At 68.8% G+C, this 54,612-nt stretch carries 56 protein-coding genes, 2 pseudogenes and 1 riboswitch (2 of these 59 only partly in view); of the genes and pseudogenes, 29 read left to right on the forward strand and 29 right to left on the reverse strand.

Annotation, left to right across the window (positions count from 1 at the left end):
• Nucleotides 1–910 carry the 3' portion of a recombinase family protein gene (locus ACGFZS_RS42360; RefSeq protein WP_393666870.1) on the forward strand. 614 nt of this gene lie to the left of the window's left edge, so only the last 910 of its 1,524 coding nucleotides appear in the window; its start codon lies beyond the left edge, outside the window; the stop codon is at nt 908–910.
• Between the two features lie 1,135 nt (nt 911–2,045).
• Here ACGFZS_RS42360 and ACGFZS_RS42365 read toward each other — a convergent pair.
• The 6 genes from ACGFZS_RS42365 to ACGFZS_RS42390 all read right to left on the reverse strand — a co-directional run bounded on the left by ACGFZS_RS42365 (nt 2,046) and on the right by ACGFZS_RS42390 (nt 6,377).
• Nucleotides 2,046–3,488, reverse strand: a complete 1,443-nt coding sequence (locus ACGFZS_RS42365) for a replication initiator (protein WP_393666872.1) — start codon at nt 3,486–3,488, stop codon at nt 2,046–2,048.
• A gap of 83 nt (nt 3,489–3,571) precedes the next feature.
• On the reverse strand, nt 3,572–3,928 hold the full coding sequence (locus ACGFZS_RS42370; protein ID WP_393666874.1) for a hypothetical protein: 357 nt from the start codon (nt 3,926–3,928) through the stop codon (nt 3,572–3,574).
• Nucleotides 3,929–3,992: 64 nt separating this feature from the next.
• Nucleotides 3,993–4,184: a hypothetical protein gene (locus ACGFZS_RS42375; protein ID WP_365694898.1), complete on the reverse strand. Its 192-nt coding sequence runs from the start codon at nt 4,182–4,184 to the stop codon at nt 3,993–3,995.
• Nucleotides 4,181–5,308: an FtsK/SpoIIIE domain-containing protein gene (locus ACGFZS_RS42380; protein WP_393666897.1), complete on the reverse strand. Its 1,128-nt coding sequence runs from the start codon at nt 5,306–5,308 to the stop codon at nt 4,181–4,183. Before ACGFZS_RS42380 ends, ACGFZS_RS42375 begins: the two co-directional genes overlap by 4 nt.
• Nucleotides 5,309–5,517: 209 nt before the next feature.
• Nucleotides 5,518–5,982, reverse strand: coding sequence for a hypothetical protein (locus tag ACGFZS_RS42385; protein ID WP_393666877.1), 465 nt, complete (start codon nt 5,980–5,982; stop codon nt 5,518–5,520).
• Nucleotides 5,983–5,996: 14 nt separating this feature from the next.
• Nucleotides 5,997–6,377: a hypothetical protein gene (locus ACGFZS_RS42390; protein WP_393666879.1), complete on the reverse strand. Its 381-nt coding sequence runs from the start codon at nt 6,375–6,377 to the stop codon at nt 5,997–5,999.
• A 249-nt stretch (nt 6,378–6,626) separates the two neighbouring features.
• On the opposite strand from ACGFZS_RS42390, the gene ACGFZS_RS42395 reads away from it, so the two are divergent.
• Nucleotides 6,627–7,430: a GntR family transcriptional regulator gene (locus tag ACGFZS_RS42395; RefSeq protein ID WP_393666880.1), complete on the forward strand. Its 804-nt coding sequence runs from the start codon at nt 6,627–6,629 to the stop codon at nt 7,428–7,430.
• A 1,217-nt stretch (nt 7,431–8,647) separates the two neighbouring features.
• On the opposite strand, the gene ACGFZS_RS42400 is transcribed toward ACGFZS_RS42395, so the two are convergent.
• From ACGFZS_RS42400 to ACGFZS_RS42410, 3 genes are all read right to left on the reverse strand, one after another.
• Complete coding sequence (locus ACGFZS_RS42400; RefSeq protein ID WP_393666882.1) at nt 8,648–9,013, reverse strand: SH3 domain-containing protein; 366 nt, start codon at nt 9,011–9,013, stop codon at nt 8,648–8,650.
• A 199-nt stretch (nt 9,014–9,212) separates the two neighbouring features.
• On the reverse strand, nt 9,213–9,422 hold the full coding sequence (locus ACGFZS_RS42405) for a DUF397 domain-containing protein (protein WP_393666884.1): 210 nt from the start codon (nt 9,420–9,422) through the stop codon (nt 9,213–9,215).
• The gene (locus tag ACGFZS_RS42410; protein WP_393666886.1) at nt 9,419–10,246 is read right to left on the reverse strand and encodes a Scr1 family TA system antitoxin-like transcriptional regulator; all 828 of its coding nucleotides are present in this window, start codon (nt 10,244–10,246) and stop codon (nt 9,419–9,421) included. Before ACGFZS_RS42410 ends, ACGFZS_RS42405 begins: the two co-directional genes overlap by 4 nt.
• Nucleotides 10,247–11,497: 1,251 nt before the next feature.
• Here ACGFZS_RS42410 and ACGFZS_RS42415 point away from each other — a divergent pair.
• The 3 genes from ACGFZS_RS42415 to ACGFZS_RS42425 all read left to right on the forward strand — a co-directional run bounded on the left by ACGFZS_RS42415 (nt 11,498) and on the right by ACGFZS_RS42425 (nt 14,119).
• Nucleotides 11,498–11,992: an NUDIX domain-containing protein gene (locus tag ACGFZS_RS42415; RefSeq protein WP_393666899.1), complete on the forward strand. Its 495-nt coding sequence runs from the start codon at nt 11,498–11,500 to the stop codon at nt 11,990–11,992.
• A gap of 99 nt (nt 11,993–12,091) precedes the next feature.
• Nucleotides 12,092–12,955 carry a radical SAM/SPASM domain-containing protein gene (locus ACGFZS_RS42420; protein WP_393799634.1) on the forward strand — a complete coding sequence of 288 codons (864 nt, stop codon included), beginning with the start codon at nt 12,092–12,094 and terminating at the stop codon, nt 12,953–12,955.
• Between the two features lie 18 nt (nt 12,956–12,973).
• Nucleotides 12,974–14,119: a methyltransferase domain-containing protein gene (locus tag ACGFZS_RS42425; RefSeq protein ID WP_393799635.1), complete on the forward strand. Its 1,146-nt coding sequence runs from the start codon at nt 12,974–12,976 to the stop codon at nt 14,117–14,119.
• Nucleotides 14,120–14,230: 111 nt separating this feature from the next.
• Here ACGFZS_RS42425 and ACGFZS_RS42430 read toward each other — a convergent pair whose 3' ends face one another.
• Together ACGFZS_RS42430 and ACGFZS_RS42435 are read right to left on the reverse strand one after the other, a co-directional pair.
• Nucleotides 14,231–14,497 (reverse strand): winged helix-turn-helix domain-containing protein, encoded by a 267-nt coding sequence (locus ACGFZS_RS42430; RefSeq protein WP_365694909.1) that lies wholly within the window; start codon nt 14,495–14,497, stop codon nt 14,231–14,233.
• An 862-nt stretch (nt 14,498–15,359) separates the two neighbouring features.
• Nucleotides 15,360–15,740: pseudogene (locus ACGFZS_RS42435) on the reverse strand (class I SAM-dependent methyltransferase); the annotation flags it as partial.
• A 99-nt stretch (nt 15,741–15,839) separates the two neighbouring features.
• Between ACGFZS_RS42435 and ACGFZS_RS42440 the strand changes: the two are divergent.
• Nucleotides 15,840–16,469, forward strand: coding sequence for a CGNR zinc finger domain-containing protein (locus tag ACGFZS_RS42440; protein ID WP_355718543.1), 630 nt, complete (start codon nt 15,840–15,842; stop codon nt 16,467–16,469).
• Here ACGFZS_RS42440 and sodX read toward each other — a convergent pair.
• The gene (sodX, locus tag ACGFZS_RS42445) at nt 16,373–16,807 is read right to left on the reverse strand and encodes a nickel-type superoxide dismutase maturation protease (protein WP_355718591.1); all 435 of its coding nucleotides are present in this window, start codon (nt 16,805–16,807) and stop codon (nt 16,373–16,375) included. The genes ACGFZS_RS42440 and sodX overlap by 97 nt on opposite strands.
• Nucleotides 16,808–16,952: 145 nt before the next feature.
• Between sodX and sodN the strand changes: the two genes are divergently transcribed.
• Complete coding sequence (gene sodN, locus ACGFZS_RS42450) at nt 16,953–17,348, forward strand: superoxide dismutase, Ni (protein ID WP_355718546.1); 396 nt, start codon at nt 16,953–16,955, stop codon at nt 17,346–17,348.
• 7 nt (nt 17,349–17,355) lie between these two features.
• Here sodN and ACGFZS_RS42455 read toward each other — a convergent pair whose 3' ends face one another.
• A complete protein-coding gene (locus tag ACGFZS_RS42455) occupies nt 17,356–17,856 on the reverse strand; it encodes a hypothetical protein (RefSeq protein WP_393799636.1) in 501 nt (166 codons plus the stop codon).
• Nucleotides 17,857–18,007: 151 nt separating this feature from the next.
• On the opposite strand from ACGFZS_RS42455, the pseudogene ACGFZS_RS42460 reads away from it, so the two are divergent.
• Nucleotides 18,008–18,281: pseudogene (locus tag ACGFZS_RS42460) on the forward strand (mobilization protein); the annotation flags it as partial.
• Here the strand turns inward: ACGFZS_RS42460 and ACGFZS_RS42465 are convergent.
• Nucleotides 18,259–18,627 (reverse strand): hypothetical protein, encoded by a 369-nt coding sequence (locus ACGFZS_RS42465; protein ID WP_393799637.1) that lies wholly within the window; start codon nt 18,625–18,627, stop codon nt 18,259–18,261. The pseudogene ACGFZS_RS42460 and the gene ACGFZS_RS42465 sit on opposite strands and share 23 nt — an antisense overlap.
• A gap of 937 nt (nt 18,628–19,564) precedes the next feature.
• Here ACGFZS_RS42465 and ACGFZS_RS42470 point away from each other — a divergent pair.
• The 3 genes from ACGFZS_RS42470 to ACGFZS_RS42480 all read left to right on the forward strand — a co-directional run bounded on the left by ACGFZS_RS42470 (nt 19,565) and on the right by ACGFZS_RS42480 (nt 22,909).
• Complete coding sequence (locus ACGFZS_RS42470; RefSeq protein WP_393799638.1) at nt 19,565–19,852, forward strand: hypothetical protein; 288 nt, start codon at nt 19,565–19,567, stop codon at nt 19,850–19,852.
• A gap of 82 nt (nt 19,853–19,934) precedes the next feature.
• Complete coding sequence (locus ACGFZS_RS42475; protein ID WP_393799639.1) at nt 19,935–20,639, forward strand: ABC transporter ATP-binding protein; 705 nt, start codon at nt 19,935–19,937, stop codon at nt 20,637–20,639.
• A gap of 212 nt (nt 20,640–20,851) precedes the next feature.
• A complete protein-coding gene (locus ACGFZS_RS42480) occupies nt 20,852–22,909 on the forward strand; it encodes a hypothetical protein (protein ID WP_393799640.1) in 2,058 nt (685 codons plus the stop codon).
• A gap of 66 nt (nt 22,910–22,975) precedes the next feature.
• On the opposite strand, the gene ACGFZS_RS42485 is transcribed toward ACGFZS_RS42480, so the two are convergent.
• From ACGFZS_RS42485 to ACGFZS_RS42500, 4 genes are all read right to left on the reverse strand, one after another.
• On the reverse strand, nt 22,976–23,503 hold the full coding sequence (locus ACGFZS_RS42485) for a GNAT family N-acetyltransferase (RefSeq protein ID WP_393799641.1): 528 nt from the start codon (nt 23,501–23,503) through the stop codon (nt 22,976–22,978).
• A 95-nt stretch (nt 23,504–23,598) separates the two neighbouring features.
• Nucleotides 23,599–24,504 (reverse strand): polyphosphate kinase 2, encoded by a 906-nt coding sequence (ppk2, locus tag ACGFZS_RS42490; RefSeq protein ID WP_393799642.1) that lies wholly within the window; start codon nt 24,502–24,504, stop codon nt 23,599–23,601.
• Between the two features lie 27 nt (nt 24,505–24,531).
• A complete protein-coding gene (locus tag ACGFZS_RS42495) occupies nt 24,532–24,762 on the reverse strand; it encodes a hypothetical protein (protein ID WP_393666443.1) in 231 nt (76 codons plus the stop codon).
• Between the two features lie 14 nt (nt 24,763–24,776).
• Nucleotides 24,777–25,931 carry an anion permease gene (locus ACGFZS_RS42500; protein ID WP_393666445.1) on the reverse strand — a complete coding sequence of 385 codons (1,155 nt, stop codon included), beginning with the start codon at nt 25,929–25,931 and terminating at the stop codon, nt 24,777–24,779.
• Nucleotides 25,932–26,037: 106 nt separating this feature from the next.
• On the opposite strand from ACGFZS_RS42500, the gene ACGFZS_RS42505 reads away from it, so the two are divergent.
• From ACGFZS_RS42505 to ACGFZS_RS42530, 6 genes are all read left to right on the forward strand, one after another.
• Nucleotides 26,038–26,436, forward strand: a complete 399-nt coding sequence (locus ACGFZS_RS42505; RefSeq protein ID WP_355718558.1) for a helix-turn-helix transcriptional regulator — start codon at nt 26,038–26,040, stop codon at nt 26,434–26,436.
• 126 nt (nt 26,437–26,562) lie between these two features.
• Nucleotides 26,563–26,928 (forward strand): hypothetical protein, encoded by a 366-nt coding sequence (locus ACGFZS_RS42510; protein WP_393799643.1) that lies wholly within the window; start codon nt 26,563–26,565, stop codon nt 26,926–26,928.
• A gap of 1 nt (nt 26,929) precedes the next feature.
• The gene (locus ACGFZS_RS42515; RefSeq protein WP_393799644.1) at nt 26,930–28,252 is read left to right on the forward strand and encodes a tetratricopeptide repeat protein; all 1,323 of its coding nucleotides are present in this window, start codon (nt 26,930–26,932) and stop codon (nt 28,250–28,252) included.
• Nucleotides 28,233–28,769 (forward strand): Clp protease N-terminal domain-containing protein, encoded by a 537-nt coding sequence (locus ACGFZS_RS42520; RefSeq protein ID WP_393799645.1) that lies wholly within the window; start codon nt 28,233–28,235, stop codon nt 28,767–28,769. Before ACGFZS_RS42515 ends, ACGFZS_RS42520 begins: the two co-directional genes overlap by 20 nt.
• A gap of 37 nt (nt 28,770–28,806) precedes the next feature.
• Complete coding sequence (locus tag ACGFZS_RS42525) at nt 28,807–29,217, forward strand: VOC family protein (protein WP_355718569.1); 411 nt, start codon at nt 28,807–28,809, stop codon at nt 29,215–29,217.
• A gap of 55 nt (nt 29,218–29,272) precedes the next feature.
• On the forward strand, nt 29,273–30,040 hold the full coding sequence (locus tag ACGFZS_RS42530; protein ID WP_393799646.1) for a VOC family protein: 768 nt from the start codon (nt 29,273–29,275) through the stop codon (nt 30,038–30,040).
• Here ACGFZS_RS42530 and ACGFZS_RS42535 read toward each other — a convergent pair.
• The 4 genes from ACGFZS_RS42535 to ACGFZS_RS42550 all read right to left on the reverse strand — a co-directional run bounded on the left by ACGFZS_RS42535 (nt 30,006) and on the right by ACGFZS_RS42550 (nt 33,467).
• A complete protein-coding gene (locus ACGFZS_RS42535; protein ID WP_393799647.1) occupies nt 30,006–30,338 on the reverse strand; it encodes a DUF952 domain-containing protein in 333 nt (110 codons plus the stop codon). The genes ACGFZS_RS42530 and ACGFZS_RS42535 overlap by 35 nt on opposite strands.
• 75 nt (nt 30,339–30,413) lie before the next feature.
• Entirely contained in the window at nt 30,414–30,644 is a 231-nt protein-coding gene (locus tag ACGFZS_RS42540) for a hypothetical protein (protein WP_393799648.1), read from the reverse strand.
• 175 nt (nt 30,645–30,819) lie between these two features.
• A complete protein-coding gene (locus ACGFZS_RS42545) occupies nt 30,820–31,947 on the reverse strand; it encodes a family 2 encapsulin nanocompartment cargo protein polyprenyl transferase (RefSeq protein ID WP_393799649.1) in 1,128 nt (375 codons plus the stop codon).
• Between the two features lie 113 nt (nt 31,948–32,060).
• Entirely contained in the window at nt 32,061–33,467 is a 1,407-nt protein-coding gene (locus ACGFZS_RS42550; RefSeq protein ID WP_393799650.1) for a family 2B encapsulin nanocompartment shell protein, read from the reverse strand.
• A 277-nt stretch (nt 33,468–33,744) separates the two neighbouring features.
• Here ACGFZS_RS42550 and ACGFZS_RS42555 point away from each other — a divergent pair, with 277 nt between their 5' ends.
• A complete protein-coding gene (locus ACGFZS_RS42555; protein ID WP_393799651.1) occupies nt 33,745–34,335 on the forward strand; it encodes an N-acetylmuramoyl-L-alanine amidase in 591 nt (196 codons plus the stop codon).
• A 23-nt stretch (nt 34,336–34,358) separates the two neighbouring features.
• Entirely contained in the window at nt 34,359–35,267 is a 909-nt protein-coding gene (locus tag ACGFZS_RS42560; RefSeq protein ID WP_393799652.1) for a 1-aminocyclopropane-1-carboxylate deaminase/D-cysteine desulfhydrase, read from the forward strand.
• A gap of 159 nt (nt 35,268–35,426) precedes the next feature.
• Here the strand turns inward: ACGFZS_RS42560 and ACGFZS_RS42565 are convergent, their stop codons facing one another.
• Nucleotides 35,427–37,022, reverse strand: a complete 1,596-nt coding sequence (locus tag ACGFZS_RS42565) for a Na+/H+ antiporter (protein ID WP_393799653.1) — start codon at nt 37,020–37,022, stop codon at nt 35,427–35,429.
• 61 nt (nt 37,023–37,083) lie between these two features.
• On the opposite strand from ACGFZS_RS42565, the gene ACGFZS_RS42570 reads away from it, so the two are divergent.
• The 3 genes from ACGFZS_RS42570 (at nt 37,084) to ACGFZS_RS42580 (ending at nt 39,126) form a co-directional block, all read left to right on the forward strand.
• Nucleotides 37,084–37,344: a UBP-type zinc finger domain-containing protein gene (locus ACGFZS_RS42570; protein ID WP_365693290.1), complete on the forward strand. Its 261-nt coding sequence runs from the start codon at nt 37,084–37,086 to the stop codon at nt 37,342–37,344.
• Between the two features lie 277 nt (nt 37,345–37,621).
• Nucleotides 37,622–38,035, forward strand: a complete 414-nt coding sequence (locus ACGFZS_RS42575; protein ID WP_004925829.1) for an anti-sigma regulatory factor — start codon at nt 37,622–37,624, stop codon at nt 38,033–38,035.
• The gene (locus ACGFZS_RS42580) at nt 38,032–39,126 is read left to right on the forward strand and encodes an RNA polymerase sigma factor SigF (protein ID WP_393799654.1); all 1,095 of its coding nucleotides are present in this window, start codon (nt 38,032–38,034) and stop codon (nt 39,124–39,126) included. The genes ACGFZS_RS42575 and ACGFZS_RS42580 overlap by 4 nt, the downstream gene beginning before the upstream one ends.
• Before the next feature lie 14 nt (nt 39,127–39,140).
• Here the strand turns inward: ACGFZS_RS42580 and ACGFZS_RS42585 are convergent, their stop codons facing one another.
• The gene (locus ACGFZS_RS42585) at nt 39,141–39,581 is read right to left on the reverse strand and encodes a hypothetical protein (protein WP_365693293.1); all 441 of its coding nucleotides are present in this window, start codon (nt 39,579–39,581) and stop codon (nt 39,141–39,143) included.
• A 116-nt stretch (nt 39,582–39,697) separates the two neighbouring features.
• Here ACGFZS_RS42585 and ACGFZS_RS42590 point away from each other — a divergent pair, with 116 nt between their 5' ends.
• Both ACGFZS_RS42590 and ACGFZS_RS42595 read left to right on the forward strand, forming a co-directional pair.
• Nucleotides 39,698–40,666 (forward strand): diacylglycerol/lipid kinase family protein, encoded by a 969-nt coding sequence (locus ACGFZS_RS42590; RefSeq protein WP_393799655.1) that lies wholly within the window; start codon nt 39,698–39,700, stop codon nt 40,664–40,666.
• Between the two features lie 320 nt (nt 40,667–40,986).
• A complete protein-coding gene (locus ACGFZS_RS42595; RefSeq protein WP_006142322.1) occupies nt 40,987–41,244 on the forward strand; it encodes a WhiB family transcriptional regulator in 258 nt (85 codons plus the stop codon).
• 185 nt (nt 41,245–41,429) lie between these two features.
• On the opposite strand, the gene ACGFZS_RS42600 is transcribed toward ACGFZS_RS42595, so the two are convergent.
• A complete protein-coding gene (locus tag ACGFZS_RS42600; protein ID WP_355729334.1) occupies nt 41,430–42,896 on the reverse strand; it encodes a PAS domain-containing sensor histidine kinase in 1,467 nt (488 codons plus the stop codon).
• A 603-nt stretch (nt 42,897–43,499) separates the two neighbouring features.
• Between ACGFZS_RS42600 and nagB the strand changes: the two genes are divergently transcribed.
• Nucleotides 43,500–44,285, forward strand: coding sequence for a glucosamine-6-phosphate deaminase (gene nagB / locus ACGFZS_RS42605; protein WP_393799656.1), 786 nt, complete (start codon nt 43,500–43,502; stop codon nt 44,283–44,285).
• 108 nt (nt 44,286–44,393) lie between these two features.
• Here the strand turns inward: nagB and ACGFZS_RS42610 are convergent, their stop codons facing one another.
• The 4 genes from ACGFZS_RS42610 to ACGFZS_RS42625 form a co-directional block, all read right to left on the reverse strand.
• Nucleotides 44,394–45,875 carry a glycoside hydrolase family 3 protein gene (locus tag ACGFZS_RS42610; RefSeq protein ID WP_393799657.1) on the reverse strand — a complete coding sequence of 494 codons (1,482 nt, stop codon included), beginning with the start codon at nt 45,873–45,875 and terminating at the stop codon, nt 44,394–44,396.
• Nucleotides 45,876–45,884: 9 nt separating this feature from the next.
• Nucleotides 45,885–46,724, reverse strand: coding sequence for a carbohydrate ABC transporter permease (locus ACGFZS_RS42615; RefSeq protein WP_393799658.1), 840 nt, complete (start codon nt 46,722–46,724; stop codon nt 45,885–45,887).
• Complete coding sequence (locus ACGFZS_RS42620) at nt 46,721–47,695, reverse strand: carbohydrate ABC transporter permease (RefSeq protein WP_393799659.1); 975 nt, start codon at nt 47,693–47,695, stop codon at nt 46,721–46,723. Before ACGFZS_RS42620 ends, ACGFZS_RS42615 begins: the two co-directional genes overlap by 4 nt.
• 177 nt (nt 47,696–47,872) lie before the next feature.
• Nucleotides 47,873–49,159, reverse strand: a complete 1,287-nt coding sequence (locus ACGFZS_RS42625; RefSeq protein ID WP_393799660.1) for an extracellular solute-binding protein — start codon at nt 49,157–49,159, stop codon at nt 47,873–47,875.
• 309 nt (nt 49,160–49,468) lie between these two features.
• Here ACGFZS_RS42625 and ACGFZS_RS42630 point away from each other — a divergent pair, with 309 nt between their 5' ends.
• The 4 genes from ACGFZS_RS42630 to ACGFZS_RS42645 form a co-directional block, all read left to right on the forward strand.
• On the forward strand, nt 49,469–50,233 hold the full coding sequence (locus tag ACGFZS_RS42630; RefSeq protein ID WP_355715924.1) for a GntR family transcriptional regulator: 765 nt from the start codon (nt 49,469–49,471) through the stop codon (nt 50,231–50,233).
• A 123-nt stretch (nt 50,234–50,356) separates the two neighbouring features.
• A complete protein-coding gene (locus ACGFZS_RS42635) occupies nt 50,357–50,626 on the forward strand; it encodes a DUF3311 domain-containing protein (protein ID WP_393799661.1) in 270 nt (89 codons plus the stop codon).
• Nucleotides 50,623–52,251, forward strand: coding sequence for a monocarboxylate uptake permease MctP (mctP, locus tag ACGFZS_RS42640; RefSeq protein ID WP_393799662.1), 1,629 nt, complete (start codon nt 50,623–50,625; stop codon nt 52,249–52,251). Before ACGFZS_RS42635 ends, mctP begins: the two co-directional genes overlap by 4 nt.
• Nucleotides 52,252–52,431: 180 nt before the next feature.
• Nucleotides 52,432–52,580: riboswitch (cobalamin riboswitch) on the forward strand.
• A 127-nt stretch (nt 52,581–52,707) separates the two neighbouring features.
• On the forward strand, nt 52,708–54,612 hold the 5' portion of the coding sequence (locus ACGFZS_RS42645) for a ribonucleoside-diphosphate reductase subunit alpha (RefSeq protein WP_393799663.1). The gene runs 465 nt beyond the window's last position; only the first 1,905 of its 2,370 coding nucleotides appear in the window; the start codon lies at nt 52,708–52,710; the stop codon falls past the right edge of the window.

Below are 54,612 nucleotides of genomic sequence, written 5' to 3' on the forward strand. Positions count from 1 at the left end.
CACGGGAGAGATCACGGTGCACACCGAGGCCGCGCGCCTCAGCCGTGAGGGAGTTCCGACCCCGGAGGACCACCGCGCCGTCGAGAGCGGCCGCAAGCCGAAGGGGTTCCGGTGGAACGCGAAGACCCTGAAGAGGCTGCTTGTCGATGAGGGTTCCTTGGGCTACCTCATGCACGACGGCCGGCCGGTGATCGGGCCGGACGGACACCCGAGGCGCCTTGCCGCCCCCCTGTGGGACCGCCCCACCAGGGACGCCCTGATCGAGAAGACTGCCCCGAAACGCAAGGTGAGCGAGAAGGAACGCCGAGCCCCAAAGTCCACGTATCTCCTCTCGGGCCGCTCGCACTGCGGAAACTGTGGCCGGACGCTGTACATCTACGGACGTAAGGGCCAGAACAACTCCTACGGTTGCGACGGGCGCGTACTCGGGGTCATCTCATCGAAAGACTGCTCCCCCGCACCGAACATGTCCGTTCCCAAGTTGAACAAGATCGTCACTGAGTGGTTCCTGGCGAGGTACGGAAGCGGTCAGCTCATGAAGCGCCAGTACGACCCGGGAACCGGATACGCCGCTCGAATCGCCGAACTGGAGGCCGACCGTAAACGCCTACGCGATGACCGCTCGGCAGGTCTCTACGACTCAGACGACGACGCGGAATGGTACCGACAGGAATACGCCCGCATGGGACGGGAGATCAGCGAGCTCAAGAAGATGCCCGAGCGCCCCGCCGGGATGCGCATGGTGCCCACCGGAAGGACCGTGGCCGACGAGTGGCACGCCGCGCACGACGATGCAGCCCGCCGTGAACTACTGAGCGGGTTTGACGTACGGGTGACGCTCTTCCCAGCGAGGGCCGAGGAACGAGTTCGGATCATGGGCGCTGACCTCTGGACCCAAGCCGCCGCCTAACGCCGCACACCAGGAGCCCCGACGAATGAACATCGGGGCTCCAAATAGGAAGACACATCTAAGTTCCGTCATCCTCCAAGGCTTCGAGAGCAGCCACTAAGAAAATGGCACTAGAATCTACGAGATGGTTTGCGGCATCCCTCGCCATCCCCATTAGCATATCTCGCCCCAAATGCGCCATTTCATCTCTGTGATTTTCCGCAGTAGCAGTTAGCACCTTCAGAGACTGGGCGAGTTGCCTTGAGCAGACGTGAACAGCACCCGCAGGACCTACGAGGGATCGCGGCCCCAACAGAACTATCTCTTGCCATGAAGTGCGAATAACTTCATCCAACTCAAGAATACGTTCGCTCTCCTGCGCCGTCATCTCGTATGGACCATGAAGTCCAGCCCCCCAAGGCAACGCCGTCATATCCTTCATTTCTTCTACCGCAGAAATAAGAGTCCGGTATTGTTCGCGCCGTTGTTGGCTACTGCCTCTGCGATGTTCTGCGCGCGCAGAAATCCTTGCGCTCTCACGTTGCGCCCACCCCGTGGCAAGTGCTGCCCCGACAGTTCCGACAGAACCCGCCAGAGCACCGCACACGGCCGCTAATCCAGCATCCATGACCCGCGATTGTACAACCCGCTACGCGGCTATACCGACCGAAGCCCAACCAACGACGCGGGCTTGCCAGGGGTCTCCTGCACCCCGGAAGCCTACACACCCGAGACACGCAATTCGATCGACGGTAAAAAATAGAGAACCGTCAATCCCGTTCGCGTCCGAAATTCGATAGCCTCTAGCTTCAACTCGCATCGGACGAAATCAGACCCCCGATTCGATATTCGGGAAATCTCTCCCGAGTTCCACATGTCAGAACTGAAGAAGAACCTCCCAATCCCAACCTCCCCAGGCAGAGAAAAAGTAATATCACCACCAGATATATCGCTAAGAAGAATGTCAAGAGCAGAAGATTCGGTTAACACTTCCCACGGGCCGCCGGGCGAATTCTCCGTTCCATGGACTTCCCCACCGAGTTTCCGAGCCGCCACCTGTGCCACGTTGCGGGTATCTGCCGTAACACGCCAGGTGCGCAGACTCTCTGTTCGACCATTTATTCTGCGACTCGCGTAAAAATGGCCCGCGTACTCTTCATGCAGCACGCTCGCACTCCTCAGCGATCATGCATCTTCTGATTTCGCGTAGGTTCGCTAAATCTTCCGCTATGCCGTATGCAATTTCCGCTTCAGCAGGCGAGTGCCCGGAACCAACATAGCGCCAGGAAGATTCAGTTGCTGCCGTTATGCCGCCGCCAACCTCATCCTCGTAATGTTCCGCTCGCACCGCGCGCAGCTCGCCATAAGTAGTCGAGTATTGACGAGATTTGGTGAGCACGTGTCCCCGAAATCCGAGGGTATGAGTCCATGCCCGCAGTTTCAGGCGTTCCAGTTCGGGGAGGCCGCCCAGACGCCAGCAGAAAGCCATGAGTGCCCGGAAATGGGAGTTGACCGGGGCGAGTTCAATACCCTCGTAGGCGGTTATCCGGTAGTCGACACCGCCGGAATCGCCCACGCTCTTGGAAACGTACTTGGCTACGTAGGCCGCAACCGCGTCGTCGGTGAGTACCGTTGAGCCGCCAAATGCCTCGGATCGGATCGAATGGACGTCAAGCTGTACACCCCAGCGGATGACCCGCTCACCGGTTGCCAGAGAGTAGGGCGTGCGGACTTCCACCGAAGTAGCAGCGGAACGGACGGCACCAGCCAGCATTTCCGACGTGGCCCACACGGGTGGGGGCGAGGAAGGCCCATCCGGTCCGTCCAGGCGGATGACTGCGTGGAAGTGCACAGCCCCGCGCCTCTGGTACTCGGCGACTTTGGCGAAGGACAGAGTCAGGTGCTCACGAAGTCGTGTCTGTGTGATGCCTGCCGCCGTGGCCAGGTGTCGCCTGAGGGTGTGACAGAACCGGTTCCACAGGGAGCCGGCGCTTGCGTGCCACAGGGTGTGACCCACGTAGTCGTAGCAGTCCGGGCACAGGGGTTGGCCGACGGCAGGGTCGGTGTCCGCGTGCGTCTGGCCGCAGCCGAGAGAGCGCCCGTGCTCGCAGGAGCCGCCGTCACGTCGAGGACGGCATACGGCACCCTCAGGGCCGCTCGCACGGTGTACTGCGCCGAAGGATGGAGCTGTGAGGGTGACGAACAGCCGGGGGTGGAGCTGGACGCGTTCAGAGACGCCCTTGCCGCCGAGGAGGCCGGAGCGGACCAGGTGGAAGGTGTCGCCGGAGTGGAGCCGGGAGCAGGGCTCACAGCGTGTCTCCCGGCGGTTGCGGCAGCGCAGCGGCATGCGCCCGCCGGGTTCCTCGCTCGTGTCGTAGTGGCGCAGCACCTCACCCGTGATGGCATCGCGCGTTGTGGTGTGACCGGCAAGGTAGATCGGATGTGCGCAGCCGCCTATGGATTTGATCTGTTCGAGCCAGCGATGGAATCCGGGTTCGTTGGCGAGCCGGATTAGGTCTCGTTCGGTGGATGAAAGAAGGCGCAGACGCTCAGCCTGATGAAGGTCTGAGCGCCGCGCCTTTTCGGTGTCAGTGGGCATAGGAGGCCCCCTTTCGCGCGGGATAGGCGCGGGGATCATCGAGTCAGCTTTCCTTCAGGGGGTTGCGGCGAATGCGCCTCGGATTACGGTTTCGGAGTGGGCGCCGGGTTCGTGCCGTACGGGTTGGCGCAGTTCCAGATGACGTATCCGTAGATCTTGGCGCCGTCGCTCTTGCGGGTGATCTTCCCGCGTGTGTACCACTGTTTTTCGCTCTTCTTGTAGGCCCACTGGTCGTAGACCATCTTGTCGCCCTTGTAGGCGATGCCGACCACGGTGGAGGTCTTCTTGGGCTGCTTGTGGACCTTCACCGCCTTGCAGGAGATCTTGGTGGTGTCCTTGGTGACGGCGCTCGCGTGCGTGGCGTTGATCGTGGCGCCGGTGACCAGGGTCAGGCCGAGAGCGGCGACGGCAGCGGTACGGGCGAGGAGCTGGGACTTCATTTCTGTTTTCTCCTTTGTGGGATGTGGCGAGTGCGCCGGCTGGCAGGTCTCGCCGGGTTCTGGGTTATCCGAAGAGGCCGTTTCCGATGACCAGGAAAAGGGCCCACACCGGATAGCCGAGAGGGGTCATGGCCAGCAGGAATCCGGCCAGGCATATCAGGATCACCTGATGGATCGGGACTTCCCGGGACCGGGCGATCATGAATGCGTACAGGAAGAGCATGCTGTCGATGACGTAGAGCGTTTCTCTGCTCACGCGGTACCACCTCCTTTCGTGAATTCGGCGGGATCCGACTGAATCAGGAAGGGATTAGCCGGAGGTTCTGTCCCGGCGATTTCCGCAGCGTCCGCCACCGTGATCAGGTGGGACCGGGCGCGGACCCATTGGCCGCTCATGGCGACCACGGCAACGCCCTGTTCGTCCTCGGTGATCGATTGCGCGGTGACCACGGCATCCGGGTTGATATCGCCGAGCGTCATTTCGGCCGAGGCTTCGTCGTGGGAGCGGTGGGCGACGCGTCCGCCGAGCTGCGCGCGCAGGGCAGTGACCCGTACTCCGATGTCAGAGCCGACGCGTTGGCCGGCGACGACCAGGTGCACGCCGAGCGCCGCACCGAGCTGGGCGACGCGCAGGAGCAGCGTTCCGCACTGCTCTGCCTCTTCCTTGGACTCTCGTGATCCGTCGGTCAGATACAGCTCCGCCAGCTCATCAACGATCACCACCAGGGGGACCGGCCGGATGTCTTCCGGCAGGTGCCAGATGGACCGCTTGCCCGCCGCCCGGCAGACGCCCATCCGGAATTGGATCTCTGCGACCACCCCGGTCAGCAGGCCGACCGCTTCTCTCCGGTCGATGGCCAGGGCCGAGAGCCGGCCGCCGAACAGGCCCAGTTCCATCCCGCCCTTGCAGTCGATACCGACCAGGGCGACCGGCTGAGGAGCGAGTTCCTTGACCAGCGCCGCCAGGAGGGACGACTTCCCGGACTGAGTGGCGCCCGTGATCAGCCAGTGCGGAATCTTCCGGAGGCTGATCACCCAGGGCTCACCCTCTTCGGTCCGCCCGACAAGGGCCGTCAACAGCTCCGGGCGCAGTGGCTTGGGGACAGGCGTCCTCCCGGTGAGCGGATCGGCCGCCGTGACCGTGATGAGGACCTGACCCCGGCGGGGCGAGCGGACCCTCACCCCGTGGACCCGCCAGGCGTGTTCCATCGCTTGCGCCGCCGCGAAGTACGGCGCCGGAGTCTGCCCGGGGTGCAGGATCACCCGCAGCGTCAGGCCCGTCCGGGTCGGCATGGGCCACGCCCGACGAGGAGGCCTCGGTTTGAGCGCCGTCCCCTGCACCACCAGGTTGCGCCCGATGACCTGTCGGTCGGGGGTCATGCTCACCGACAGACCGTTCAGGTAGGACAGACGCCGCCACGTCCACCAGACCCGCGCCGCCGTCTGCGGGTAGCCGACCAGCCACCACCGCCACGGCCACGCCTGAGGACGGACCCCCCGCGCAGTCAGACGCGGCTCCCACCAACTCCGCGTCAGAACCGCCACGATGGACAACGCGATCAGCAGCCAGACAATCGGGGGCCCAGGCATCAGCCGTCACCGTCCGCCGAGTCCGCCGTACGCTCCAGGAGCGCTTTAGCCCGGATCATGGCCGCTTCGGCGTGCCGGGAGGTCAGCCCCAGCAGGTAGCGGATGGACGGCATGTCGTCGGTGACCGCCAACAGCGCTTCCGTGCCGGACAGCGCCCGCAGGTCACGGAGGAGGTGACCGAAGTGGCCGTCAGCTCCCAGGTGGCCGTCATCGTCGTCCGAGTCGGCATCCCAGTTCGCTCCGACCTCTGCGGCAGCCTCCCGCATCTCACGGGCCATCTGATCGGCCGCCGCAGCGATTTTCTCCGCGCACGGGTCGGCACAGGCGTAGACCGGCGCTTCCGTCTCGGGGACCTTGCCGACCTCAACGGAGGGGATCCGCATTTTCAGGTAGTCGGCCCCGCAGAGCACGCAGGCCAGGCCGTCAGCCTGCGGCCCGGACAGGTGCCAGAAGTAGCGCTCCATCCGATGGCGCTTCATCAGGCATCACCCGACTTGCCGCGCGGACCGGCACTCTGCCCGCCGGCCGCCGAAGGAGCGCCGGACGTCGAGGCCACAGGCGTGATGCCATCGGCCCGGTAGGACGTACCGGTACGGCCGTCCACCGCCCAGTCATTAGCCCACAGGTTCTCGACCCTGACTTCGGAGCCTTCCGTGATGCCCTGCGGCTGGACGGAGGTGACGACTTCAATCACGTCAGCACGGCGTCCCTCCGCCTGCCGCACCGACAGACCCGTGATCCATTGCGCGTTGCCGTCACGGTCCTGACGCACCCGCCCGTCAGGACCGGTACGCAGTTCAGGCGGGACCACACAGCGGATGGACCCCAGCCGACCGACGTCTACAGGCTTGTTCTGCACAGGACTTCACCTCACCTCGCACTCAGTAACTCATCCACTCATTCGAATGAGTTGGGGGATCATCGTGACCCGCTATACGCGGAGGGGTCAACCACTTATTCTCATGAGTGGATGACTGCCTATGACTGCCTGCACCAGGGCCCACCAACAGGTATCACGGCCCACTGACAACCAACCCGGCACGAACGACCGAGCCCCCTGACACCCCCGATGACCTGTTCATTCCCGAGAGAAGGACGCCACCAGCCCATGTCAGCACGCGAGCACATCCAGCGCCGCCCGACCATGGCCACCCAGGTTGCTGAAAAGGTCGCCGCCGACATCAAGCGGGGCCGGTACCAGGTTGGCGAGATCCTCCCGTCGGAAGCCCTGATGGAACAGATGTACGGGGTCGGCAAAGCCACCATCCGCACGGCCATGGGTGAGCTGAAGCGTATGGGTCTGATCGAGACCCGCCAGGGCAAGGGCTCCATTGTGATCAGCACCGGAGGCGCCGTCCCGCCCGTCACCGTCCCGCGCACCATCCAGCGAGGCACCAAGGGAAGTTGGTTCCTCCCGGAGATGGCAGAGGCCGAGGCGCCCGCCGTCAGCCGTACGAGCCTGGACGGACCGCCCGCCATCCACCTCGGACAGCAGGACCAGGACGCCATCAGCGTGGACCGCATGGTCTACGACCCGAACACGGGAACCCGGATGGCGCACCGGACACTCATCCCCCTTGCCACCGCCGCCGACGCACCCCGACTCGCCGAGGCCCCCGACGTGCCGACAAGCGAGATCTACGAGCAGCTCACCCAGGTCGGTTTCACACTCGAATTCACCGAGTTCGTGAGCGCCCGCGCGCCGTTCCCGGACGAGCGGATGGCACTCGGTCTGGACGACGCATCCCCGCTCCTGATCGCCTATCGCATCACCTTCGACCCCGAGCAGGCGCGCCAGCTGTTGTGCGAGGAGCTACGAGCGCCCGCCGCCACGTGCCAGCTAGCGTTCAACGTGACGCCGACCAAGGCACCCGCCAAGCGCGCCCCGCGCCGACGTTCCGAATCGGAGTAACTTCTCTCTACTTGTTCAAGGGCGCGCCTCCGGCGCGCCGGGCGGCTCATGCCGCCCCGGCCGGGCATGCGGCCTGCGGCCGGTCCCGTCCGGTCGGCAACCGCCCGACACCCAGGAGCCGACCCCTGAGCAACAGAGAAGCCCCCGCGGATTTCATCGCGGGGGCTCTGTCGTTGCAGTCCGGCACCGAGAACGGAGCCGCCGTTCCAGGCCGCCGAGCGTCCCGCACCCGAGGCGCATGTCAGGGTCGAGGAAAGCGGGTTGCTCCAGCCGTCAGCGTGCCGCGCCGAGGACCGCCAGGCCGTGACGATCGGAGCCGGGGCCGGTGGTACCAGGGGTGCTATAGCGCACCCCTGGACCCCGCCCAGGCGTGACAACCTCACGCGCGAATGCAGGTCTCGTCGTGGCCAAGATCCGTGCGCGCGTGAGGTCATCACGCACGCGACCGGCAACCTTCCCGCCATAGGGGTTACCGCACGCCCAGGCTGCCGTCAGCCGGCTACCTGCACAGGCCCGCCTACTTCCGGCAGGAGTTCGCATGCTGACGAGCCGCAGCAGCAGAGGACCCGACGCCGGTAATCCTGATCGGCCGAGGGCAGCCGTCACAGTGGATGAACTCTCCGTCATGCTGACGCACGATCCGCACTTTCGAACCGGCCCGGGTCTGCCATCCCTTGCCTGCCAAAGTCCCGCCTCCTGTATCCGTGTTCTGCGCTCCAACGTCGCCCGGATGCACCGACCGCATGAAGGCAGCGATCAGCCGAACCCCCTCAGGGCTGAACCACACCACGGGCGCCCCGTTCGCGCCCGCATGCGGCACCGCCCGCACAACCCGTACGTCGAGGCCTACAGCCTCCGCCGCAGTCAGCAGCTCTTGAACCGCAACGTTTGCTTCGCGCCAAGCTGACACGTAGTCAATTCCCCGAGTGAACACGGCTTCATCGGCACTGCCGTCTCCCCCGACGCCCGAGGACGTACTTTCCGTCATCGCACAATTCACCCTCGCACTCGTTGGTTAGCGCGACCGGCCCCCGCCCCGTTCGAACGCATGTGCAGTCCCAGGAACAGACCATGCAGTTTACTTGCGCCCCCTGTGTTTACAAGGGGCTACAGAGTGTGCCCGTGGGCGTGTCGCAGGCATGTGACAAAAGAAGCGGAAGGGTGACCTCCCCCGCCGGAGCGAAGAAGGCCACCCAAATCAGCTACTGAACAGCGAGTCAGTAGAGGTACATCTCCGTGACCCAGCCCACGTACCCCGCCGGCAGACCCCCCGCCGAGCGCCGCGTGAGCTTCACGTGGTCCCATCGCTGCCCCTTGCCGTCGCGCGCGGAGCCGGTGACCTTGACCCGGTCCCCCTTGTAAATCAGGCCCAGTATGGTCCTGTTGGTGCCCGGACCCTTCCGGACCCGGAGGCCGTTCACGGTCGGCGTCTTCGTCGTCGTTGACGCGTACGTACGGACCAGAGGCGACGATCCGCCGGGGTCCGGCGGGATCATCGCCGAGGCCACCGACGAACCCACCAGGCCGAAGCCCACCGTCAGAGCGCCCGCCATGGCCAGCGACCGCAGAGCCCTGTTCTTCATGATCAACTCCATCATTGTCATACCGCACGGGTGGTTGGTTTCACTCAGTCACTCATCCGAATGAGTTACCAGGATTCGGCGCTCACGCCGAATGGTCAACCTCTTATTCGAATGAGTGCGAGCCTGCGCCGGCCGCTACGCAAAACGCTCGGCCGGGAAGTCCCGGCCGAGCGCGATAGCGGTAGACGGTTCGACCGGTTCAGGCCCCGTCGAACCTCCCAGCCTTGACGCCCGTCACGAAGGAAGAGAACGCTGCGGCAGGGAACTCAAGCACTTGCCCTGTAGGGATCTTGGAGTCACGGACGGGAACCACGCCGCGAGAGGCGACGAGGTTTGCGGCGACCTCAACACATGCGCCGCCGTTGTCGCTGTACGAGGACGTAACCCAACGCGGGGATTCGGTCGTCACGGGGTGCCCCTTCGAAGATCGTCGATCATGGCCACGGAGTCCGCCTGCGACGGTGCCTCAGCCTGTAATTGATGGTAGGCCGTCAGCATGGGCAGGACGAACGAGCTTTCGCGCTCCAGATGACCGCGCTGCGCAGACTCGGCGTACGACATGAGAGAGCGGTCCGGCATTGTAAGGATGTAGACAGGCAGGTTGAACGGCCTACGTGCACCCATGCCGAACGGGGCAACCTGTAGATGCGTGTGTGGCAGGTCGGCGAACTCCTGCAACCGCGCCAACTGCGCTGCCATGACGGCAGGTTCGCCGATCGGCCGACGAAGGCAGCTTTCGTCAAGCACTGCGAAGATCAACGGCGGGGGTGTCCGGACCAACGCAGCTTGTCGCTCTGCCACGAGGGTCACACGCTCTTCCGCCTGTTCACCTGTGATGGCACCCCGCTTGACGGCACTCTGCGCAAGGACCGCCGCATACTCCGGTGTCTGAAGTAGACCAGGCATGACGCCCACCTCATACAGCCTGATCTCTGCTGCTTGCGCCTCTTGCTCAACGAACTGCGGGAAACCCTCTAGCAACCCGGCGTGCCGCATCGTGCGCCAGGCCCGCTCGAACGTATCGCCCGTCCCTAACGCCTTGTCGGCACTTGTCGAGAACGGAAGAGTTGAAAGTTTGCGCCCAGTTTCAACCGCCGAGATATGCGTGCTGGAATATCCCATCTGCTCGGCCAAGGTCTCTTGCGTCCAGCCGCGTGCCTCCCGTGAACTGCGCAGACGTGCCCCGAACGCGGCTTGCGGTGAACTGTCTGGGTCTAACTCCCGGCGGTTCAAGGAGGTCTGACCAACCTTTCGTCCCGGCCTGACAAGTTGAATGGTTCCCGACTGTAGGCCACGCTGAGCCGCCCTGGTAGTGGAAGCGCTACGGAGAGGAGTGGCCCCTTGTCTGGCGAAAACAGCACTCCGCAGCAGGAGCCCCCACGCCTCCCAGCTACCGGCACGATCTTGGTGGATGCTCAGGATCGGGTCGGCGAGTTTCGCGGTGTGATGGGTTCCCGCTGGGCGCTGCGCCCCGAGCGTGGCGGAGTCGAGTGGGAGGTAGAGCCCGAAGAGGTACGGCCGGCCACCCCTGAACAGCGCTTGAGATACGCGACGGCCCGCAAGAACGCGCGAAGCCGGGGTGATGTGCTGTGACTGTCTCCGAGTCTGGCTCACGGCTTGTTGACTTCACGCTGCGCCCCGATCGGGACGAAGACGCGCCGCCGACCACCTACGCGCTGCGATGTCTCACCCTCAACGACGACGACACCGAATGCGCCGCAACGTCAGAGGCGAACACGGACCCGACCGAGCCTCAGATGTGGGCGTTTGATCACCTTCGTCAGCACCCCGGACACACAAGCTTTGCCGAGATGATCGAACGCCCTTGGGTGATGTGGCAGGGGGTTGCAACGTAAAGACTCCTCTTCCCGCCCCGTTTCCCCCGTCGGGGCGGGAAGAGGGCACGACCGCTGCCGCGTCTCCGACGGTGGGCGATCCCCGGCCGCCGGGGACAACAGAGTGCGCGGCACGGAGCCCGTGAAGACAGCCATGTCGCCACCCACTCCAACGGCCACGACCAGGCTGCTTCGGTCCGATCCCGGTCACGGGCACAGCACCCCCTTGTAACTCAGTCAGGAAGAGCCTCCTCGCACCTCCAACGGCCTTTGCGCCGTTGGATAGAGCACGCGCCCTCAACCGTAGTGCTCGGGAGAGACCCCGGTTCGAGTCCGGGCAAGGGGTCCACCCGCTTCAACCGCCGTACTGGGGCGGAGCGGGGACTACTTCCCGGTCGGCTGCTCTGGCGACGGCGGGCAGCCGGCCGGGTCGCACCAACACACAGCAGGGGACGGAGATCTATGCAATGAGGAAGGCCAGGAACACCCTCGCTGCCACAGCGGCAGCCACCAAACGGGACACCGTGAGCAACCCGTATCCCACGCCTCAGCGGACGCAAGCCGATCGCTACATCCGCTCCCACACGCCGGACAGCCCGTACGGCGACCACCAGACGACCGCCGACGAAGAGTGACGGGGGAACTGATAGTGCATCGGGACATTTCCTCAGCGGCTCCACCGCGCCGCCGCATAGGCGCCGTGGTCTTGTTGCGTGACAGCAACGGCTACGTTCTCATGGTCAAACCGACGTACAAGTCCGGGTGGATTCTCCCGGGTGGGGGGCTGCACGGAGGCGAGTCCATCCAGGTCGGAGCCGCCCGGGAACTCCAGGAGGAGACGGGTCTCAGCCGTACCCCGACTCACTTCGTCGCGCTGGACCAGGTTCCTGCGGCAGAAGACGGCACATCCGCCGAAGGGTTCAACGTGGTGTGCGACGGAGGGCGGCTCACGGCCAAGGAGGCTGCCGCCGTATCCGTGCCGGCCTCAGCCGCACACGAGTTGTCCGACTTCCAGTGGGTTCCCCTCGCGGACCTGAGCAAGTACGCCTTGCCCTACCAGCATCGCCGCATCTGGGCAGCCGTGCACGCCATCGAGAACGGCCACCGGCTACCGCTGCTCATGCACGGCAACCCGGTCATCTGACCAAGACAAGGCTCCCGTTCGGCTACTGCGCGCAACGGACTTGTAGTAGCCGGGCGGGATCTGATCACACCAGAGCGCCAACAAGGAAGGAACCGACGCATGACCACGCTCACCGAGCCGCCCGTATTCCAGGCTTCGGGAATCCAGTCCCTTGAACTGGAGATCACCGGGAAGTGCCAGCTCTCGTGCACGCACTGTCTGTCGGAGTCCAGCCCGCAGGCCACGCACGGCACGATGACCCCCGATGACTGGCGCGCAGTCATCACGGACGCTGCCGCGCTCGGCATCCGAACCGTTCAGCTGATCGGTGGGGAGCCGACCGTTCACCCGAACTGGCGGGAGTTCACAGATCTCGCGTTGTCGCTCGGTCTGCATGTGGAGGTGTACTCCAACCTGTTTCACGTCCGCGCGGAGTGGTGGGACGTGTTCGCCCGTGACGGCGTGACGCTCGGAACGAGCTACTACAGCGACGACCCCGAGGAGCACGACAAGATCACGGGCCGCGCGGGTAGCTACACCCGCACCCGGTGCAACATCCGCGAGGCCGTCGTACGCGGGATCACGATCCGGGCCGGGATCGTGGACATCCTTCCGAACCAGCGCGTCGAGGAAGCCCGCGCGGAGTTGGAAACGATGGGCGTGACCAACATCGGCACGGACCGGGTGCGCGCTGTAGGCCGTGCCATGCTGCCCGGCACGAAGCCGACTCTGAGTGAGATGTGCGGTCGGTGCACGCGAGGCCGGGCCGCCGTCCTGCCGAACGGCGATCTCGCCGGTTGTGTGCTCTCGCGCGACTTCCCGGCGGGCAACGTGCTCCGTACTCCGCTCCGCGAGTTGCTCGGCGGGCAGGCGTGGAGGGATCTTTCGGCACGGATCCCCGCTCCACGGGCCGCGTGCACTCCGGACGACTCGGGCGACTGCGACCCGGCCAACACCGAAGCGTGCAAGCCTGCGTACGACTGAACTGGAAGGCTCAGCGGCATGAATTGGGAGAGCAAGGCAAGCACCCTTGCCAACCGGGTCACCGATCCGGACTCAAGATGGCTGGCCCCCGTAGCGCGAGTGCCACGTCATGAACTGATCCCCAAGTGGTGGGAGCTGGACGGTTCGGAGCAGTGGGTGTTGCGCGACGGCCCTAGCGACCCGGAGGCATGGGCAGAGGCTGCCTACGCAGACCGGTCACTGGTCACCCGAGTGGGCACACTGCACGCCGACCACGCCGAATCCGGGGATCACCCCGAAGGGGTGCCGACATCGTCAGCGACGCTGCCCAGCCTGATCGTGCGAATGCTCCGGCACGGGCGACTAGGGGCCGGACTGCCCATTCTGGATCTAGGCACAGGAGCCGGCGGACTCACCGCGTACGCCTGTCACAGACTCGGGGACGCGCACGTGACGAGCGTGGACGTAGACCCGTATCTGGTGAGCGCGGCGGGGGAACGGCTCGCGTCCATGGGCTACCACCCGAAGATGGTGGCCGCGGATGCGACCGAGCACGTACCCGGCAGCTATGACCGCATCGTGTCCACCGTCGCACTCGCCCCCGGACCAGGTCTCCGGCCGATACTCGATGCCCTTGCCACCGGCGGACGGATCGCAACCACTCTCGCGCGTACGTCCCTGATCGTCACCGGCTGGAAGCATGCCAGCGGAGACGTAGTGGGCGTGATCGAACGGGATATGGCGGGTTTCATGCTCACCCGTTCCGGCGACAACTACCCGGCCCCTCTGGTCGAGTTGTTCGCTCTCGCCCAAGAGGCGGAGGGGGAGTCCAGGACCACCGGCCGTTACCCAGTGCTGGACGTAGCCAATGCGTGGGAAATCCGTTCCATGCTGGAGGTCATGGCGCCGGGGGTGGAAGTCGGCTACGCGGCCAGCGGACGCGAGCGCACAACGGTCCTGGTCCACCCGGACGGTTCGTGGGCGAGGGCATCCGCCGAGTGGATCAACCCGCCGGAAGTCCACCAGAGCGGCCCCCGAAAGCTCTGGGAAGTGCTGGAACGCATCCGCAACCGGCTCAATGCGGAAGGAGCGTTGCCGTTGCTCGGCGCCCAAGTACGGATCACGCCCGACGGAGCATGCCATCTGTCCCGAGGGCAGTGGAACGCATCCATGGGCGTGCAGTAACCCGAGTGCGCTGGACGTTCCTACCCCGCCCGTTCAGTGCGCTTACCGGCGATGCCCCACCATCGCAGCGCCCCGCCCGTGCGCTCCCCCCAGTGCGCGGGCGGGGCTCCCCTAGTCACGCTGGTTCTCGTTCTGGCCCAGGTGACCGCCGGCTACGAACGAGCCTTTCCCCCAACGGGTCTCGATCAGCCCCCGCTCCCGCAGGATGCGCACCGCCCGCCGGGCAGTCTCCCGTGCCACGCCGTGGCGTTCGCACAACTCCGCCTCAGACGGAATCGGCTCACCCGGCGCCTTCCCTTTGATCTCTTGCAAGAGAGCATCCAGCACCTCCATGTAGGGAGCGCGTGGGGCGTGCGGACTCTCGGGATGCTCGGGCATGCGGCAGAGCGTAGACAACAGGTCATCCCCAAGCGACTTAGACGGGCAGACGAGTTAGACAGGTAGACGAGTTAGACGTGTTGGCTTAGCGTGATCCCCGAACAACAGAAGCGCCCCGAGAGACCGATTAGGCCCGGTCCGCTCGGGGCTAGCCGAGACAGCTAATAGGAGCTGACCGACTATGCGCGATCGTATCGCCCGTGCCCTTTCCTGGGTGCTCGCAGCGTTAGCCCCCCAGCGCCACGGACGCCACAGCGTGGAGTACCTCACTGCACAGGCTGCCGAAGGAGAACCCGCCCCCGTCTCCGCGTGGAAGACGCCATGGCGTGGTCTGTCCTCCCAAGAGGCCCAAGCGGTCTTCCGGGACGATCAGATGCAAGCGTTGCCACCCCTTCAGCGTGAGCGCTCGTATGCTGCGGCATTCGCAAGCCTCGGAGTCGACTACGACTTCCCCACCATGGAGCTGGGCAGCGTCATAGCCCGGGAGAAGGCCGCGTGACCGCCGAACGGTACATAGAGGCACTGCGCGCCGCCCAGCCCGTCCCGGCGCCATCTGGTGCAGCGTGCTACCGATGCAGGCGGTGGACGTACGCACCGGTCGCCGTGGGGTACATCCAGCGCCCCTCCGGCGCAGGCATGACCCTCTACGCCTGCCCAGACCACGTCACCGAATCCACACCCGGTCCCATCCCTGACGACCTGAGGTAGCACGCCCAGGAGGCGTCAACACCCCCCCACCCCAGCCGACACCAAGGCGGCCCCGTCCGGCACTTGCCGGGTGGGGCCGCTTCTGCCTGTGGTGCATGCGAAATCCGCCGTCTGCCAGACTCCAGGGATCAAGGGCGATACAGTGTGTTTAGAAGGCGCTCCCGGTCAGGACGGCGTCGTACGAGTCGTACGGCAGCCTCGTGGTCCACTGGGGGTCCTTGAGGTCGGCGGTGACGAACGTGGCCCGGTCGTCGCCCGCGAAGGTGCCCTCGGCGATGGCGAGCAGGGCCGGGTCGAGGTCGACGCCGACGCTCACCGCGTCCGGGAGGCGGGCGAGCAGCCGGGCGGTGATGCTGCCGGTGCCGCAGGCCAGGTCGAGGACGCGCGGGGCGGTGCCTGCGAGCGCCTCCACCATGTCGAGCATGATCCGGAACCGTTCCTCGCGGTCCGGCATGTACCACTCCTGCTGCCGGTCCCAGCTCTCCTGCCAGGCACCCCAGTCGGCACCGGCAGTGGTCGTCGTAGCGTCCGTCATGACACCTCTCCACCCGCATGTCCCGTAATACCCTGGAAGCACGACCGGCTGTTACCCGACCGCACGACCGACCATAGAGCGCCCTCGTAAGGACTACAAGTGGAACTGGCCTATTACTCGGATTATGCCGTCCGTCTCGTCAACAGCGAGGAACCGGCCCGGGGCAAGGACTCCCTGACCTCGGTCGAGGCCGTCCGCGACCTCTTCGGCGGCAACCAGCAGGCCGCCCGGCGCGCCACCGACGCGGACCTGACCCGCTTCCGCTCGGTGCGGGCCCGGCTGCGCTCGGTCTTCGAGGCCGCCGACAAGGGCGAGGAGGCCCTCGCGGTCGACCTGCTGAACTCACTCCTGCTGGATTTCCCGGTCAGCCCGCAGATCTCGGGCCACGACTTCCGGGACGACGACGGCCGCCCGCTGTGGCACATGCACCTGGCCGACCACCCCTCCAACGCCACGGCCGGCTACGCGGCGATCGCGGCGATGGGCCTCGCCTTCCATCTCACCGAGTACGGCGTCGACCGGCTCGGCCTGTGCGAGGCACCGCCGTGCCGCAACGCCTACCTCGACACCTCCACCAACCGCTCCCGGCGCTACTGCTCGGACCGCTGCGCGACCCGCGCCAACGTGGCCGCCTACCGGGCCCGCAAGCGCCTGGAGGCGGAACGGCCGGAGAGCACCGGCCGCAGCGCGGAGACCGCCCAGCGCACCAGCGCCAGCGGCGAGCGCTGACCGGCCGCCAGCGGCCGCCACCGCACCAGGGCCCGGCCCAGGATCAGCTCCTGCGGCACGGTCCCGTAGTCCGTGCTGTCCCCGCCCGCGTACGCGTTGTCCCCCAGCACCCACCAGCCGCCCTCACGCGGCTCCACGGCCCGTTTGACGACCAGCAGGTCCTGCTGGAAAGGGTGGCGCAGGACGACGACGTCCCCGGCCCGCACCCGGGCCCCGTACCGCACCAGGAGCTGATCCCCCTGGTACAGCGTGGGCACCATGGACGGGCCGGTCACCTCGGCCAGTCCGAAGGGCGCGGCGCCCCTCCCCCGCTCGGTCTCCTGCGACAGCTCCGGCATCCCCGGCACCTCCCCGGTCCGTTCCTCCACCAGTCTCAGTCTGACCCTGGACTTTTGTCCTAAGCCCATGGGGGCACTCGCGAAATCACGCTTCCCAGGGAGTAATGTCCCACCTGAGAAGACGATCACGAGGAAGGAATGCTCCATGCTTTCCCGCCTGTTTGCCCCCAAGGTCAAGGTCAGCGCCCACTGCGACCTGCCCTGCGGCGTGTACGACCCGGCCCAGGCCCGCATCGAGGCGGAGTCGGTGAAGGCCGTGCAGGAGAAGATGGCCGCCAACGACGACCCGCACTTCCAGGCCCGCGCCGTTGTCATCAAGGAGCAGCGCGCCGAGCTCGCCAAGCACCACGTCTCGGTGCTGTGGAGCGACTACTTCAAGCCCCCGCACTTCGAGAAGTACCCCCAGCTGCACGTCCTGGTGAACGACACCCTGAAGGCCCTGTCCGCCGCCAAGGCGTCCACGGACCCGAAGACCGGCGAGAAGGCCCTGGAGCTCATCGCCGAGATCGACAAGATCTTCTGGGAGACCAAGAAGGCCTGATCTTCGATCATGCCGTTTGACCTGCGATTTCCTTGGTCGCTGGGTTTTCCGGTCCGCACCCGGTCCGCAGGCCGCCGAGCACGGCGTCCATGACGGTCCGGGTGCGGTCTTCTTCGCCCGGCCACAGGGGGCGTACCTCCGCAGCGTGATGACGGCTGAGGCGTAGAAGTGACGTGGGTCGTGGGTCACCATGCTTGAGGGCCGTGCGGCGAGACCTGCCGGTCCTCGGCGGACCGATCGGGCCGGACTGGCGACGCCGGCGCTCGACGCGGATCGTGCCGCTCCTGAAGTCGACGCCCGAGAGCGTGAGGCCGAGCAACTCGCCTATGCGCGAGCCTGATCCGGCAAGGACGACGATCACCGTTCGGACATACGGCGGCATCGCTCCGAGCATCGCCTCGACCTGCGCGACGGTGAGCGGAGTGAACTCTTCATCGGGCATGGACGGGAGCGTGATCCGCTTGCATGGGGTCACGACGATGGCCTTGTCCTCGACGGCCGCCGGCATGACGCGGACCAGGACGTCGTGGACGTTGCGTACGCTGCCGGGGCCCAGTTGCTCGGAGAGCTTGAGGAGTCGAGCGCGGGTATCAGGTCAACCCGCAGTGCTCTGTCGGTGATACGAGCGCCCGCCTCACCGGCGAACTGCCCGCCCTCAGCCAGTCCTGGCGGATCTCCCCCCGACGCGCCCCACGCGCCACCCCCATCAGCCGCTTCGAGCAGGATCTGCGCGCAGCCCTCCCAGACCACGCCGACCGCGTCCTCGCCGACCGCCCTGCCGAAGTCCTCAACTGGCGCATTACCGCCCAGCCCGGCAGGAGAGCGCAGGCCGCGCGCAAGCGAAGCACCCGTATCGCCACACCCGTCGCGCCCACGCAACAGCCAACGCCCACGACGGTGCACGATCGGCTTACGGAGCACAGTCGGCGGCAGACGAGGACGCCGCCGAGGCACGTGATCTCGAAGGTCCGTGCTGGGCGATGTGATCAACGAGGATGGTGCGGGCCCGCCCGATCGTGGCCTCGAAGGACACGTCGTGCTGGTCCGCCCAGGCTCGGTTGGAAGCCATGTGCGCGACGGCCGGCCCAGGATCGTCGACCGTGATGATGCCAGGCAGTTCCGTCGTCTCCACCCGCCCGAACTCCTCACCCGGGAAGGGCGTCTGCCACTGGTAGAGCGACTGGCGAGCGGCGAGATCCCGGTCACCGCTGTGGGCGCTGCCGGCGAGGCGGCTCCGGTCGGTGACGGCGGCGGCGTGTGCGGCGGACGGTTCGGTCACGTCCGCGACTCCGTGGGAGGGGCAGCGGGTGAGGCCGCGAGGACGGCCGTGTGGCGGAGTCGTTCACGCAGGTGTGCCGCCTGCGCGGCTCCACCGTACTGCGGCCCGCTCAGCTCCCGGCCCAGAGCGACGAGCCGGCGCACGATACTGGCCGACATGCGCTCCGGCGAGGAGTCGAGGACGAAGGCGAGCACCGTCACAGCTCGACCCCGACACCGCTCCGCCGCCGTACGTCGGCCGCGCCTCCTCTTCGGTCACACCCGAACCGAATGAACCCCAACCCAGCCCTGGGGACATCCCGTGACGACCCACCTCGTCCCACCGAACGCCGTCCTGGGCAACGCCCTCCACCATGCCGAGGACGTCCTGCCCCACAGGGACCTGCCACCGTCAACCCGACCGCGGCCCGCGAACAGCAGTTCACCGACATCCGCAGTTCCCACCCGTCAGTAACAGATGAACGCCCGCCAGCGCAGTAGGAAGCGGAACTGCCCTGCCGAGACAGCAACTCCCTTTGAACGTTGGACAGTTGCAGAGTCGTTACTTCATTACGGCCGGTAGGAACCACGGGACATCACCAGGCGCACATATCACTGCAAAGAACCCATGTTTTCCACATCGCCTTTACTCACCGCGAATATGGAGCATCGGGTTCCGAGAAGTTTACAGTCATTGTGGTTGCAGCTTGTTGACTCATGATCGATAGTGATGCGTCCCGAGACGCTTGATGCGGCCTCGGGCCAGTCGCTGCGCCCATGTGCGGCCAAGGCACGAGGAGCGGTCGTCGAGTCCGGCGTAGTGACTGTCCCAGCGAGAACAGTGGGCGCGACGTTGCACCGCCGCGCCCACCCTCACTATCGCAGTCCACCTCAGCAAAGGAGTCTTCACGCGAAAGCGTGCAGGCATAGTAGTGGGTCTCTTTGCCGTTTCCACCTTCGTGGTCGGAATTCCGACCGCGGAAGCGAAGGTGTGCGCCTACAACAGCTGCTCCTACGCCATCAACAGCTGGAAGGCCGCCAAGATCTGCGACGGCGACAAGGACGGCAACTACGTCGAGAGCAACTACTACCGCGACAGCGGAAGCCACGGAACCGTTTCGGAGCACAGCGGGGTCGGCCACTGCAACGCGAGTGGTGACAGCAGCAACCTTGTCTACCGCCACCAGGCCCACCAGATCCGCGACTTCGCTCCGGACGCATGGTCCAGCTTTGAGTACCGCTACTAGAAACTGACGGCGGTGGTGCGGGGTGCAAGGCCCCGCACCACCGCCGTGCACGGTTTGTGACCCCAGGAACCGGAGTTGCGTCATGCCCCCCACACCTACCGGCGTTCACGCCCGGGATTTGTACTACACGATCGCCGGTCGAGTGATCCTGAACTCGCTGACACTGCATGTCGACCGCGGTGAAAGCGTGGCTATAACAGGTCCAAGCGGATGCGGTAAGAGCACATTGCTCAGCTGTCTCGCGGGGCTCACGCCTCCGGACCGAGGCACCGTCACCATCGACGGCCAGGACGTCACCGCCCTGCCACCGGGGCGCAGGGCCGCGGTCCGCCTGAGCACCATCGGAATGGTCTACCAGTTCGGCGAGCTGCTCCCGGAGCTGAGCCCGCTGGAGAACGTCGCCCTTCCCGCCCTCATGGCCGGCGCTCCCGCATCGGAGACGTACGCCCGCGCGGAGTCGCTCCTGAATGACCTCGGGGTCGCTTCCGTCATCGGTACCGACTGCGGATCGCTCTCGGGCGGGGAGCGCCAGCGGGTCGCGGTGGCCAGGGCCCTGATCGGGAAGCCACGCGTCATACTCGCGGACGAGCCGACCGGAGCACTCGATGGCGAGACCTCCGACAACGTCGCCGACCTGTTGTTCGCTCTTCCCGCGGCGCACGGCTGTGCGCTCGTCGTCGTCACCCATAATCCGGATGTCGCCGCTCGGGCGGACCGTGTTCTCGCCGTGCGTGAAGGAAGGCTGCACCCCGTCCACGAGAGCAACGGTGCGGTGAATCAGCGATGACCCTGCCCACCGACACGACACCCGTCACTGTGTCGCCTCCGGCCCAATCCCGCCTACGTACGGCCCGAGGACGAGGGGGACGCCTCCGAGTCGCGCTGGCCGTTGGTCATCGTGCCGCTAAGGGGAGCGGCGGCGGACTGCACCGGGCATCGCTGGCCTGCGCGGCGTTCCTCGCGCTGCTGACCCTGTGGGTCTCGGCTGCGGCCCACACCGTGCACGACGACCGCAACGCGCGGATGACGGCCCGCAACCCCGTCCCAGTGGCCCAGGGCGACACCGATTCCGCGGTGGCCCGATGGTGGGAGCGGCCGGACACGGTCGGCGACCGCAGCATATCCGTGATCTTCGTGCGCGAGATGCGCCCTGGCACCCCACCCCCTCCGGGACTGGATCGCTGGCCCAAGCGCGGCGAGGCGTTCCTGTCGCCATCGCTCGTCACGGCGGCTCCCGGAACGGAGCGCCGGTACGGATCGTTCGCCGGGACCATCGGCCAGGACGGGCTTGCCGATGCCGCCGAACTCGTGGCCTATGTCAACCCCGCGCAAACAGGGTTTTTCAGGCAGGTGTTCGAGCCGAACTCCTATGTACGCGGCTTCGGCAACCCGAACCAGCAGATGTTCTTCGTGAGCAGCCATCAGTTCGATCGGGGAATCGCCGAGCTGGACCTGCTCATACTGCTCATGGCGGCCCTGCCCTGCGCGGCCCTGATCCTTGTGGCGGTGCGCAGCCGAGCCGATACCCGTGACCGCCGCCTCGCACTCCTCGACGCCCTGGGAGCGCCCACACGAGTTCGCGCCCTTGTCCTGGCTGGAGAGTCCTGGAAGGCGATCGCGACCGGAGTGGTCGCAGCGTGCGCCGTTGTCTCCGCGCTGTCGCTGACCTCTCCCACACTGCCGTTCACCGGCTACCAGGTGTGGTCACACGACTTGCGGGCGGCCCTGCCCAGCCTGCCCGTCCTCGGCCTGGAAGTCTTCGTCTGCCTGGTCCTGCTCACTGTCCTGGCAGCGATCCGCAGGCCCCGCAGGACCGGCACCAGGCCGACCCGGCAACGTAACCGGACCCCTCGCTGGCCCCACGCCCTCTTCCTTCTCGGGCTGGCCGTCGCCGCCTGGGGGTCCGAACACCGCCAGGTGGAGGGCCGGTTCGGCTTCGTCGCCGGTTCCGTCGTCGCGCTGATCGCGCTTCCGTACTCGGCTTCACACCTCGCACGTGTGCTCGGCCGCCGACTGGCCGAACGAGGCGGCGCCAAGGGCGATCCCGTACGCATCGTCGCCGGTCGATGGCTCGCGGCGCGCCCGGCGACCCTGGCCCGTCTCAGTGCCGCCCTCGTGGTCGGTCTCGGACTCGTCACCATCGGCCAAGTCCTGACAACGCAGTTCACCGGGCCGGCAGCCGAGGCCAGAGACCGCTACCAAGCGTCCGGGGCCGCACTCGTCCAGGTCCGTTCTCGCGACATACCAGCGACCGCCGCCGGTTTCACCACCGCCGTGGGCCCTGAGAAGATCCTCCGATACTCGCCGGAGCCGGGTACCTCGGCCGAGGAACCGAAATTGCGGCTCACCGGCGCGTGCGAGAGCCTCCGCGCCCTGGGGCAGATGACCTCGTGCCCCTCCACACCGAAGTCCGCAAAGGATGTCTTCACCCAGCTCACCCCGATGGGCGCGAACGTGCTGCAGGACGGTGACCTGGTCAGCGCCCCCATCGCGTCGGTCTGCGCCTGCCAGGCCCCGTCACGCGGGGACAAGGCTCTCTACGGTTTCCTGGTCCTGAACTCTGCCGGCGATGCAGGGCTCAGCCGGATCAAGCAGGCCGCCTATCAGCACCTGATCGGCCCCATGACCGCGTTGCCCGGTCAATCGTGGTACCTCGGATCAGCCGCCCAGGCCGCACAGACGCGCTGGCTGCTCGACATCGCTCTGATCGGGCTTGCGGCCCTCGCCGCTGCAGGCGCGTTGGGAGCCGCGGGAATCTTCCTGGAACAGGCGAGAGCCCTGGGCCCGCTGTCCGCGTTCCGTACCGACCGTCGGTTCTACACCGGCATCGCCACCTGGAACCTGGCGATCCCGTTGGGCGTCGTCGGGGCGGTGGGAGCTGTTGTGGCAGCCCTGCTCGGCGGCTTGCTGATCAACCTCGGGAAGGGAGGCTGGATGTCGCTGCCGCTTCTTCTCGTGGGTCTGGTCGCGGTGACTCTGGCCGGTGCGGTGGTCGCCCTTGCCTGTGGCGCCGTCGCCGCCCGCCACGCGGTCGCCTGGCGGGCACAAGGTGACTGACTCCTGATCTCGACACTGCTGCGAAGAGAAGAGGCCTGAACCGTGGCCTTTTGAGTTGTGACGGTCTTACCCAGCCGCACCCGGACCCCGGTCTCCCCGTGGTCCGGGTGCGGTTTTTTCCTGTTGTGCCAGGTGCCGGAGCGGGTCGTCGGTCAGGCGGCAGATCCGCCACTCGTCCAGGAAGTCCGCGCCGAGGGACCGGTAGAAGTCGACCGCCGGCTCGTTCCAGTCCAGGACCCACCACTCGAAGCGCTCGTAGCCGCTGCGCAGGCAGAGCGCGGCGAGGGAGGCGAGCAGGGACCTGCCGTGGCCGCCGCCGCGGGCGTGGGGCCGTACGTAGAGGTCCTCCAGGTGCATGCCCCGGGTGCCGGTCCAGGTCGAGAAGCGCGGGAACCACAGGGCGTAGCCCACGACCTCGCCCGTGGTGTCGTCCTCGGCGATCAGGGCGTAGGCGGCGGGGCGGGCGCCGAACAGCGCCTCGCGGAGCTGCTCAGCGGTGGCCCGGGCCTGCTCCACGGCCCGCTCGTACGCGGCGAGTTCGCGGATCATCGCGCGGATCTCGGGGATGTCGTGCTCGGTGGCGTCGCGGATCATACGGAAGATCCTGGGACACCGGGCTGAGCCGTGTCCATGCGGTTCCACATGCAAAGCGGCCGGCCGGGATCCGGCCGGCCGCTGCGGTGGCGGTGCTAGTGCCCGCCGTCGTGGTCGTCCTCGCCGGCCTCCAGGAGGCCCGCCGCCGCGCCCACGATCCGCGGGTCCGGGCTGCCGACGACCTCTTCGTCCTTGTCGGCGTAGTCGAAGCGGGCGAGTACGCTGCGCATGGCCTCGACGCGGGCCCGCTTCTTGTCGTTGCTCTTGACCACGGTCCAGGGCGCGTACTCCGTGTCCGTCTCACGGAACATGGCGACCTTCGCGGCCGTGTAGTCGTCCCAGAGGTCCAGCGAGGCCAGGTCCATCGGGCTGAGCTTCCACTGCCGTACCGGGTCGACCTGCCGGATCGTGAAGCGGGTCCGCTGCTCGCCCTGCGAGACGGAGAACCAGAACTTCACCAGGTCGACGCCGTCGTCCACGAGCATCCGCTCGAACAGCGGGGCCTGGCGCATGAAACGCCGGTACTGGTCGTCCGAGCAGAAGTTCATGACCCGCTCGACGCCCGCCCGGTTGTACCAGGACCGGTCGAACATCACGATCTCGCCGGCGGTCGGGAGGTACTCGACATAGCGCTGGAAGTACCACTGGCCGCTCTCGCGCTCGGTCGGCTTCTCCAGCGCCACCACACGCGCGCCACGGGGGTTCAGGTGCTCCGTGAAGCGCTTGATCGTGCCGCCCTTGCCGGCCGCGTCCCGGCCCTCGAAGACGATGACGATCCGGCGTCCCGTCTCCTTGATCCAGGTCTGCAGCTTCAGCAGTTCGATCTGCTGCAGCCGCTTGTGCCACTCGTACTCCTTGCGCTCCATGCGGGACGCGTACGGGTAGTTCTCCCGCCAGGTGTCGATCGGGGACCCGTCCGGGCGGATGAGTACGGGGTCGTCCGGGTCGCTGTAGTCGACCTTCAGGTCGGCCAGCTCGGACAGCAGGTCCGGCGTCGTCATCCAGTCCTCCTCAGCGCTTAGGTGGGGTCAGTGGAACTGCGGCACGATCAGGTAGATGCCGTACGCCACCACGGCCGCGCAGGCGAGGAAGCACAGACCCGCCTGGGCGATGCCGACCGTGCTGGTACCGCCCCGCTCCTTGGCGTCCTCGTAACGGGCGAACCCGAGGACGCCGAAGGCGAAGACGACCACCACTGCGAATGTAACTCCGATGCTCACCGCGGTGACCTCGCCGAGCGAGGTCCAGTCGATGCTCATGGGGACTCCCTGGCTCAGGCGGCGGTGCCGACGTTGGACGGGGGCGTGGTGCGGACGGCGACCTCGTGCCCGTCGTTGACATTCTTCGCGTCGATCGGGTTGCGCCGGGAGAGCAGCACGATGCCCGCCGCGAGCGCGGCGCCGACCAGCGCGACCACGACCGTGCCGAAGTTGCCGCCGTGCTTGACCGCGGCCGCCGAGAGGCCGCCGACCAGCGCGGCACAGGGCAGGGTGATCACCCAGGCGGCCACCATGCGGCCGGCCACGCCCCAGCGGACCTCCGCGAGTCGCCGGCCGACGCCCGCGCCGAGGATGGAACCGGAGGCGACCTGCGTGGTGGACAGCGCGAAGCCCATGTGCGCGGAGGTCAGGATGACGGCCGTGGAGGCGGTCTCCGCCGCGAAGCCCTGCGGGGACTGGATCTCCGTCAGGCCCTTGCCCATGGTGCGGATGATCCGCCAGCCGCCGATGTAGGTGCCGAGAGCGATGGCGAGACCCGCGCTGAAGATCACCCAGATCGGCGGGCCGGCGTCGCCCGGGAGCGCGCCGACGGAGATCAGGGTCAGGGTGATGATGCCCATCGTCTTCTGGGCGTCGTTGGTGCCGTGCGCGAGCGAGACCAGCGAGGCGGAGCCGATCTGCCCGAGCCGGAAGCCCTTGGTCACGGACTCCTCGCGGCCTCGGTGGGTGAGCTTGTAGGCGCAGTACGTCGCGATCAGCGCGGCGACCCCCGCCACCACCGGAGACGCGAACGCCGGGATGATGATCTTCTCGACAACCTTGTCGAAGTTGATCGCGCCGGAGCCCGCCCCGACCCACACCGCGCCGATCAGCCCGCCGAACAGGGCGTGCGAGGAACTGGAGGGCAACCCGACCAGCCAGGTCACCAGATTCCAGAGGATCGCCCCCACGAGCCCCGCGAAGATCATCGCCGGAGTCACCTTGGCGTCGTTCACAATGCCGCCGGAGATCGTCTTGGCGACCTCCGTGGAGAGGAAGGCCCCGACCAGGTTCAGTACGCCACTGATCAGTACGGCTGTCTTCGGTTTGAGCGCGCCTGTCGCGATGGACGTTGCCATCGCGTTCGCCGTGTCGTGAAACCCATTGGTGAAGTCGAACGCTAGCGCTGTGACGATCACGACCGCCACGAGGAACGTGATGTGGTCCATTCTTCTATGCAAACAAGCCTGAGCCAATTACGCGAGAACCGGAAGCGAACGAAGGTTCAAGAACAAGCCCGGTCCAGGTACGGGATGTGCATGTCATGCTGGGGTTATGACCCTGGAGGACCTGAGGCGGCTGCGCCGCGCGCGCGACCGCATGGACCGGGAGTACGCCGAGGCGCTCGACATGACCGAGCTGGCGCGCACCGCCCTCATGTCCCCCGGTCACTTCCAGCGCAGCTTCCGCAAGGCCTTCGGGGAGACCCCGTACAGCTATCTCATGACCCGGCGGGTCGAACGGGCCAAGGCGCTGCTGCGGCGCGGCGACCTCACGGTGACCGAGGTCTGCATGGCCGTCGGATGTACCTCGCTGGGTTCCTTCAGCTCACGGTTCACCGAGCTGGTCGGGGAGACACCGAGCGCGTACCGGGCCCGGGACCACGAGGAGAGCACGGTGATCCCGTCCTGCGTGGCCCGCACCTTCACCCGCCCGCGCCGCCGCCCGTACTGACCGCGCACTGCGCCCCCTCCCCGCGCAGGTCACTCAACGCTCCCCCGCCGTACACTGGCCGTCACCGTCAACATCGTTGCCCGGCAAGGTTCGCGCACAGGGTCGTCGGAAGCATTCGGGGGAGCCGTGACCACCGCATTCATCTCTGTCCTGAGCACCGCCCCGGTCGCGGACGCCGAGTCCCTGACCGACTGGCTCCGAGGCGAGCCGACGCTCGCCGGCCGGGTCCGGCCGGTCGGGGGCGCCCCGGCCGAGGGCCGGCTGGGCGTCCCGCTGGACACCGTGTCCGTGCTGCTGGGCGCGGGCGGCCCGCTCACGGTCCTCGCCTCCTGCCTGCGCGCCTGGATCACCCAGCCGCGCCGCAGCGACGTGAAGCTGACCGTCGGACGGGAGAACGGCCCCACCGTCGAGATCGACGCCCGCCGGGTCAGCCGCGAGGACGTGGAGCAGCTGCTGCGGCAGGCCCTGGACCAGCCGGACGTACGGGAGTGACGTGCGCCTTCCCGACCCCCGCCGCTCCCGGGTCGTCCTGATCGGCGCGAGCCGCTACACCGACCCGCAACTGCCGGACCTGCCGGCCGTCGAGAAGACCGTCACCGACCTCGCCGGGCTGCTCACCGAGCCGGCCCACGGGCTCGTCCCGGACGGCCACTGCACGGTCCTGCTCGACGACGGCGACCTGCGCACGGTCGGCGACCGGCTGCGCTCCGCCGTCGCCGGGGCCGAGGACCTCCTGCTGGTCTTCTACGCCGGTCACGGCCTGGTCGCCGGCCGCCGCCACGGCCTGTACCTCGCGCTGCCCGACAGCCGCTGGGAGGCGCCCGAGTTCAACTCCCTGGAGTACGACAAACTCCGCGACGCCGTCCTCGACTCCCCCGCCGAGACCAAGGTGGTGATCCTCGACTGCTGCTTCTCCGGCCGCGCGGTCGGCGACTCGCTCGGTACGGGTACGGGGGCCGGGCGGATCGATCAGCTGGAGGTGGCCGGCACCTACGTCCTGACCTCCGCCCAGCGCGACCAGGTCGCCCTCGCCCTGCCCGGCGAGGAACACACCGCGTTCTCCGGCCGGTTGATCCGGCTGCTGCGCGAAGGGATGGCCGGCGGACCCGAGTTGCTCACCGTCGACGACCTCTACCGCGGGCTGCGGGCGGTCATGGCCGCCGAGGGCCTGCCCGCCCCGCTCAACCGGGGCGTGGGCACCGCCGGTTCCATCGCCCTCGGGATCAACCGCGCGTTCGCCGGCACCGCGGGCCCCGCACTCCGCGACCGCCAGGCCGCCGCCGTCGAGCTGGGCAAGGCCGGGGACTGGGCGGGGGCGGCCGAGCGGCTCCGCGGGATCGTCGACGAACAGACCCGGATCCTGGGCGCCGAGCACGCGGACACCCTGCGCGGCCGCCAGGCCCACGCGCACAGCCTGGGCGGCGCCGGCAGCCCCGCGGCGGCGGCCGGCCTGCTGCGCCCGCTCCTCGCCGACCAGCTGCGGCTGCTCGGCCCGGACCACGAGGACACCCTGCGCACCCGCCAGTTCCTCGCCGTCAACCTCGGCGAGGCGGGGCACCGGGAGGAGGCGGTGGGGATGTTCCGGGTGCTGCTGGCGGACCGGGGGCGGGTGCTGGGCACGGACCATCCGCACACCCTGCGGACCCGGCATCTGCTCGCCCGGAACCTGACGTTCACCGGCGGCCGGGCGGAGGCACGGGCGCTGCTGCGGGAGGTGGCGGCGGTACGGGAGCGGGTGCTGGGGGCGGAGCATCCGCACACCCGCAGGGCCCGGGAGGATCTGGCGGGGGTGAGCGATGTACGAGAGGTTCAGTGAGCGCGCGCACCTCGTGGTGGACCGGGCGCACGAGGAGGCGCGTGCGCTCCGGCACTGGTACGTCGAGCCGGGCCATGTCCTGCTGGCCCTCCTCCGCGAGGACCAGCTCGAAGGGCTGCCGGACGCGCCTTTCGGGGCGGTGCGCGCGGAGCTGGTCGCCGCTCTCGGCAAGGGCACGGCCGAGCCGGGCGACTTCCTGCCGCTGACCGGCGAGACGAGCGCCGTGTTCGAGGTGGCCGCCGTGGAGGCCGACCGGCTCGGCCATCGGCTCGTGCAGCCGTTCCACCTCCTGCTCGCCCTGCTGGCCGGCGCGAACACGGTGGTCGCGGACGTCCTCTCGGCGCACCGGACCGACCCCGCGCCGCCCCGCCGGTCCCTCGTCGGCCCGCTCGCCCGCACGCTCCTGGACTCCCTCACCGGGGCCCCGGCCGCCGGCCCGCCGCCCGGCCCCGAAATCCCCGTCGCCCGGCCCGTCCCGCCCCCGGACCACGACCCCTTCGTCTGGGCCATGAGCTGACCGAGCACCCCGGCCGGGATCGCCCTAGCCTGACCCCATGGACGTAAAACTCGCGCAGTGCTTCATCGCCGTCGACGACCACGACAAGGCGCTGGCCTTCTACCGTGATGTCCTCGGCCTGGAGGTCCACAACGACGTGGAGTTCGAGGGGATGCGCTGGGTGACCGTCGGGTCGCCGCTGCAGCCGGGCGTGGAGATCGTGCTGGAGCCGCCCGGCGCCAATCCGGACGCCTCCCCCGCCGACCGGCAGGCCATGGCCGAGCTGCTGGCCAAGGGCATGCTGCGCGGGGTGATCTTCTCCACCACCGACTGCGACGCGCTGTACGAGCGGGTGCGGGAGTACGGCGGCGAGGTGCTCCAGGAGCCGACGGACCAGCACTGGGGCGTACGGGACTGCGCGTTCCGGGACCCGGCCGGGAACCTGCTGCGATTCATGGAACGCCGGTAGGCGGCCGCCCGCTGAACGCCGGTGACCGGCGAGTGACCCCTTTACGATCCCGTCCATGAGCATCCGCTGGACGTACGCCTTCGCCGACCGCCCCCTCGCGCACCTGGCCGCCGCCCAGGCCTTCTGGACGGCCGTCACCGGCACCTTCCTCTCCGCGCCCCGCGGTGAGCACGACGAGTTCGTGACGCTGCTGCCGGCCAGCGGTGTGGACGCCTGCGTCAAGGTCCAGGGGGTCGACGCGGGCCCCGGCGGAGCCCATCTGGATCTCTGCGTCGAGGATGTGCCGGGGCTGCTGAAGCGGGCCCGGGAGCTGGGCGCCGAGACGGTCGCCGAGCACGACGGGTGGGCCGTGCTGCGGTCGCCCGGCGGGCAGTCGTTCTGCGCGGTGCCCTGGCACGGGGAGTCGGTCCGGCCGCCGGTGGTGGCGGGCAGCCGCCTCGACCAGCTCAGCCTCGACATCCCGCCGTCCGCCTACGAGCCGGAGACCGCGTTCTGGGCCGAACTCACCGGCTGGGAGCTGCTGGCCGGTGCGCTGCCGGAGTTCCGGGTGCTCAGGCCGCCGGCCGGGCTGCCGGTGCGGATCCTGCTCCAGCGGCTGGACGGTGAACAGCCCGCCGCCGCCCATCTCGACCTGGCCTGCGCGGACATCGCGGCGACCCGGGCCCGGCACGAGGAACTCGGCGCCGTGCACCTGGCCGACGGCCGACGCTGGGCGGTGATGCGCGACCCGGCGGGCGGCGTCTACTGCCTGACCGGCCGGGACCCGGAGACGGGCGGCCTGCCTGCCGTCACGGCCACGGACGCACCTCCACCACGGCCGTGACCGGGATCGGCCCGTACACGTGCGGGAACTCCTCGCCGCCCGGCTTCACCGCCTCCCACTTCACCGGCACGCCGACCCGGGCCGGGTCCACGACCAGCACCACCAGCTCGTCCGGGTCCTCGTAGGAGCCGTACAAGAAGGCTGCCACGCGCGGGAGTTGATCGGGGGTGGAGCAGTGGATGAAGCCCTCCTCCGAGACGGTGCGGCCCCGGGTGGACCATTCGTAGACGCCTCGTGCGCGGGCCTCCTCCCACAGGGAGCGCTCGGTGATGTGCAGGATGTTCGGCAGTCCGGTCATGCGCTCACGCTACGGCGTCGGCCGGGCGGCTCCCGCCAGGGGCGCCGGTGCCGTCCCGGGAACCCCGGGCCGCGCTCAGGGCTCTTTGACGGCGGATTCCGGTGGAGGCGGCTCCCCCGGCGCCGGAGCGGACCGCGGGGGCGGCTGTTCCTGGGCGACCGGTGGTCCGGAGTACTCGGCGCAGGCGGGGTTGCGGCAGGGGCCGGGTCCCCACACCGGAACCCAGGCGCCCAGCGTCTTGTGCCGGTGCACCACGCTCTCGACGGGCTGTCCGCAGACCGGACAGGCCTGGTCCTGGCTGGTCATGTCCCCAGCGTAGGCCGGAGCCGGGCGCGGCGCCCGCCGCCGGCCGGGATGCGCCGGGACCCGCGTGAGTCGGCGGGCCCCGCACACCGTGGGGATGTGCGGGACCCGTCGGGCCGGAGCCCCCGGGGATCCGCGCGGGGTCAGGAGCCGCGCGGTCCCGGGGACTCCGGGGTCTTCACCGGCTGCGCCGGGTCACGAACTCGGCGAGCGCCAGCAGGCCGCCCGCCGACTCGGGGGCGGGCACGGCACGGGCGAGTTCCTGCACCGCCCGGGCCATCCGGTCGGCCGCCTCGGACTGCGCCCAGTCCCGGCCGCCCGCCCGCTCCACGGCCCGTGCCGTACGCGCGATCTCGTCGGCGTCGGCCCGGACGTGCGGCTCGCCGTACAGCGCGGCGAGTTCGCCGGCGGCCGGGGTGCCGGAGGTGAGGGCGGCGACGACCGGCAGGGACTTCTTGCGGGCGGCCAGGTCCGCGCCGGCCGGCTTGCCGGTGCGCCGTGGGTCGCCCCATATCCCGATGACGTCGTCGATCAGCTGGAAGGCGAGCCCGGCCTGCCGGCCGAAGCCGTCGAGCGCGGCCACGTCCGCCGCTCCCGCCCCGGCGTACAGCGCGCCCAGGGCGCAGGCGCAGCCGAGCAGCGCGCCGGTCTTGGCCTCGGCCATGGCGAGCACCTCGTCGAGGGTGACCTCCTCGGGCGCCCGGTGCTCCATGGCGGTGTCCGCGTGCTGCCCGGCGCAGAGTTCGAGGACGCAGTCGGCGAGCCGGGCGGCGGCCGCGCCGGACGCCGGGTGCGGGTCCTCGGCGAGCAGCCTGAGGGCCAGCGCCTGGAGGGCGTCCCCGGCGAGGATCGCGTCGGCGTCGCCGAAGACGGTCCAGGCGGTGGGCCGGTGCCTGCGGGAGGTGTCCCGGTCCATGACGTCGTCGTGGAGCAGGGTGAAGTTGTGCACCAGTTCCACGGCGGCCGCGGCCCGTACGGCGACCGCGCGGGCCCCCGCTCCGCCGAGCGCGTCGGCGGCGGCGAGGACCAGCGCCGGGCGGATGGCCTTGCCCGCGTTGCCCGCGGCCGGGGTGCCGTCCGCGTCCTCCCAGCCGAGGTGGTAGCGGGCGATCCGCCGCATCGAGCCGGGCAACGAATCGACGGCCGCGCGCAGTTCGGGGTCGACGAAGGCCCGGGCGCGGTCCAGCAGGGCCGTCGCCTCGGCTCCGTCGAGCGGCTCGGCCCAGTCAGGTGTCCCGGTCGACGCCGAGTCCCGCGGCGTCACCTCCGTCGGACTGTGCTGCCGCTGCGTCACGAACTCGGCCATGGCCTCCCCCTCGCGGAGTGCGCGTACCGCGGCGTCCCCGCCCCGGCTCGGCACGTACCCCGAGGGTGTACCCGCCCCGAAGGGCGGGAACACGGCCGCCAAGTGCGGAAACGTCACCTCCAGCGGCCGATCTCGACGTTCTCCAGCACGCCGAGCGCGTCCGGGACCAGCACGGCCGCCGAGTAGTAGGCCGTGACCAGGTAACTGATGATCGCCTGCTCGTTGATGCCCATGAAGCGGACCGAGAGGCTCGGCTCGATCTCGTCGGGGATCCCCGACTGCCGCAGCCCGATGACGCCCTGGTCGGCCTCGCCGGTACGCATGGCGATGATCGAGGTGGTCCGGGCCTCGGTGACCGGGATCTTGTTGCACGGGTAGATCGGGACCCCGCGCCAGGTCGGGATGCGGTTGCCGCCGATCTCCACGCTCTCCGGGACCAGTCCGCGCTTGTTGAGCTCGCGGCCGAAGGCGGCGATCGCGCGCGGGTGGGCGAGGAAGAGCTTGGTGCCGCGCCGACGGCTGAGCAGCTCGTCCATGTCGTCCGGGCTGGGCACGCCGTCGTGCGGCTGCAGCCGCTGGTCGTACTGGCAGTTGCTGAGCAGGCCGAACTCCGGGTTGTTGACGAGTTCGTGCTCCTGGCGCTCCTTCAACGCCTCGACGGTGAGCCGCAGCTGCTGCTCGGTCTGGTTCATGGGCTGGTTGTAGAGGTCGGCGACGCGGGTGTGGATGCGCAGCACGGTCTGGGCGATGCTCAGCTCGTACTCGCGCGGCCGGGCCTCGTAGTCGACGAAGGTGTGCGGGATGTCGGGCTCGCCGCTGTGGCCGGCCGCGAGGTCGACCTCCTTCTCGCCGTACTTGTTGGTGCGCTGCTCGGGGATCGCGCGCAGTTGCTGGAGGTGCTCGCGCAGCGAGTCGGCGCGCTCGGCCACCTGCTCGAAGTCCTGCCGGGACAGGGTGAGGACGGTGCAGGCGGTGTCCGCGCGGGCGGTGTACTCCCAGATGGCGTCCGGGTCGATCAGGCCCGTCTCGCCGAAGTGCGCGCCGTCGGCGAGGACGCCGAGGACCGCGTCGTCGCCGTACGGGCCGGTGCCGATCTTCTCCACGCGGCCGTGGGCGAGCAGGTAGACCTCGTCCGTCTGGTTGCCGAACGAGGCGATGATCTCGCCGGGGGCGAAGTCGCGCTGCCGGCACCGCGCGGCCAGTTCGCCCAGGACCTCCTGATCCTCGTAGGACCGCAGGACGGGCAGTTCGCCCAGCTCCGCGGGGATGACCTCGACGCGGTCGCCGGTCTTCAGGAAGGTGATACGGCCGTCGCCGACCGTGTAGGTGAGCCGTCGGTTCACCCGGTACGTACCACCCTGGACGTCGGTCCAGGGCAGTGTCCGCAGCAGCCAGCGGGAACTGATCTCCTGCATCTGTGGCGCGGACTTGGTCGTGGTGGCCAGGTTCCGCGCTGCCGCCGTGTCCAGAGACTGCTGCGGCTTGCCCTGATCCGTGCGGACCTCTTCGCCTACCGACATAAGGAAATGCCCTCCCATACCTGCGCGGACGCCGAACTGTCCACGCATCGGTCTCACGGGCAACCCTTTCATCACGGAGCGTGCCGGTGCCATTACCCGAAAGAGCGGGAATAGATCATCGGACTACTGGGCATGCCGATCGATCACACGATCCATCGCCCCGCGATATGCCGACTTGTCCGGATCGACTCGCACACGGTTCGAACGGGGTGGTCAGCGCCTCCGGCCTTCTGTAGAAGTTCCGCCACAAGCCACCACGAAAGTGAAGGAGGCGGTCATGGCCCCACCCATGTCCGCGAACGCTTTCCTCGACGCGCTGCGGGCCGCGGGCGTCAGGGTCGTCGAGGTCGGCGACTGGCGGGAGCACAACCGGAACCACAAGGGTCCCTGGGGCCCGGTCCACGGCGTGATGATCCACCACACGGTGACCAGCGGCGCCGACCGCACGGTCCGGCTCTGCCGCGACGGCTACGCCGGACTCCCCGGCCCGCTCTGCCACGGCGTCATCACCAAGGACGGCACGGTCCACCTCGTCGGCTACGGCCGCGCCAACCACGCGGGCGCGGGCGACGACGACGTCCTGCGCGCCGTGATCGCCGAGAAGGCCCTGCCCCCGGACAACGAGGCGAACACCGACGGCAACCGGCACTTCTACGGCTTCGAGTGCGAGAACCTGGGCGACGGCGAGGACCCCTGGCCCCAGGCCCAGCTGGAGGCGGTCGAGAAGGCGGCCGCGGCGGTGTGCCGGCGGCACGGCTGGTCCGAGCGGTCGGTGATCGGCCACTCGGAGTGGCAGCCGGGGAAGGTCGACCCGCGCGGCTTCACGATGGCCTGGCTGCGCGAGCGCGTCCGGGACCGCCTGAAGTGACCCGCCGCCCGAAGTGACCCGCGATGCCCGCTCCGGGCGACAATGACGGCGTGACCAGCGCCGACATACTCAAGCCCCGGCTCCCCTCCCCGCTCCAGGAGGTGGCCGACGACCGTTTCGCCCGGCACGGCGTCCGGCTGCTGCTCAAGCGGGACGACCTGATCCACCCGGATCTGGTCGGCAACAAGTGGCGCAAACTGGTCCCGAACATCGAGGCGGCCGCCGGCCGGCCGCTCCTCACCTTCGGCGGCGCGTACTCCAACCACCTGCGGGCCACGGCCGCCGCCGGCCGGCTCCTCGGCCTCCCGACGGTCGGGGTGGTGCGGGGCGACGAACTGGCCGGCCGGCCGCTCAACCCGTCCCTCGCCCGGTGCGCCGCCGACGGCATGCGGCTGCACTTCGTCGACAGGTCGACGTATCGCCGGAAGGCGGAGCCGGAGACGCTGGCCGGTCTGCTGCGGGCCGCCGGGGCCGAGGACGCGTACGTGGTGCCCGAGGGCGGCAGCAACGCGGCCGCGGTGCGCGGCTGCCGGGCCCTCGGGGAGGAGCTGCGGGGGCGGGCGGACGTGGTGGCGGTCGCCTGCGGGACCGGGGGCACGCTGGCGGGGCTGGCCGCCGGTCTCGGGGCCGGTCAGCGGGTGTTGGGGGTGCCGGTGCTCAAGGGCGGTTTCCTGGGCGGCGAGATCGCGCGGCTGCAGGCGGAGGCGTTCGGCGGACGGCGCGGGGACTGGTCGCTCGACGAGCGCTTCCACTGCGGCGGGTACGGGCGCACCACGCCCGAACTGCACGCCTTCGCGGCGGACTTCGAGGCGCGCCACGGTCTGGTGGTGGAGCGGCTGTATGTCGCCAAGTTGCTGTACGGACTTGTCGAGCTGGCGACGGAGGGGGCGTTCGCGCGGGGGACGGCGGTGGCCGCGGTGATCACCGCCTGACCGGCCGCCGCCGCGGGCTAACCGGACCCGCCGGGGGCTCACCGGCCGCCGCCGCGGGCTAACCGGACCCGCCGTGGGCTCAACCGGACCCGCCGTGGCTCAACCGGACCCACCGTGGCTCAACCGGACCCACCGTGGCTCAACCGGACCCACCGTGGCTCAGCCGGCCTCCCGGTAGGCGGCGGCCTCCTCCAGGTCCAGCCGGCGCAGCAGGGTCCGCAGCATCTCGTCGTCGATGTAGCGGTGGTCGCGGAGGCGGACGAAGACCTCGCGTTCGGCGCTGATCATGTCGCGGGAGAGCCTGCGGTAGGTGTCGTCGACGGACTCGCCGGTGACGGGGTTGGTCTGGCCGAGGCGCTCCCAGACGGCGTTGCGGCGGCGCTCCAGGACGTCGCGGAGCCGATCGGCGAGCGGCGGGGGCAGTTCGTTGCGCTCGTCGGAGAGGAGCTCGTCGAGCCGGTTCTCGGCCGCGCGGGACGCCTGCGCCTGGGCGTTGGCCTCGGCGAGGGTCTCGGCCTGCGGATCGCGGCCGGGGAAGCGCAGCCGCCGGATCAGCGGGGGCAGGGTCAGGCCCTGCACCACCAGCGTGCCGATCACCGTGGTGAAGGTCAGGAACAGGATCAGGTTGCGGTGCGGGAAGGCACCGCCGCCGTGCACGGTGACCGGGATCGAGAAGGCGATGGCCAGCGAGACCACCCCGCGCATCCCCGCCCACGAGGTCACCATCGCACCCCTCCAGGTGGGGTTCGGCTCGCGTTCGCGGATCCGCGCGGAGGCCGTGCGGGGCAGGAAGGCCGCGGGGTAGACCCAGGCGAAGCGGGCCGCGACCACCACCAGGAAGACGGCCACCGCGTACCAGGCGGCCTCGGCACCCTCGTACGCCCCGAGTCCCCGCAGGACGACCGGCAGTTGCAGGCCGATCAGCGCGAAGACCGCCGACTCCAGGATGAAGGCGACCATCTTCCACACCGCTTCCTCCTGGAGGCGGGTGGCGAAGTCGACCTCCCAGGCGCGGTGGCCGAGGTAGAGGGCGACGACCACGACGGCGAGCACGCCGGAGGCGTGGAACTGCTCGGCGACGCCGTACGCGACGAACGGGATGAGCAGGGAGAGCGTGTTCTGCAGGAGCGGTTCCTTCAGGTGGGTGCGCAGCCAGTGCAGCGGCGCCATCAGGATCAGGCCGACGGCCACGCCGCCCACCGCCGCGAGCAGGAACTCCTCGATGCCGCCGGCCCAGGTGGCGCCCTCGCCGACGGCCGCCGCGAGGGCCACCTTGTAGGCGGTGATCGCGGTGGCGTCGTTGAGCAGCGACTCGCCCTGGAGGATGGTCGTGATCCGCGACGGCAGTCCGACCCGCCGCGCGACCGCCGTCGCCGCCACCGCGTCCGGCGGCGCCACCACCGCGCCCAGCACCAGCGCGGCCGTCAGCGGCATGCCCGGTACCAGCAGGTAGACGGCCCAGCCGACCACCACGGTGGCGAACAGGACGTATCCGACCGAGAGCAGCGCGACCGGTCTCATCTGGGCGCGCAGGTCGAGGTAGGAGCTGTCGGACGCCGAGGTGTAGAGGAGCGGGGGCAGCAGCAGCGGGAGGACCACCTCGGGGTCGAGGGTGTAGTCCGGCACGCCGGGGATGTACGACACCGCCAGGCCGACCGCCACCAGGAGCAGGGGCGCGGGCACCGGGGTGCGCCGGGCCGCCGCCGCGATCGCGGCGCTCCCCGCCACCAGCAACAGCAGTGGCAACACGTCCATGGTCCTCGCCCGCCCTCTTTTTTCGCGCGGCCACCCGCACACCCGTCGTAATCTGGCAATCATGAAACAGTGCACGCATGCCGGCGCGCTGCCGCACCCGGAACCCGAGCCGCTGAACAAGACCTGCCCGGAGTGTCTCGAACGCGGCTGGCACCCGGTCCAGCTGCGGCTCTGCCTGAGCTGCGGTCACGTCGGCTGCTGCGACTCGTCGCGGGGAAGACATGCGACGGGCCACCACGAGACGTCCGGTCATCCGATAATGCGGACCTTCGAGCCCGGCGAGGACTGGCGCTGGTGCTTCGTCGACCACGTCCTCGTGTGACACTGCACCACAGCTACCGCATCACAGCTGCCGAAGACCGACGGTTCGACGGTTCGACACCGGGGTACGTCAACCCGGCGCGCGCTCTTCCCAATTGGCCAAGGCAGACCTCTAGACACGGAGCGTATCCACAGGTTTACTGTGAGTGACGCCAGGGGGTTGGGGTCCCGGGACAGAAAAGTTCGGAGCGCGGTAGCGTCACCGCTGAACCACGTAGTGCGTTACCCCGGGGGGCGACCCTCGGCCCCGAAAAGCTTGTACCACCATGGAGGTGAGGGTGTCCCAGATCGCAGGCGAGCCCGCGACCCAGGACTTCGTGGAAGTCCGGCTGCCGGCTGCGGGTGCCTACCTGTCGGTGCTGCGCACGGCCACGGCCGGTCTCGCCGCCCGCTTGGACTTCACCCTGGACGAGATCGAGGATCTGCGCATCGCTGTGGACGAGGCGTGCGCGATCCTGCTCCAGCAGGCCGTTCCCGGCTCGGTGCTCAGCTGTGTCTTCCGCCTCGTCGACGACTCGCTGGAGGTCACGGTCTCCGCCCCGACCACGGACGGCCACGCCCCTTCGCGCGACACATTCGCCTGGACCGTGCTCTCGGCCCTGGCGGGCAAGGTCTCGTCGGCCGTCGACGAGGACAAGACCGTGTCGATCAGCCTCTACAAACAGCGCGGCGCGGGACCCGGGCCGGCGTGAGGAACGGGGACGGGCCGGTGCGGGACGAAGAACGCGGCACACGGGAACTGCCGGCCGGGGGCGAAGACCCCGAGACCGGTTCCCGCCGCATGGCTGACGGCATCGACGGCATCCCGGAACAGGCCAGGCCGCACCCGGAGGACCCCTCCGCGCCGGTCGGTCTTGAGGGTGCCGTGCAGAGCGCGCCCCCGGAAGGACGGAACGGGGCCACGGCCCCGCACCGAGCCGGGGCGAGGGCTCGTGGAAGGGCGACGGGCGGGACGATGAGCGAGCACGAGCGATACGCCGAGAACGAGGCGCTGGCCGCGGAGGTAGTACAGGCGACCCAGCACACGCCTCAGGACCGCAGCGGGGCGCGCGCCTTGTTCGTCGAGCTGCGCGGACTGAAGGAGGGCAGCGCCGAGTACGCGGAGCTGCGCAACCGGCTGGTCCGGATGCATCTGCCGCTCGTGGAGCACCTCGCGCGCCGGTTCCGCAACCGCGGCGAGCCGCTGGACGACCTCACCCAGGTCGCCACGATCGGCCTGATCAAGTCGGTCGACCGTTTCGACCCGGACCGGGGCGTGGAGTTCTCCACCTACGCCACCCCCACCGTGGTCGGCGAGATCAAGCGCCACTTCCGCGACAAGGGCTGGGCGGTCCGCGTCCCGCGCCGCCTCCAGGAGCTGCGCCTCGCGCTCACCACCGCCACGGCGGAGCTGTCCCAGCAGCACGGCCGCTCCCCCACGGTCCACGAACTGGCCGAGAAGCTCGCGATCTCGGAGGAGGAGGTCCTGGAGGGCCTGGAGTCGGCCAACGCCTACTCCACGCTGTCCCTGGACGTCCCCGACACCGACGACGAGTCCCCGGCGGTCGCCGACACCCTCGGCGCGGAGGACGAGGCACTGGAGGGCGTCGAGTACCGCGAGTCCCTCAAGCCCCTCCTCGAAGACCTCCCGCCCCGAGAGAAGCGGATCCTTCTCCTCCGCTTCTTCGGCAACATGACCCAGTCCCAGATCGCCCAGGAGGTCGGCATCTCCCAGATGCACGTCTCACGGCTGCTGGCGAGGACACTGGCCCAGCTGCGGGAGAAGCTGCTGGTGGAGGAGTAGAGCAGCCCCGCGGATCAGCTGCTGCGCCCGGGCCCCTTGATCCCAAGGGCCTGGGTGGTAGCGGAGTTGACCAGCAGCACCAGCGAAGCAATCGCCACCACGGCGAGAACGATCCCCACCGGAATCGCCACACTGTCGGCCTGCAGCAGGCTGTACGCCACCGGCAACGCCATGATCTGGGTGATCACCGCCGGCCCCCGGCTCCAGCTCTTCCGCCGCAGCAACCCCCGCGCCGCGAGCAACGGCAGCAGCGCGAGCACGACCAGGGTGACGCCCCCGGTGATCGCCTGCCCCCGGTCGTCCGGATCCCCGGTGACCCCGAGCACGGCCAGCCACACCCCGCCGGCCAGCAGGGCGAGCCCTTCCAGCCCGACCAGCGCGGCGGCGTACGTCAGCCGCGGCGGACGGGGCGCCTCGATTCCGTCGGTCTTCTCAGCCGCAGGTGCTTCACTCACCCCAGCAGGGTAGCCCTCGGCTGACACCCGTAAGTGTTCAGGCTCACGCCCCTTTCTCTTACCCGATCCCTAACTCGGTCTGGGCCCGGTACTTCCCAGTAGGTACGCTGCAATCCATGCGTGCACTTCTCGTGGTCAATCCGGCGGCAACCACCACAAGCGCACGTAGGCGCGATGTCCTGATCCACGCGCTCGCGAGCGAAGTGAAGCTGGAGGCGGTCACCACCGAGTACCGCGGCCACGCCCGCGACCTGGCCCGGCAGGCCGCGGAGAGCGACGACATCGACCTCGTCGTGGCGCTCGGCGGCGACGGCACGGTCAACGAGGTGGTCAACGGCCTCCTGCACGACGGCCCCGACCCGGACCGGCTGCCCGGTCTCGCCGTGGTCCCCGGCGGCTCCACCAATGTCTTCGCCCGCGCCCTCGGCCTGCCCAACGAACCGGTCGAGGCCACCGGCGCCCTGCTGGACGCGCTGCGCGAGAAACGCGAGCGCCTCGTCGGTCTCGGCCTGACCGCCGGTACACCCGGCACCGAGGACGAGGCGGTCCCGGCCCGCTGGTTCACCTTCAACGCGGGGCTCGGCTTCGACGCCGGCGTGGTCGGCCGGGTCGAGCAGCAGCGCGAACTCGGCAAGAAGTCCACGCACGCCCTGTACGTGCGCCAGGTCGCCCGGCAGTTCCTCGGTGAGCAGCACCGCCGGCACGGGACGATCACCCTGGAGCGGGACGGCGCCGACCCGATCACGGATCTTGTCGTGGCGATAGTCTGCAATACCTCGCCCTGGACGTATCTCGGCAATCGCCCGATGTACACGTCGCCTAAGGCCTCGTTCGACAAGGGCATCGACGTACTCGGTCTCAGCCGTCTGTCGACCGCCGCGGCTGTCCGGTATGGCACGCAGTTGCTCACTTCGTCCCCCGAGCGCGGACCCCATGGAAAGCACGCGGTGTCCCTGCACGACCTGGACCGGTTCACCTTGCATTCGAAGGTTCCCCTGCCCCTCCAGATGGACGGCGACCACCTAGGACTGCGTACGAGCGTGACGTTCACAGGCGTACGCAGTGCACTGCGTGTGATTGTGTGAGCGGAACGGGCCAAAGTCCTTTCACTCGAACGTTTAGGCCAGGATCCACCCCATGGAAGTACGGCTGTGACCCAGTCGACACCGAGGAATCAAAAAAAACTTTCCGGAAGGGGTTGTATCCGTCGCTGAGGTTTGCGAGGCTCTACGTGGCGGTCGGGACAGCCCGCAACACCGGCGTCCACTGACCACCGGAATCCCCCTTCAACTCACAGGACCCCTGCCAGGGAACCTGGCAGTCGGCCCTTCACTTGTTGAGGGATTCGTGAAAGCGTTCACATTCACAAGCAACGTGCATGTAATACCAAGGAGAGGTAGCAGCCATGGACTGGCGTCACAACGCCGTTTGCCGCGAGGAAGACCCCGAGCTCTTCTTCCCCATCGGCAACACTGGTCCTGCGCTGCTGCAGATCGAGGAAGCCAAGGCCGTCTGCCGTCGCTGTCCTGTTATGGACCAGTGTCTGCAGTGGGCGCTCGAGTCCGGCCAGGACTCCGGCGTCTGGGGTGGCCTCAGCGAGGACGAGCGTCGCGCGATGAAGCGCCGTGCCGCCCGCAACCGGGCCCGTCAGGCCTCCGCCTGATCCGACCCACCCCGCTCAGCCTGAGCTTGGCGGCGCGTACAGCGAGTACGCATCTCCCGCCCCCGAGCCGCAGCGCGCAGTACCCCCGATGCGCTTAGCAAGAACAGAAGCAGCAACGAGCGAGCAGCCCCGGACCCACCAGGTCCGGGGCTCTTTGCTGTGCCCGAACACCCCGCGGGCGCCCCTTACTTCTGCGGGCGCACCGGCAGGTCGAGAATCACCCGGGTGCCCCGCCCCGGCGCCGGCACCATGTCGAAGGTGCCGCCCAACTCGCCCTCCACCAGCGTTCGTACGATCTGCAGACCGAGGTTGCCGGAGCGGTGCGGGTCGAAGCCCTCGGGCAGGCCGACGCCGTCGTCCTGGACGGTGACCAGGAGCCGGGCCTCCTTGGTGGTGCCGCCGCGCACCGCCGTCACCTCGACGGTGCCGGTCTCGCCCTCGCGGAAGCCGTGTTCGAGGGCGTTCTGCAGGATTTCGGTGAGAACCATCGACAGCGGGGTCGCGACCTCGGCGTCGAGTATCCCGAAGCGCCCGGTGCGCCGGCCGGTGACCTTGCCGGGCGAGATCTCGGCGACCATCGCGAGCACCCGGTCGGCGATCTCGTCGAACTCGACCCGCTCGTCCAGGTTCTGAGACAGCGTCTCATGCACGATGGCGATCGAGCCGACCCGCCGTACGGCCTCCTCCAGGGCCTCCCGGCCGCGCTCGGACTCGATGCGCCGGGCCTGCAGCCGCAGCAGCGCGGCGACCGTCTGGAGGTTGTTCTTCACCCGGTGGTGGATCTCCCGGATGGTCGCGTCCTTGGTGATCAACTCGCGTTCGCGGCGCCGCAGTTCGGTGACGTCCCGGAGCAGGACCAGGGAACCGATGCGGGTGCCCTTGGGCTTGAGCGGGATCGCCCGGAACTGGATGACACCGTCGTCGGACTCGATCTCGAACTCGCGCGGCGCCCAGCCGCTGGCGACCTTGGCGAGCGCCTCGTCCACCGGCCCCTTGCTGGGCGCGAGTTCGGCCGTGGTCTGGCCCAGGTGGTGGCCGAGCAGATCGGCGGCGAGGCCGAGGCGGTGGTAGGCGGAGAGCGCGTTCGGGGACGCGTACTGTACGACGCCGTCCGCGTCCAGCCGGATCAGACCGTCGCCGACCCGCGGCGAGGCGTCCATGTCGACCTGCTGGTTCGGGAACGGAAACGATCCGGCGGCGATCATCTGCGCGAGGTCGGAGGCGCTCTGCAGATAGGTGAGCTCCAGGCGGCTCGGGGTGCGCACGGTCAGCAGGTTGGTGTTGCGGGCGATGACCCCGAGGACCCGCCCCTCGCGCCGTACCGGGATGGACTCGACCCGTACGGGGACCTCTTCGCGCCACTCCGGGTCGCCCTCCCGGACGATCCGGCCCTCGTCCAGGGCGATGTCCAGCATGGGCCGGCGGCCGCGCGGGACCAGATGGCCGACCATGTCGTCCTGGTAGGAGGTGGGGCCGGTGTTGGGGCGCATCTGCGCCACCGAGACGTACCGGGTGCCGTCACTGGTGGGGACCCACAGGACCAGGTCGGCGAAGGAGAGGTCGGAGAGCAGCTGCCACTCCGAGACCAGCAGGTGGAGCCACTCGAGATCGGAGTCGTCGAGGGCGGTGTGCTGGCGGACCAGCTCGTTCATGGAGGGCACGTCTGCGAGCGTACCTGGCGGTATGTGGATGGCCGAAAAAGAGCGGGCCAGGGAAGCCGGGAGGTCCGGAAACACCCGCGGGCCGCGGCGCCTGAGAGGGACCCTCAACCCTCCCGGCACCGCAGCCCGGAGCAGCAACGGCCGCGGGGTGTGCGGTCCCGGTCGGCCGAAGGTGAGGATCCGGGGCAGTCAGGGCAGAGAGCTCCGGTTCCTCGGTCCGTCCTCCTGTGCGGGGAAGACGGAAGAGTGCGACTGTGCCGTACGGACCTGCCGTACCGCTTCAGCCCTCGTACGCAATTGTGGACTAGACCACGGTGTGTGTCCATGCGTTGGAGACTGTTCACAGTTGATGCGGTGGCAGCCTAGCCCGCCGGGATCAGCCGTGGGGGCGGTTGACCGCTCCAATTTTCCGCGACCGGGCGAGGACACGAGCGCACACAGCGGAAATTTTTCCTCAATTCACCCCATCTGACGTATTCACGTAACCTCGCACTTGTCCCCTTTGCCTGCGCCCGACCCGGGGCGACAGGGGCCGGTTCTGTTAAATTGGTCCCATCAGATTGGTCTAAACCACATAGGAACGGCAGGCCCAGCGTGGAAGTTGTGATCGTTCCGGACGCCGCCGCGGGTGGCGAGCTGATCGCCGAGGCCATGGCCCGGCTGCTGCGGCGCAAGCCGGACGCGCTGCTCGGGGTGGCCACCGGCTCGACCCCGCTGCCCGTCTACCAGGCGCTCACGGCCAAGGTCCGCGCCGGCGCCGCGGACACCTCCCGGGCGCGCATAGCGCAGCTCGACGAGTACGTGGGGCTGCCGGCCGAGCATCCGGAGTCGTACCGCTCGGTGCTGCGGCGTGAGGTGCTGGAGCCGCTCGGCATCGGGATGGGCGCGTTCCTCGGTCCCGACGGGGCGGCCGAGGACGTACAGGCCGCGTGCGAGGCGTACGACGCGGCGCTGGCGGCGGCCGGCGGTGTCGATCTCCAGCTGCTCGGGATCGGGACCGACGGGCACATCGGGTTCAACGAGCCCTGTTCCTCGCTGGCCTCACGGACCCGGATCAAGACGCTGACCGAGCAGACCCGCGCCGACAACGCGCGGTTCTTCGACGGGGACGTCGAGCAGGTGCCGCATCACGTGATCACCCAGGGGATCGGGACGATCCTGGAGGCGCGGCATCTGGTGCTGCTCGCAACGGGTGAGGGGAAGGCCGACGCGGTGGCGGCGACGGTGGAGGGGCCGGTCGCCGCGGTGTGTCCCGCGTCGGCGCTGCAGTTGCATCCGCATGCGACGGTTGTCGTCGACGAGGGTGCGGCGTCCAAGCTGAAGCTTGCGGACTACTTCCGGTACACCTTTGTCAACAAGCCGGGTTGGCAGGGGATTTAGGGGCGGTTCGGTTCGGGGTGGACTGCGGGCCGGCGGGGGCTGGTCGCGCCCACGCGGCGGAGCCGCATATTGATACAGCCCCGCGCCCCAGAAGAAGGGGCGCGGTACCTAGCGGGGTGCGATGACCTCGGCCGCTGCCGTGCCGCAGACCCTTGCCGCGCCGTTCGTGGCGATGTAGAGGGCGCCTCGGGGGGTGGCGCGGGGCAGGCCCATTTCGATCACGATGGTGTCGGGGCGGGCCTTGAGGAGGACGTCGAGGGCGCTGCTCATCCAGGGGTGGCGGTGTTCGTCGCGGACCACGGCGACGATACGGCGCTCCCCCGCCGCCACGATCGCGGCGTGCCCCGCGTCCTCGCCGGCGAAGCTGCCGGTCTCGGTGCCGGGGAGCAGCCGGCCCAGTTCGGCGGCCACGCCCCAGGGCGTCTCCGTGCCCACGGCGATGTTGGCCACCGGGGTGAGGGAGGCGACGAAGGGGGGTGTGACCAGGGGGGTGAAGGAGTCGACGCGCGTCACATGAAGCGCGCGCCGGGCGGCGACCAGGCCGATGTCGGAGGCTTCCGCGTCCGGCGCGGTCGATGTCGTCGCGGTCCAGCGGGCCAGGGCCCGGACCCGATCCGCCGCTTCGGCCAGCCGCTCCTCGGGGAGTTCGCCGGAGCGGACCGCCGCCACCAGGGCGTCGCACAGGCGCCGTACCGTCTCCTCGTCCGACAGGCCGCCGCCCACGCAGATCGCGTCGGCTCCGGCGGCCAGCGCCAGGACGCTGCCGTGTTCGATGCCGTAGGTCGCGGAGATGGCCTGCATCTCGATGCCGTCGGTGACGATCAGGCCGTCGTAGCCGAGCTCGGTACGGAGGAGATCGGTGAGGATCGTGGGCGACAGGGTCGCCGGCCGGGCCGGGTCCAGGGCGGGGACCAGGATGTGCGCGCTCATGACGGCGAGGCTGCCGGCGGCGATGGCGGCGTGGAAGGGGGCCAGCTCGCGGGTGCGCAGGACCTCGGCCGTCGCGTCGATGCGGGGCATGGCGTGGTGGGAGTCGACGGCGGTGTCGCCGTGGCCCGGGAAGTGCTTGGTGCAGGCCGCCACCCCGGCCGCCTGGAGGCCGGTGACATAGGCCGCCGTGTGCCGGGCGACCAGGTCCTGGTCGGCGCCGAAGGAGCGGACGCCGATGACCGGGTTGGCGGGGTTGGAGTTGACGTCGGCGGACGGGGCCCAGTTGAAGTTCACCCCGCAGGCGGCGAGGCGGCGGCCCAGTTCCAGGGCGACCTGGCGGGTCAGCTCCACGTCGTCGACGGCGCCGAGGGCGTGGTTGCCGGGGAACGAGGAGCCGGTGTGCACCTCCAGGCGGGTGACGTCGCCGCCCTCCTCGTCGATCGCGACCAGGACGTCGTCGCGTTCGGCCCGCAACTGGGCGGTGAGGGCGGTGAGTTGCTCGGGAGAGGCGACGTTGCGGCCGAACAGGCCCACGGAGGCGAGGCCTTCGCCGAGCCGGCGCAGCAGCCAGTCGGGGGCGGTGGTCCCGGTGAAGCCGGGCTGCAGCACCGTCAGCGCGTCGCGGGTGAGGGTGTCGGTGCCGCTGGCGAGAGTCGTCATCGGGTGGGGTTATCCCTTCACGGCGCCCGCGGTCAGGCCCGCGGCCATCTTGCGCTGGACGAGGAGGAAGAGGACGACGATCGGCACGGCCATCATGGTGGAGCCGGCCATCATCGGGGCGTATTCGGTGCCGTGCTTGGTGGTGAAGTTGGCGAGCCACACGGTCGCGGTCTGGTGCTCCTGGCTGAGCAGCATCAGGGCGTAGAGGTACTCGTTCCAGGCCTGGATGAAGGCGTAGACCGAGGTGGCGACCATGCCCGGGGCGAGCAGCGGGAAGACCACGCGGACGAAGGCGCCGGTGCGGGAGCAGCCGTCGACCATGGCGGCCTCCTCCAGCTCCTTCGGAATGTTGACGATGAAGCCGCGCAGGGTCCACACCGTGAACGGGAGGATGAAGGTCAGGTAGGTGATGACCAGGCCGCTGAGCTTGTCGTACTGGTCCAGGTCGTTGAGGAGCAGGAAGACCGGGATGATCATGGCGACCAGCGGGATCATCTGGACCGCCAGGATGCCGACGATCACGACCTTGCGGCCGCGGAAGGCGAACCGGGAGATGGCGAGGGCGGCCAGCAGGCCGATGACCATGCCGATCACGACGACGGAGAGGGAGACGATCAGGCTGCGGCCGACCGGGCCCCAGAAGTCGGCGATGTCCAGCGCGCGGCGGAAGTTGGAGAGGGTGATGCCGGTGGGCAGCAGGCTCGGGTCCGGGTCGATGGCGTCCTTGGCCGGCTTGAACGCCGTGTTGAGCATCCAGTAGACGGGGAAGCCGACGGTGACGAAGACGAGGAGGCCGAGCAGGTTCCAGCCCCGGCGTGATCCCTTGCGGGCGGTGGCGACGGTACTCATTCGACCTCTCCGATCTTCAGCATCTGGCGCATGTACACGGCGACGACGCCGAGCAGGAGGAGCACGGTGAGCAGGGCGATCGCGGAGCCCTGTCCGTAGTCGTTGACCACGAAGGCGCGGTCGTAGGAGTAGGTGGTGAGCAGCTGGAACTCGGGCTCGGGGTGGCCGCCGCGCATCACGAAGACCTGCGGGAAGACGCCCATGTCCCAGATCACCGAGAGGGTCGTGAGCATCACGATGATCGGCTTGAGGATGGGCAGCGTGACGTACCGGAAGACGCTCCAGGCGCCCGCGCCGTCGAGCCGGGCGGCCTCCTCCAGTTCCTTGGGGACCTGGGTGAGACCGGCGCTGAGCGTGATGACCACGAAGGGCACGGCGCCCCAGACCACCAGGAGCATGATCACGGCCAGGCCCTGCGGTCCGCTGGCGAACCAGTTGTGGCCGATCATGTCGACCCCGGGGACCTTGCTGAGCAGGGCGTTGAGGATGCCGTAGTCGGAGTCGAAGAGCCACTTGAAGAGCGTGGTGGCGACGATGACCGGCATACCCCAGCTGGCCACCAGCACGATGTTGACCAGGGTCTTCACCCAGCCGGAGACCCGCTGCAGCAGCAGGGCGATGAGCATGCCGACGACCATGGTGAAGACCACGCAGCCGACGGCGAAGATGATCGTGCGCAGCACGACCTGCCAGAACTCGGTGTCGCCCAGCACCTTGGAGAAGTTCCCGAACCCGACCCATTCGGCCGGCTTGAACCCCCACAGCTGGGACTGCCCGAAGTCCTGGAAGGACAGGGCGACCAGCCGGTACAGGGGATAGCCGAGCACGAGCCCGAGAATCGCGAGGCACGGCGCGAGCAGCAGCCAGGGCACGGCGGGCCCGCCCGAGCGCCGGTCGGCACGTGGTCTGTGCCGGGACTCCGGTGGAGGTGCCGGCACCTTGGCGGGGGTGGTCGTATCGACGGCACTCATCGCGCGCTCCTAAGCAGTGAGGAGAGGCCCGCAGCGACGCGCCCCCTCAGGGGCGCGAGGAACTGCGCGACCAGCCACGACGAACCGGCACCGGCCCACCGATCCGTCGCGGCACTTTCTTGTGGAACCCATCGGCCGGACCCGCCCCCCCGTGACCCAGGCCCGGCCGCAGGCCGACTACTTGGTGTTGATGACCTTGTCGATCGCCGCGTCCGCGGTCTTGGCGGCGGCCTCCACCGTCTGCTTGCCGGTGCCGATGTTCTGCAGCATCGTCTGCAGCACCTGGGCCTTCTCGACCTGACCCCAGCCCGGCGCCATCGGCACGAACCAGTTGGACTCGGCCGCGGTGGCCGGGACGGCCGTCGCCGGGTCGCTCTTCAGCGTGGCGAGGTCGGTCTTGTTGTTCGGCAGGTTGCCCTTGGCCATCAGGCCCTTCTGGCCGGAGGGGCCGGTGAACGCGTTGATCCACTCGGCGGCGACGCCCTGCGCCTTGGACTTCACCGGGATGGCGAGGTCGGAACCGCCGAGGAAGACCGGCATGTTCTTGCCGGACGGGCCGGGCATCACGAAGTTGACCAGGTTGTCCTTCAGCTTGCCGCCGGTCTTGTCGTTCTTCGGGTCGGCCGCGGTCGCGCCCTCCCAGGCGGCACCGAAGATCATCGCGGACTTGCCCTGGCCGTAGACGATGTACCGGTCGGACTCGTCCTTGGTCTTGTCACCGTGCATGTACTTGTCGATGACGGTCTTGAACTCGTTGAGGCCCTTGATGGACTCGGGCGAGGAGAGGTTGCCCTTCCACTGGCCGCCGGAGTCGACGGCGATGGAGCCGCCGGCGTCGTAGACGAAGGACATGGCCGCGTACCAGTCGCGGGTCGGCTGGTACCAGGCGCTGAACTTGTCGCCTTCCTTCTTCTGGATCTTGTCCAGGTCGGCGGTCAGCTCGGTGTAGGTCTTCGGCGTGGTCTTGATGCCGGCCGAGGCGGCGATGTCCTTGCGCCAGTTGGCGACGCGGCCACCGGCGTAGTAGGGCACGCCGTAGGTCTTGCCGTCGTAGGTCACCGAGGCCTTGAGGCCGTCGAGCCACTGGTCGGAGTTGGTGAACTGGGAGGTGTCGACGGGGGCGAAGGCGCCCTTGACCATGTAGCCGAGCATCTCGGTGTTGCCCATCTCGACCACGTCGGGGGCCTTGTCCGTGGCGAGGACGGCGTCCAGCTTGGTGTTCTTGTCCGGCCAGCCGTAGTACTCGTGGTTGATCTTGATGCCGGGGTGCTTCTTCTGCACGGCCGCGTCGGCGGCCTTCACCAGGTCGGGCCAGTTGTTCTGGGCGTCCACCGTGAGCCAGACGGTCAGCTCCTTGGCGTCCGTGCCCTTGCTCGAGTCGCCGCCGTCCTTGTCGTTGCCACACGCCGCGACCGAGAAGACCATGCCCGCGATACCAATCGCGGCTATCAGCTTGCGCTTCACGCCACCCTCCTCAGGATGCCCACACACCCCCCGGGCCATGAGGCCGGGAAACTGGACCAATGGTGTAGACCAGTAGAGGGAGCTTGGACCAGACCACGAAGCCTGTCAAGGGACCCGGAAACACCCCTGACCAGCCGTTATGGGACCTACATATACAGGAACCTTTAAGTAAGAAGGCAGCGAAAAGAGCATCGGCGGAGTACCGTCGTCCGCTAGACCAGTCGGCTTTGTGGACTAGACCAAAAGAGGCGGCGACGGTATACAGAAGGGATCACGACGTGACCCACACCGGAGCCGGGAAGGCGGAGCATGAGCACCGACGTCAGCAGTGCGGAGAACGAGAGCGGGACAGCCGTCCGTACCGCGCGCGTGCCCAAGTACTACCGCCTGAAGAAGCATCTGCTGGAGATGACGGAGACCCAGGCGCCCGGTACCCCGGTGCCGCCCGAGCGCACGCTGGCCGCCGAGTTCGACACCTCCCGCACCACCGTCCGCCAGGCCCTCCAGGAGCTGGTGGTCGAGGGCCGCCTCGAGCGCATCCAGGGCAAGGGCACCTTCGTCGCCAAGCCGAAGGTCTCCCAGGCGCTCCAGCTGACCTCGTACACCGAGGACATGCGCGCCCAGGGCCTGGAGCCGACCTCGCAGCTGCTGGACATCGGCTACATCACCGCCGACGACCGGCTCGCCGGACTGCTCGACATAAGCGCAGGCGGCCGGGTGCTGCGCATCGAGCGGCTGCGCATGGCCAACGGCGAGCCCATGGCCATCGAGACCACCCACCTGAGCGCGAAGCGCTTCCCGGCGCTGCGCCGCTCCCTGGTCAAGTACACCTCCCTCTACACCGCCCTCGCCGAGGTGTACGACGTCCATCTCGCCGAGGCCGAGGAGACCATCGAGACCTCGCTGGCCACCCCGCGCGAGGCCGGCCTGCTCGGCACCGACGTCGGCCTGCCGATGCTGATGCTCTCCCGGCACTCCCTGGACCGCGAGGGCCAGCCGGTGGAGTGGGTGCGCTCGGTGTACCGCGGCGACCGCTACAAGTTCGTGGCCCGCCTCAAGCGCCCGCAGGACTGACGCGAAGCACCCTTCACAGAATCGACATACCGATGGCCCGACGGCTACTTCCGCTCCCCTGACGCCGTGACCTAGATTGCCTGCGCATTACACAGGCGAACGGTCAGGGGACGGAGCCGCGGAATGTCGGAAGTACCGGAAACGAGACGCCCGGTGGTGACACCGGTGCGCGTGATCATCGCCGTCTGCCTCGTCGCGCCCTTCGTGGCGATGCTGTGGGTGGGGTCGTACGCCAAGACGGACCCGGAGTTCATCGGGATCCCGTTCTTCTACTGGTACCAGATGCTGTGGGTGCTGATCTCCACCGCGCTCACCATGACCGCGTACCAGCTGTGGCAGCGTGACCAGCGCGCCCGCAGGGCCGCGAGCGTGAACGGGGGTGCGCAGCGGTGAAGGACGGTGTGAACGGCGTCGCGCTCGGCGTCTTCGTCTTCTTCTTCCTGGCCGTCACGGTCATGGGCTTCCTGGCCGCGCGCTGGCGCAAGGCCGAGAACGAGCACTCGCTCGACGAATGGGGCCTGGGCGGCCGGTCGTTCGGCACCTGGGTCACCTGGTTCCTGCTCGGCGGCGACCTCTACACGGCGTACACCTTCGTCGCCGTACCGGCGGCGATCTACGCGGCGGGCGCGGCCGGCTTCTTCGCGGTGCCGTACACGATCCTGGTCTACCCGCTGATCTTCACGTTCCTGCCCCGGCTGTGGTCGGTGTCCCACAAGCACGGCTATGTGACGACGTCGGACTTCGTCCGCGGCCGCTTCGGCTCCAAGGGGCTCTCGCTCGCGGTCGCCCTGACCGGCATCCTGGCAACGATGCCATACATCGCGCTGCAGCTCGTGGGCATCCAGGCGGTCCTCGACGTGATGGGCGTCGGCGGCGGCGACGGCACCAACTGGTTCGTGAAGGACCTGCCGCTGCTCATCGCCTTCGGCGTGCTGGCGGCCTACACCTACTCCTCCGGCCTCCGCGCCCCCGCCCTGATCGCGTTCGTGAAGGACGGGCTGATCTACCTGGTCATCGCGGTGGCGATCATCTACATCCCGATCAAGCTGGGCGGCTTCGACGACATCTTCGCCAAGGCGGGCCAGGCCTTCGCCCAGACCAACCCGGCGACCGGCAAGCCGCGCGGCGCGCTGACCCCGGCCGATCCCAACCAGTGGACATACGCCACGCTGGCGCTGGGCTCCGCGCTCGCCCTGTTCATGTACCCGCACTCGATCACCGCGACGCTCTCCTCCAGGAGCCGTGACGTGATCCGCCGCAACACCACGATCCTGCCGCTGTACTCGCTGATGCTCGGCCTGCTCGCCCTGCTGGGCTTCATGGCCATCGCGGCCGGCGTCAAGGTCACCAACGGCCAGCTGGCGATCCCCCAGCTGTTCGAGAACATGTTCCCGGACTGGTTCGCGGGCGTGGCCTTCGCGGCGATCGGCATCGGCGCCCTGGTCCCCGCGGCCATCATGTCCATCGCGGCCGCGAACCTCTTCACCCGCAACATCTACCGGGACTTCATCAAGCCGGACGCCACACCGAAGCAGGAGGCCCAGGTCTCCAAGATCGTCTCCCTGCTGGTGAAGGTCGGCGCGCTGGTCTTCGTCCTCACCATGGACAAGACGGTCGCCATCAACTTCCAGCTGCTGGGCGGCATCTGGATCCTGCAGACCTTCCCGGCCCTGGTCGGCGGCCTGTTCACCCGCTGGTTCCACCGCTGGGCCCTGCTCGCGGGCTGGGCGGTCGGCATGGTCTACGGCACGGTCGCGGCCTACGGCGTCGCCTCCCCCACCCAGAAGCACTTCGGCGGCAGCGCCAAGGAGATCCCCGGCATCGGTGAGATCGGCTACATCGGCCTCACGGCGTTCGTGATGAACGTGGTGGTCACCGTGGTCCTCACCTTCGCCCTCAAGGCCCTCAAGGCCCCGGAAGGCATCGACGAGACCCAGCCGACGGACTACACGGCGGACGCGGGCGACCCCGGTGTAGAAGTGGAACTCCCCCCAGCCGTCGCAGGAAGCGCCCACTGAAACGCGCCCCGTAGGGGCGCGGGGCTGTATCGATTTGCGGCTCCGCCGCGTGGGCGCGAGCAACCACGACGAACCCGCAGCGGGCCACCGAGAGCACCCCCTCGGCGGCCCGCTCCTCGTATCTCACCGTACAGATCACCTGACGCTCCGACACCTCCGCGACACAACATCTGGGGGTGACACGACAACCCGGCACTAGATGTATGCTCATGCTCGCTGCCGCCACAGGGGAATCCGGTGCGAATCCGGAACTGTCCCGCAACGGTGTACTTGTGCACATCTGTGCACGAGAGTCAGTCCGAGGACCTGTCGACAGCGCACCCGGCCAATCCGGCCCGGGTGTTCTGACGTCCGGGCCTCGTGGAGTGGGCCAGGGTCTCTCGACGCGCGCCCCCGCGCGCTCGCGCTGCCCGCTGCCCTCCGCCAGGCCCCGTGCCGAGCGAGGGAGAGCCCCACGTGACCATCGCGCCAGCCGAACCGGCTTCAGCGACCACGACCGTGCCGGAGACCGACGGTCCCGGAACGGCCCTGCTGCGGATCCTGACCGAGCTGACCGCCGACCTCCCCGACGCCGACCCCGGCCGGGTCGCCGCCGCCGCGCTGCGCGGCCGGTCCGCGCGGGCCGACGAGTCGGAGTTGCGCGAGCTGGCCACCGAGGCCGCCGCCGGTCTGATCTCGGAGGACCCCGCCTACTCGCGGCTGGCCGCCCGCCTGCTCACCGTCTCCGTCCGCGCCGAGGCCGCCTCGCAGGGCGTGACGTCCTTCACGGAGTCGGTCGCCGTCGGCCACCGCGAGGGCCTCATCGCCGACCGCACCGCCGAGTTCGCCCGGATCCACGCGGCCCGCCTCGACGCCCTGGTCGACCCGGCCGCCGACGACCGCTTCGGCTACTTCGGCCTGCGCACGCTGCACAGCCGCTACCTGCTCCGCCACCCGATCACCCGGCGCGTGATCGAGACCCCCCAGCACTTCATGCTCCGGGTCGCGGCCGGCCTCGCCGAGGGCGACACCTCCCGCGCGCTGGACGAAGTCGCCGCGCTCTACCGGCTGATGAGCCGCCTCGACTACCTCCCCTCCTCCCCCACCCTCTTCAACTCCGGCACCCGGCACCCCCAGATGTCGTCCTGCTACCTCCTCGACTCCCCGAAGGACGAGCTGGACTCCCTCTACGACCGCTACCACCAGGTCGCCCGCCTCTCCAAGCACGCCGGCGGCATCGGGCTGTCGTACAGCCGGATCCGTTCGCGCGGTTCGCTGATCCGCGGGACCAACGGGCACTCCAACGGCATCGTGCCGTTCCTGAAGACCCTGGACGCCTCGGTCGCCGCCGTGAACCAGGGCGGCCGGCGCAAGGGCGCGGCCGCGGTCTACCTGGAGACCTGGCACTCCGACATCGAGGAGTTCCTGGAACTGCGCGACAACACGGGTGAGGACGCCCGCCGTACGCACAACCTGAACCTGGCGCACTGGATCCCGGACGAGTTCATGCGCCGGGTCAACGCCGACGAGCCGTGGTCGCTGTTCTCCCCCTCCGACGTGCCGGAGCTGGTGGACCTGTGGGGCGCGGAGTTCGACGCGGCCTACCGCAAGGCGGAGGCCGACGGGCTCGCCCGCAAGACCATCCCGGCCCGCGACCTGTACGGCCGGATGATGCGGACCCTCGCGCAGACCGGCAACGGCTGGATGACCTTCAAGGACGCGGCCAACCGCACCGCGAACCAGACGGCCGTCCCCGGCCATGTCGTCCACTCCTCCAACCTCTGCACGGAGATCCTGGAGGTCACGGACGACGGCGAGACGGCTGTCTGCAACCTCGGCTCGGTCAACCTCGGCGCGTTCGTCGACACGGCGACCGGTGACATCGACTGGGAGCGGCTGGACGAGACGGTCCGCACCGCGGTGACCTTCCTCGACCGGGTCGTCGACATCAACTTCTACCCGACCGAGCAGGCGGGCCGTTCGAACGCCAAGTGGCGTCCCGTCGGGCTCGGTGCGATGGGCCTCCAGGACGTCTTCTTCAAGCTGCGGCTGCCCTTCGACTCCGCCGAGGCCAAGGCGCTCTCCACCCGGATCGCCGAGCGGATCATGCTCGCCGCGTACGAGGCCTCCGCCGACCTCGCCGAGCGCTGCGGCCCGCTGCCGGCCTGGGAGAAGACCCGTACCGCGCGGGGTGTGCTGCACCCCGACCACTACGGTGTCGAGTTCACCTGGCCGGAGCGCTGGGCGGCGCTGCGCGCGCGGATCGCGAGCACCGGTCTGCGCAACAGCCTGCTGCTCGCCATCGCGCCCACCGCCACCATCGCCTCGATCGCGGGCGTGTACGAGTGCATCGAGCCGCAGGTCTCCAACCTCTTCAAGCGC

Source organism: Streptomyces sp. NPDC048288 (assembly GCF_043201555.1).
In the GTDB taxonomy this organism is placed as follows: Bacteria; Actinomycetota; Actinomycetes; order Streptomycetales; family Streptomycetaceae; genus Streptomyces.

What these genes read in the sequence shown, in the direction of transcription:
- ACGFZS_RS42365 (WP_393666872.1), bottom strand. Translation starts at nt 3,488, where the DNA reads ATGCCCACTGACACCGAAAAGGCGCGGCGCTCAGACCTTCATCAGGCT.
- ACGFZS_RS42370 (WP_393666874.1), bottom strand. Translation starts at nt 3,928, where the DNA reads ATGAAGTCCCAGCTCCTCGCCCGTACCGCTGCCGTCGCCGCTCTCGGC.
- ACGFZS_RS42380 (WP_393666897.1), bottom strand. Translation starts at nt 5,308, where the DNA reads ATGACCCCCGACCGACAGGTCATCGGGCGCAACCTGGTGGTGCAGGGG.
- ACGFZS_RS42385 (WP_393666877.1), bottom strand. Translation starts at nt 5,982, where the DNA reads ATGGAGCGCTACTTCTGGCACCTGTCCGGGCCGCAGGCTGACGGCCTG.
- ACGFZS_RS42395 (WP_393666880.1), top strand. Translation starts at nt 6,627, where the DNA reads ATGTCAGCACGCGAGCACATCCAGCGCCGCCCGACCATGGCCACCCAG.
- ACGFZS_RS42400 (WP_393666882.1), bottom strand. Translation starts at nt 9,013, where the DNA reads ATGAAGAACAGGGCTCTGCGGTCGCTGGCCATGGCGGGCGCTCTGACG.
- ACGFZS_RS42420 (WP_393799634.1), top strand. Translation starts at nt 12,092, where the DNA reads ATGACCACGCTCACCGAGCCGCCCGTATTCCAGGCTTCGGGAATCCAG.
- ACGFZS_RS42425 (WP_393799635.1), top strand. Translation starts at nt 12,974, where the DNA reads ATGAATTGGGAGAGCAAGGCAAGCACCCTTGCCAACCGGGTCACCGAT.
- ACGFZS_RS42430 (WP_365694909.1), bottom strand. Translation starts at nt 14,497, where the DNA reads ATGCCCGAGCATCCCGAGAGTCCGCACGCCCCACGCGCTCCCTACATG.
- sodX (WP_355718591.1), bottom strand. Translation starts at nt 16,807, where the DNA reads ATGCCGGAGCTGTCGCAGGAGACCGAGCGGGGGAGGGGCGCCGCGCCC.
- sodN (WP_355718546.1), top strand. Translation starts at nt 16,953, where the DNA reads ATGCTTTCCCGCCTGTTTGCCCCCAAGGTCAAGGTCAGCGCCCACTGC.
- ACGFZS_RS42455 (WP_393799636.1), bottom strand. Translation starts at nt 17,856, where the DNA reads ATGCCGGCGGCCGTCGAGGACAAGGCCATCGTCGTGACCCCATGCAAG.
- ACGFZS_RS42475 (WP_393799639.1), top strand. Translation starts at nt 19,935, where the DNA reads ATGCCCCCCACACCTACCGGCGTTCACGCCCGGGATTTGTACTACACG.
- ACGFZS_RS42485 (WP_393799641.1), bottom strand. Translation starts at nt 23,503, where the DNA reads ATGATCCGCGACGCCACCGAGCACGACATCCCCGAGATCCGCGCGATG.
- ppk2 (WP_393799642.1), bottom strand. Translation starts at nt 24,504, where the DNA reads ATGACGACGCCGGACCTGCTGTCCGAGCTGGCCGACCTGAAGGTCGAC.
- ACGFZS_RS42495 (WP_393666443.1), bottom strand. Translation starts at nt 24,762, where the DNA reads ATGAGCATCGACTGGACCTCGCTCGGCGAGGTCACCGCGGTGAGCATC.
- ACGFZS_RS42500 (WP_393666445.1), bottom strand. Translation starts at nt 25,931, where the DNA reads ATGGACCACATCACGTTCCTCGTGGCGGTCGTGATCGTCACAGCGCTA.
- ACGFZS_RS42505 (WP_355718558.1), top strand. Translation starts at nt 26,038, where the DNA reads ATGACCCTGGAGGACCTGAGGCGGCTGCGCCGCGCGCGCGACCGCATG.
- ACGFZS_RS42520 (WP_393799645.1), top strand. Translation starts at nt 28,233, where the DNA reads ATGTACGAGAGGTTCAGTGAGCGCGCGCACCTCGTGGTGGACCGGGCG.
- ACGFZS_RS42525 (WP_355718569.1), top strand. Translation starts at nt 28,807, where the DNA reads ATGGACGTAAAACTCGCGCAGTGCTTCATCGCCGTCGACGACCACGAC.
- ACGFZS_RS42530 (WP_393799646.1), top strand. Translation starts at nt 29,273, where the DNA reads ATGAGCATCCGCTGGACGTACGCCTTCGCCGACCGCCCCCTCGCGCAC.
- ACGFZS_RS42535 (WP_393799647.1), bottom strand. Translation starts at nt 30,338, where the DNA reads ATGACCGGACTGCCGAACATCCTGCACATCACCGAGCGCTCCCTGTGG.
- ACGFZS_RS42540 (WP_393799648.1), bottom strand. Translation starts at nt 30,644, where the DNA reads ATGACCAGCCAGGACCAGGCCTGTCCGGTCTGCGGACAGCCCGTCGAG.
- ACGFZS_RS42545 (WP_393799649.1), bottom strand. Translation starts at nt 31,947, where the DNA reads ATGGCCGAGTTCGTGACGCAGCGGCAGCACAGTCCGACGGAGGTGACG.
- ACGFZS_RS42550 (WP_393799650.1), bottom strand. Translation starts at nt 33,467, where the DNA reads ATGTCGGTAGGCGAAGAGGTCCGCACGGATCAGGGCAAGCCGCAGCAG.
- ACGFZS_RS42555 (WP_393799651.1), top strand. Translation starts at nt 33,745, where the DNA reads ATGGCCCCACCCATGTCCGCGAACGCTTTCCTCGACGCGCTGCGGGCC.
- ACGFZS_RS42560 (WP_393799652.1), top strand. Translation starts at nt 34,359, where the DNA reads ATGCCCGCTCCGGGCGACAATGACGGCGTGACCAGCGCCGACATACTC.
- ACGFZS_RS42565 (WP_393799653.1), bottom strand. Translation starts at nt 37,022, where the DNA reads ATGGACGTGTTGCCACTGCTGTTGCTGGTGGCGGGGAGCGCCGCGATC.
- ACGFZS_RS42570 (WP_365693290.1), top strand. Translation starts at nt 37,084, where the DNA reads ATGAAACAGTGCACGCATGCCGGCGCGCTGCCGCACCCGGAACCCGAG.
- ACGFZS_RS42590 (WP_393799655.1), top strand. Translation starts at nt 39,698, where the DNA reads ATGCGTGCACTTCTCGTGGTCAATCCGGCGGCAACCACCACAAGCGCA.
- ACGFZS_RS42595 (WP_006142322.1), top strand. Translation starts at nt 40,987, where the DNA reads ATGGACTGGCGTCACAACGCCGTTTGCCGCGAGGAAGACCCCGAGCTC.
- ACGFZS_RS42600 (WP_355729334.1), bottom strand. Translation starts at nt 42,896, where the DNA reads ATGAACGAGCTGGTCCGCCAGCACACCGCCCTCGACGACTCCGATCTC.
- ACGFZS_RS42610 (WP_393799657.1), bottom strand. Translation starts at nt 45,875, where the DNA reads ATGACGACTCTCGCCAGCGGCACCGACACCCTCACCCGCGACGCGCTG.
- ACGFZS_RS42615 (WP_393799658.1), bottom strand. Translation starts at nt 46,724, where the DNA reads ATGAGTACCGTCGCCACCGCCCGCAAGGGATCACGCCGGGGCTGGAAC.
- ACGFZS_RS42620 (WP_393799659.1), bottom strand. Translation starts at nt 47,695, where the DNA reads ATGAGTGCCGTCGATACGACCACCCCCGCCAAGGTGCCGGCACCTCCA.
- ACGFZS_RS42630 (WP_355715924.1), top strand. Translation starts at nt 49,469, where the DNA reads ATGAGCACCGACGTCAGCAGTGCGGAGAACGAGAGCGGGACAGCCGTC.
- ACGFZS_RS42635 (WP_393799661.1), top strand. Translation starts at nt 50,357, where the DNA reads ATGTCGGAAGTACCGGAAACGAGACGCCCGGTGGTGACACCGGTGCGC.